Source organism: Aeromonas sp. 600774 (assembly GCF_049175075.1).
Taxonomy (GTDB): Bacteria; Pseudomonadota; Gammaproteobacteria; order Enterobacterales; family Aeromonadaceae; genus Aeromonas; species Aeromonas veronii_A.
Genome location: NZ_JAAKUJ010000021.1, coordinates 1 through 52,579, shown reverse-complemented (window position 1 = coordinate 52,579; position 52,579 = coordinate 1). Strand labels below are relative to the sequence as shown.

43 protein-coding genes, 2 tRNA genes and 1 pseudogene are annotated in these 52,579 nt (G+C 60.9%); 24 read left to right on the top strand and 22 right to left on the bottom strand.

Going from position 1 to position 52,579, the window contains the following annotated elements; translation table 11 throughout:
* Nucleotides 1–704: pseudogene (locus tag G5171_RS19545) on the top strand (hypothetical protein); the annotation flags it as partial.
* Nucleotides 701–1,042: an RT0821/Lpp0805 family surface protein gene (locus tag G5171_RS19540; RefSeq protein WP_421260628.1), complete on the top strand. Its 342-nt coding sequence runs from the start codon at nucleotides 701–703 to the stop codon at nucleotides 1,040–1,042. The pseudogene G5171_RS19545 and the gene G5171_RS19540, both read left to right, overlap by 4 nt.
* 87 nt (nucleotides 1,043–1,129) lie before the next feature.
* Here G5171_RS19540 and G5171_RS19535 read toward each other — a convergent pair whose 3' ends face one another.
* Complete coding sequence (locus tag G5171_RS19535; protein WP_058055721.1) at nucleotides 1,130–2,845, bottom strand: NAD-dependent malic enzyme; 1,716 nt, start codon at nucleotides 2,843–2,845, stop codon at nucleotides 1,130–1,132.
* A 275-nt stretch (nucleotides 2,846–3,120) separates the two neighbouring features.
* On the opposite strand from G5171_RS19535, the gene G5171_RS19530 reads away from it, so the two are divergent.
* Nucleotides 3,121–3,885 carry a substrate-binding periplasmic protein gene (locus G5171_RS19530; RefSeq protein WP_270818027.1) on the top strand — a complete coding sequence of 255 codons (765 nt, stop codon included), beginning with the start codon at nucleotides 3,121–3,123 and terminating at the stop codon, nucleotides 3,883–3,885.
* Between the two features lie 87 nt (nucleotides 3,886–3,972).
* Here G5171_RS19530 and G5171_RS19525 read toward each other — a convergent pair whose 3' ends face one another.
* The 10 genes from G5171_RS19525 to G5171_RS19480 all read right to left on the bottom strand — a co-directional run bounded on the left by G5171_RS19525 (nucleotide 3,973) and on the right by G5171_RS19480 (nucleotide 14,064).
* Nucleotides 3,973–4,383, bottom strand: a complete 411-nt coding sequence (locus G5171_RS19525) for a DNA breaking-rejoining protein (protein WP_421250482.1) — start codon at nucleotides 4,381–4,383, stop codon at nucleotides 3,973–3,975.
* A gap of 161 nt (nucleotides 4,384–4,544) precedes the next feature.
* Entirely contained in the window at nucleotides 4,545–5,516 is a 972-nt protein-coding gene (locus G5171_RS19520) for a formate dehydrogenase subunit gamma (RefSeq protein ID WP_421250483.1), read from the bottom strand.
* The gene (gene fdh3B / locus G5171_RS19515) at nucleotides 5,513–6,136 is read right to left on the bottom strand and encodes a formate dehydrogenase FDH3 subunit beta (RefSeq protein WP_043556381.1); all 624 of its coding nucleotides are present in this window, start codon (nucleotides 6,134–6,136) and stop codon (nucleotides 5,513–5,515) included. The genes G5171_RS19520 and fdh3B overlap by 4 nt, the downstream gene beginning before the upstream one ends.
* A gap of 4 nt (nucleotides 6,137–6,140) precedes the next feature.
* Nucleotides 6,141–9,017 carry a formate dehydrogenase subunit alpha gene (locus G5171_RS19510; RefSeq protein WP_421260627.1) on the bottom strand — a complete coding sequence of 959 codons (2,877 nt, stop codon included), beginning with the start codon at nucleotides 9,015–9,017 and terminating at the stop codon, nucleotides 6,141–6,143.
* A 23-nt stretch (nucleotides 9,018–9,040) separates the two neighbouring features.
* Complete coding sequence (locus G5171_RS19505) at nucleotides 9,041–9,244, bottom strand: transcriptional initiation protein Tat (RefSeq protein WP_042054479.1); 204 nt, start codon at nucleotides 9,242–9,244, stop codon at nucleotides 9,041–9,043.
* Between the two features lie 117 nt (nucleotides 9,245–9,361).
* Complete coding sequence (locus G5171_RS19500; protein ID WP_058058400.1) at nucleotides 9,362–9,979, bottom strand: TorD/DmsD family molecular chaperone; 618 nt, start codon at nucleotides 9,977–9,979, stop codon at nucleotides 9,362–9,364.
* 9 nt (nucleotides 9,980–9,988) lie between these two features.
* Nucleotides 9,989–11,734 carry a 4Fe-4S binding protein gene (locus G5171_RS19495; RefSeq protein ID WP_421260626.1) on the bottom strand — a complete coding sequence of 582 codons (1,746 nt, stop codon included), beginning with the start codon at nucleotides 11,732–11,734 and terminating at the stop codon, nucleotides 9,989–9,991.
* Between the two features lie 103 nt (nucleotides 11,735–11,837).
* Nucleotides 11,838–12,437 (bottom strand): DUF3306 domain-containing protein, encoded by a 600-nt coding sequence (locus tag G5171_RS19490; RefSeq protein ID WP_421260625.1) that lies wholly within the window; start codon nucleotides 12,435–12,437, stop codon nucleotides 11,838–11,840.
* On the bottom strand, nucleotides 12,430–13,008 hold the full coding sequence (locus tag G5171_RS19485; RefSeq protein WP_421260624.1) for a DUF3305 domain-containing protein: 579 nt from the start codon (nucleotides 13,006–13,008) through the stop codon (nucleotides 12,430–12,432). The genes G5171_RS19490 and G5171_RS19485 overlap by 8 nt, the downstream gene beginning before the upstream one ends.
* Nucleotides 13,009–13,392: 384 nt before the next feature.
* The gene (locus G5171_RS19480; RefSeq protein ID WP_421205479.1) at nucleotides 13,393–14,064 is read right to left on the bottom strand and encodes a hypothetical protein; all 672 of its coding nucleotides are present in this window, start codon (nucleotides 14,062–14,064) and stop codon (nucleotides 13,393–13,395) included.
* Nucleotides 14,065–14,342: 278 nt separating this feature from the next.
* On the opposite strand from G5171_RS19480, the gene G5171_RS19475 reads away from it, so the two are divergent.
* Entirely contained in the window at nucleotides 14,343–15,200 is an 858-nt protein-coding gene (locus G5171_RS19475; protein WP_219264275.1) for a formate dehydrogenase accessory sulfurtransferase FdhD, read from the top strand.
* Between the two features lie 15 nt (nucleotides 15,201–15,215).
* Complete coding sequence (locus G5171_RS19470; RefSeq protein ID WP_421260629.1) at nucleotides 15,216–16,082, top strand: substrate-binding domain-containing protein; 867 nt, start codon at nucleotides 15,216–15,218, stop codon at nucleotides 16,080–16,082.
* Nucleotides 16,083–16,162: 80 nt separating this feature from the next.
* Here G5171_RS19470 and G5171_RS19465 read toward each other — a convergent pair whose 3' ends face one another.
* On the bottom strand, nucleotides 16,163–18,265 hold the full coding sequence (locus G5171_RS19465; protein WP_421260623.1) for a sensor histidine kinase: 2,103 nt from the start codon (nucleotides 18,263–18,265) through the stop codon (nucleotides 16,163–16,165).
* 25 nt (nucleotides 18,266–18,290) lie between these two features.
* Complete coding sequence (locus G5171_RS19460; RefSeq protein ID WP_064339669.1) at nucleotides 18,291–19,646, bottom strand: sigma-54-dependent transcriptional regulator; 1,356 nt, start codon at nucleotides 19,644–19,646, stop codon at nucleotides 18,291–18,293.
* A 255-nt stretch (nucleotides 19,647–19,901) separates the two neighbouring features.
* Here G5171_RS19460 and G5171_RS19455 point away from each other — a divergent pair, with 255 nt between their 5' ends.
* The 6 genes from G5171_RS19455 (at nucleotide 19,902) to G5171_RS19430 (ending at nucleotide 25,784) form a co-directional block, all read left to right on the top strand.
* Nucleotides 19,902–20,744, top strand: a complete 843-nt coding sequence (locus G5171_RS19455; RefSeq protein ID WP_421255841.1) for a substrate-binding domain-containing protein — start codon at nucleotides 19,902–19,904, stop codon at nucleotides 20,742–20,744.
* A 129-nt stretch (nucleotides 20,745–20,873) separates the two neighbouring features.
* Nucleotides 20,874–21,575, top strand: coding sequence for an ABC transporter permease (locus tag G5171_RS19450; protein ID WP_019446238.1), 702 nt, complete (start codon nucleotides 20,874–20,876; stop codon nucleotides 21,573–21,575).
* Between the two features lie 34 nt (nucleotides 21,576–21,609).
* On the top strand, nucleotides 21,610–22,305 hold the full coding sequence (locus G5171_RS19445) for an energy-coupling factor ABC transporter ATP-binding protein (protein WP_005362120.1): 696 nt from the start codon (nucleotides 21,610–21,612) through the stop codon (nucleotides 22,303–22,305).
* On the top strand, nucleotides 22,277–22,921 hold the full coding sequence (gene mobA, locus G5171_RS19440) for a molybdenum cofactor guanylyltransferase MobA (RefSeq protein ID WP_421260622.1): 645 nt from the start codon (nucleotides 22,277–22,279) through the stop codon (nucleotides 22,919–22,921). Before G5171_RS19445 ends, mobA begins: the two co-directional genes overlap by 29 nt.
* Nucleotides 22,918–24,663: a bifunctional molybdopterin-guanine dinucleotide biosynthesis adaptor protein MobB/molybdopterin molybdotransferase MoeA gene (locus G5171_RS19435; RefSeq protein ID WP_421260621.1), complete on the top strand. Its 1,746-nt coding sequence runs from the start codon at nucleotides 22,918–22,920 to the stop codon at nucleotides 24,661–24,663. The genes mobA and G5171_RS19435 overlap by 4 nt, the downstream gene beginning before the upstream one ends.
* 62 nt (nucleotides 24,664–24,725) lie before the next feature.
* Nucleotides 24,726–25,784 carry an FUSC family protein gene (locus tag G5171_RS19430; protein ID WP_421260620.1) on the top strand — a complete coding sequence of 353 codons (1,059 nt, stop codon included), beginning with the start codon at nucleotides 24,726–24,728 and terminating at the stop codon, nucleotides 25,782–25,784.
* Nucleotides 25,785–25,860: 76 nt separating this feature from the next.
* Here the strand turns inward: G5171_RS19430 and G5171_RS19425 are convergent, their stop codons facing one another.
* From G5171_RS19425 to G5171_RS19405, 5 genes are all read right to left on the bottom strand, one after another.
* Nucleotides 25,861–27,234 carry an HD-GYP domain-containing protein gene (locus G5171_RS19425; protein ID WP_337072390.1) on the bottom strand — a complete coding sequence of 458 codons (1,374 nt, stop codon included), beginning with the start codon at nucleotides 27,232–27,234 and terminating at the stop codon, nucleotides 25,861–25,863.
* Between the two features lie 87 nt (nucleotides 27,235–27,321).
* The gene (locus G5171_RS19420; RefSeq protein WP_201973811.1) at nucleotides 27,322–27,876 is read right to left on the bottom strand and encodes a DUF3332 domain-containing protein; all 555 of its coding nucleotides are present in this window, start codon (nucleotides 27,874–27,876) and stop codon (nucleotides 27,322–27,324) included.
* Between the two features lie 181 nt (nucleotides 27,877–28,057).
* Nucleotides 28,058–29,359, bottom strand: coding sequence for a methyl-accepting chemotaxis protein (locus G5171_RS19415; protein ID WP_421250494.1), 1,302 nt, complete (start codon nucleotides 29,357–29,359; stop codon nucleotides 28,058–28,060).
* Between the two features lie 91 nt (nucleotides 29,360–29,450).
* On the bottom strand, nucleotides 29,451–29,930 hold the full coding sequence (locus tag G5171_RS19410; RefSeq protein ID WP_421250495.1) for a GNAT family N-acetyltransferase: 480 nt from the start codon (nucleotides 29,928–29,930) through the stop codon (nucleotides 29,451–29,453).
* 208 nt (nucleotides 29,931–30,138) lie between these two features.
* Nucleotides 30,139–30,339: a YbfA family protein gene (locus G5171_RS19405; protein WP_005334863.1), complete on the bottom strand. Its 201-nt coding sequence runs from the start codon at nucleotides 30,337–30,339 to the stop codon at nucleotides 30,139–30,141.
* 212 nt (nucleotides 30,340–30,551) lie between these two features.
* On the opposite strand from G5171_RS19405, the gene G5171_RS19400 reads away from it, so the two are divergent.
* A complete protein-coding gene (locus G5171_RS19400; protein ID WP_005347702.1) occupies nucleotides 30,552–30,845 on the top strand; it encodes a hypothetical protein in 294 nt (97 codons plus the stop codon).
* A 48-nt stretch (nucleotides 30,846–30,893) separates the two neighbouring features.
* Here G5171_RS19400 and G5171_RS19395 read toward each other — a convergent pair.
* Together G5171_RS19395 and G5171_RS19390 are read right to left on the bottom strand one after the other, a co-directional pair.
* Nucleotides 30,894–30,967, bottom strand: a tRNA-Cys gene (locus G5171_RS19395).
* Nucleotides 30,968–31,024: 57 nt separating this feature from the next.
* Nucleotides 31,025–31,100 (bottom strand) — tRNA-Gly (locus G5171_RS19390).
* Nucleotides 31,101–31,349: 249 nt separating this feature from the next.
* Here G5171_RS19390 and G5171_RS19385 point away from each other — a divergent pair.
* From G5171_RS19385 to G5171_RS19335, 11 genes are all read left to right on the top strand, one after another.
* A complete protein-coding gene (locus G5171_RS19385) occupies nucleotides 31,350–34,787 on the top strand; it encodes an ATP-binding protein (RefSeq protein WP_421250496.1) in 3,438 nt (1,145 codons plus the stop codon).
* 415 nt (nucleotides 34,788–35,202) lie between these two features.
* Nucleotides 35,203–36,888 (top strand): ABC transporter substrate-binding protein, encoded by a 1,686-nt coding sequence (locus tag G5171_RS19380; protein WP_005347706.1) that lies wholly within the window; start codon nucleotides 35,203–35,205, stop codon nucleotides 36,886–36,888.
* 118 nt (nucleotides 36,889–37,006) lie between these two features.
* Nucleotides 37,007–37,990, top strand: coding sequence for an ABC transporter permease (locus G5171_RS19375; protein ID WP_005353818.1), 984 nt, complete (start codon nucleotides 37,007–37,009; stop codon nucleotides 37,988–37,990).
* A 1-nt stretch (nucleotide 37,991) separates the two neighbouring features.
* On the top strand, nucleotides 37,992–38,912 hold the full coding sequence (locus G5171_RS19370; RefSeq protein ID WP_005347708.1) for an ABC transporter permease: 921 nt from the start codon (nucleotides 37,992–37,994) through the stop codon (nucleotides 38,910–38,912).
* The gene (locus G5171_RS19365; protein ID WP_421260619.1) at nucleotides 38,909–39,928 is read left to right on the top strand and encodes an ABC transporter ATP-binding protein; all 1,020 of its coding nucleotides are present in this window, start codon (nucleotides 38,909–38,911) and stop codon (nucleotides 39,926–39,928) included. The genes G5171_RS19370 and G5171_RS19365 overlap by 4 nt, the downstream gene beginning before the upstream one ends.
* 11 nt (nucleotides 39,929–39,939) lie before the next feature.
* A complete protein-coding gene (locus tag G5171_RS19360; RefSeq protein ID WP_421260618.1) occupies nucleotides 39,940–40,932 on the top strand; it encodes an ABC transporter ATP-binding protein in 993 nt (330 codons plus the stop codon).
* 114 nt (nucleotides 40,933–41,046) lie between these two features.
* Entirely contained in the window at nucleotides 41,047–42,768 is a 1,722-nt protein-coding gene (locus G5171_RS19355; RefSeq protein WP_421260617.1) for a glycoside hydrolase family 9 protein, read from the top strand.
* A complete protein-coding gene (locus G5171_RS19350) occupies nucleotides 42,761–43,633 on the top strand; it encodes a BadF/BadG/BcrA/BcrD ATPase family protein (protein WP_421260616.1) in 873 nt (290 codons plus the stop codon). Before G5171_RS19355 ends, G5171_RS19350 begins: the two co-directional genes overlap by 8 nt.
* Nucleotides 43,618–45,483: a beta-N-acetylhexosaminidase gene (locus tag G5171_RS19345; RefSeq protein ID WP_421260615.1), complete on the top strand. Its 1,866-nt coding sequence runs from the start codon at nucleotides 43,618–43,620 to the stop codon at nucleotides 45,481–45,483. Before G5171_RS19350 ends, G5171_RS19345 begins: the two co-directional genes overlap by 16 nt.
* Nucleotides 45,484–45,695: 212 nt before the next feature.
* Complete coding sequence (locus G5171_RS19340) at nucleotides 45,696–47,249, top strand: methyl-accepting chemotaxis protein (protein WP_421260614.1); 1,554 nt, start codon at nucleotides 45,696–45,698, stop codon at nucleotides 47,247–47,249.
* Nucleotides 47,250–47,318: 69 nt separating this feature from the next.
* On the top strand, nucleotides 47,319–47,672 hold the full coding sequence (locus tag G5171_RS19335) for an MGMT family protein (RefSeq protein ID WP_421221330.1): 354 nt from the start codon (nucleotides 47,319–47,321) through the stop codon (nucleotides 47,670–47,672).
* A gap of 16 nt (nucleotides 47,673–47,688) precedes the next feature.
* Here the strand turns inward: G5171_RS19335 and G5171_RS19330 are convergent, their stop codons facing one another.
* Nucleotides 47,689–47,853, bottom strand: a complete 165-nt coding sequence (locus G5171_RS19330; RefSeq protein ID WP_162851498.1) for a hypothetical protein — start codon at nucleotides 47,851–47,853, stop codon at nucleotides 47,689–47,691.
* Between the two features lie 109 nt (nucleotides 47,854–47,962).
* On the bottom strand, nucleotides 47,963–50,584 hold the full coding sequence (topA, locus tag G5171_RS19325) for a type I DNA topoisomerase (protein WP_421260613.1): 2,622 nt from the start codon (nucleotides 50,582–50,584) through the stop codon (nucleotides 47,963–47,965).
* Nucleotides 50,585–50,939: 355 nt separating this feature from the next.
* Here topA and astB point away from each other — a divergent pair, with 355 nt between their 5' ends.
* Complete coding sequence (gene astB, locus G5171_RS19320; protein WP_019446732.1) at nucleotides 50,940–52,277, top strand: N-succinylarginine dihydrolase; 1,338 nt, start codon at nucleotides 50,940–50,942, stop codon at nucleotides 52,275–52,277.
* Nucleotides 52,278–52,579 lie beyond the last annotated feature (302 nt).

Here is a 52,579-nt window from a genome sequence, read left to right as displayed (position 1 = left end):
GCAGCAACAGCGGCGGAGGCAGCAACAGCGGCGGAGGCAGCAACAGCGGCGGAGGCAGCAACAGCGGCGGAGGCAGCGACAGCGGCGGTGGCAGCGACAGCGATGGGGGCAGCAACAGCGGCGGTGGCAGCGACAGCGGTGGGGGCAGCAACAGCGGCGGTGGCAGCGATGGGGGCAGCGATGACAGTGGCGGCCAAGGCGAGCATGCCGGCGGAGAGCAGCATGGTGGAGGTGAACGGCATGCTGGTGGAGAAAAACATGCAGGGGGAGAACGCCATGGGGGTGGCCGCGGATTTGGCAATGGCGTTGATGACAACGGTGTGGATGCCGTCGATGCCAACGAGAACAAGCTCAGAGGTGACGGCACCATCGATGACAACGGCGTGGATGCAGTCGATGCCAATGGCAACAAGCTCAGAGGTGACGGCACAGTCGATGACAACGGCGTGGATGCCGTCGATGCCAACGGCAACAAACTCAGGGGCGATGGTACGGTCGATGATAACGGTGTGGATGCCGTCGATGCCAACGGCAACAAGCTCAGGGGCGATGGTACGGTCGATGATAACGGTGTGGATGCCGTCGATGCCAATGGCAACAAACTCAGGGGCGATGGCTCGATCGATGATCGCCAGCAAGTGCTTACCGATGAGCAGGAGCGGGTGCTGCTCAACAACGGCTTTCGCCAACAGGGGCAACCATGATGCGATATCTGTTACCACTCCTCCTGCTCGGCCTCACTGGCTGCGCCACGATCGACACCCCGCCGCTTTACCATCAGATGGATAAGGCAGATGTTCAACTGGCCAATCAGGCCCTCGCCAAGGCGCTGGAAACCCGTACCAAAGGCCAAAGCCTCACCTGGTTCAATCCAGCTAACCGTCACTCGGGTAGCGTCACCCCGCTGCGCACCTTCCGCCATACCAGCGGGGACTGGTGTCGCGACTATCGCGAGCAACTCTATATCGGCAAGGCGAGCCAGCAGTGGCAGGATACCGCCTGTCGCAATCAGCAAGGGCGCTGGCGGCCATTGCGAACTTAGTGAATGCCACGGGATAAACGAAAGGGGGTAGCAGCGCTACCCCCTTGTCATCTTTTCCGACCCGTTATCCGGGCGGTGAATACGCGGTTATACCCGACGATAGGGCAGGTAAACCGGCTCCCACATGTGGTTGAGGATATGCTGCTGCAGATCCTGACCGATCAGCGGGTGGGAGGGATCCCGGCGCACGATATCCTTGAGCACGGCGGTCGCCACATGCACCGAGATGCTGCGCAGCTCGCGAATGCGCGGATAAACAGCCCCTTTAGCCAGGTCCACCTCACTCACGCACTCGGCCAGCGCAAAGGCGGCGGTCGTGAAGACATCGGGTGTGATCTCGCGGATCTGGCTGACGATGGCCGCCAGACCTACACCGGGGAAGATAAAGACATTATTGCCCTGCCCGACCCTGAACTCCTGCCCCTCGTAGCTCACATCCTTGAAGGGACTACCGGTCGCCACGATCGCCTTGCCCTTGCTCCAGCGGTAGATATCCTCCGGCAGCGCTTCACAGTTGGCGGTCGGGTTGGAGAGCGGGAACACCATGGGGCGCTCGCAATGCTGCAGCATCAGCTGGATGTGTTCTTCCTGGAAGGCGCCGCCCGAGCCACTGGTACCCAGCAACACGGTAATGGGCACATGACGCAGCACATCGGCCAGATTGGCCTTGCCGGGCACCTCGGTATCCCAGCCCGCCAGCAGCAGCCCCGGCTTGGCATAGCGGCGCTTGTACTCGTCGAGCCCATCCCGGTTGTCGCACACCAGCCCCTGGGTATCCAGGATGTAGATGCGATCGCGGGCCGCCTGCGGATCCATCCCCTCGCGGATCATCCCCGCGCAGATCTGATCCGCGACACCAACCCCACCGGCGCCAGCGCCATAGACCAGATAGTTCTGCTGGCCCAGGGTCTCCCCCTTGACCTTGACCGCGCCTATGATACCGGCCAGCACCACGGCACCGGTGCCCTGAATATCATCGTTGAATGACGGCAGTGACTGCTGGTAGCGGGCCAGATTGTTGAAGGCATTGGATTTGCTGAAGTCTTCCCACTGGAGCACGGCATTGGGGAAGTGGCGCTTGACCCCCTGCACGAACTTGTCGATGAACTCCTCATACTCCTTGCCGCGAATACGCTTGTGGGGGCGGCCCAGATACATGGGATCATCGAGCAGTTTCTGGTTGTCGGTGCCCACATCCAGCGCGATAGGCATGCAGCAGGCGGGGTGAATACCGGCACCCAGGGTATAGAGCGCCAGCTTGCCGATGGGGATCCCCATGCCGCCAACACCCTGGTCGCCGATCCCCAGAATGCCCTGGCTGTCGGTGACGACTATGATGCGGATCGATTTGGCATCGAAGTGGCGGGCCTGACTGCCCATGTCATCCACGTTGTCCGGAGTGATGTAGAGGCCGCGCGGCTTCTGGAAGCGGTGGCTGAACTCCTGACACGCCTTGCCCACAGTCGGGGTATAGATGTAGGGAGTCATCTCCTCTACATGGCGTGACAACAGGGCATAGAAGAGAGTCTCGTTGCGATCCTGCAGGGCACGCAGGTTCTGGTACTTCTCGATATCGCTGCAAGCGCTCTTGAACCCCTCATACACTCGCTCGAGCTGGGCTTCAAAGGTTTGTACCTGAGGCGGCAGCAAACCATCGAGATCAAAATCGGCCCGCTCCTGTTCGGTGAAGGCCGTGCCCTTGTTGAGGTATCGATTGTTAAGCAGATCAGTGCCGGTCAGTGCAACGGGGCGAAAATCCTGTCCCTGTGCATCTTTCCACAGCAGATATTGTCCGGTAGCCATAGTCATTCTCTTTGATTTACGTGAAATTGCCGTTCGGCAGGAGAGCAAGACTCATAATGAAATCAATCATATGACGTTTACTCGATCGGTTTTGTGAGCTTGGGCATACCCTGCGGCCAAAATAGGCGCCTGGCGGCCCCAGCGAGACAAATATCCACGGCAAGGAATGAGACTCATGCTAGCATTGCGATCAATTCCGCAACGTTTCACCATGCCGCAGCCGGGAGTGACCTGATGCCCTCGACTTTTTCAGCCAGCTTTTGCCTCCTCTCGCCATGCGTCTGATACTGCTCCTTGCCCTGTCACAACTGCTTGCCTGCCAGTCGGCTCTCGCCGCACAGGGGAGAGAACTCAACATCATCGTGGGTGAATGGCCCCCTTTCGTCTCCGAGCAGTCAAAACAGCACGGGCCAGTGGCCCACCTCATCCGCGATCTGTTCAAGGAGGCGGGCTACGAGGTGAAGTTCCACTTCGCCCCCTGGGGTCGGGTCTATTCGCTGGCAGCCAACAGCCAGCTCTACGATGCCACCGCCGTCTGGATGCACAAGCCGGAACGTGAGCGGGATTTTCTGTTCAGCAAAGCGGTGCTGCAGGAGCAGTTTGTCTTCTTCTCCCTCAAAGCACGACATCTGCAAGCCGAGCGCCTCGAGCAGATCGTTGGCATGCGGTTGGGGGGCGATATCGCCTACAGCTACGGACCAGAGCTGGACAAGATGGTGGCCGACGGCAAAGTGAGCCAGCAGCGTGTCACCGACGTGAAGCAGAATTTCGGCAAGCTGCTGCGCGGGCGGATCGACCTCTATCCGCAAGAGCTGCGGGTCGGTCTGGCCGAGTTGCAGAGTCAGCTCGATCCCGCCAGCGCGGCACTCATCACCCACAGTCAGACCCCTTTTCTGCGCAACGACAGCTTCGTGATGTTCCCGCGCAAAATGCAGGATTCAGCCAAACTGCGTGATCAGTTCAATCAGCAGTTGCAGCAGGCCATCGCCAGCGGACGTTATCAAACCTATTTCGACCGGCTGGCCCGGGGTGAATATTGACCGTGGCGAGGCAAAAACAGAGAGGATAAAACAGAGGTGGCGGCCCTTTGTGGCCGCCACCTCTGTGATGCTTGTCAGCTGCTGGCATTAGCCGCTGATACCCACCTCCAGCTTGAACGGCGTCTTGGCCTTGCTGCTCTCGGCCGCCCCCATCTGGTAGACCCGAATGGTGTAGGTGCCCTTGGCAGGCAGGGTTGCCTCAAAGTTGTTCCCTTCCGTAGAGCCGATAAACATCGCCTCCCCCTTGCTGCCCGGCGGCAGAATATTGAAGTAGGGCTTGCCGGTCAGGATCACCACCATGCTCTGGCCCTTGTTGGCCGTCAGCTTGTAATCGAGGGTCTGGCTACCCTGAATGGTGCCGTTGATGGTTGCCCCTGACTCCCCCTTCTTGAACTGCACCTGCTGGGTCTTGATCCCGTCAGCCGCCTGCGCCACGCCCGCAATACCACCGAAGATCGCAGATGCACATACCGCGGCCAACCATGCTTTTCTCATCATTTGTCATCCCTTATGTGAATGGAACTCCCTGTTACTGTTGCTCAAGGTGACCCAAAAAACCATCGCCGTTTGCGGCATCGCTCAATCAATTTACCATCACGATCGACCTGCCATCAAAAGGGGCGCCGCAGCGCCCCTTCCCTTTACTCTTTGTCCGACCGTCAGCTTGATTTACCCACCTTGGGCTCATCGAGGGTGTGCTTCACCTCTTCATACCAGAGGTCGTGGTGCTCCTTGGCCCAGGTCTCGTCCACCTCACCGGTCACCATCCCCTCCAGCGCCCCTTCCAGCTGGAACAGGCCCATGTAGATATGGAAGATAAAACCGCAGATAAGGATCAAGGCGCCGACGATATGGATAAAGCTGGCCCACTCCATCTGACGGCGCAGCTGGCCGAAGATGGGAAAGTCCAGAAACAGCCCGGTCGCCACGACTATGCCGCCAAACCAGATGAGCAGCCAGAAGATCGCCTTCTCGCCGCCGTTGGAGAAGCCCGCCGAGGGGTGACTCCCCTTGTGGGGCCCCAGCATGCCGCCAGCCTTCATAAACCACTGCACATCCACCATGTTGACGATGTTGTGGCGGAACCACTTGATGAGTACACCGAGCAAGCAGAGGAAGAAGAGCGGCCCCACGTAGTTGTGGAACACCTTGGCGAACCAGATCCAGTTCTCCCACACCCCCATGCTCACCACCGGCTTGATGAAGTACTTGCCATAGATGATGGCCAGCCCTGACCCGGAGAGGGTCAGGAACATGGCCGCCGTGGTCCAGTGCAGCGCCCGATCCAGCCGGCTCCAGCGCTTGAGCTTGCGCCCGGTACGCGGTTTGGAGAGCTTGGTCGGCCCCACCACCCAGTACATCAGGCCGCACATGGCCAAGGAGCCGAAGATGGCGATGGCGCCGAGCGGCGACACCCACTTGGTCTTCACCTCGAACCAGAGCTGACCCGGCACCGAGATAAGCACCCCGTGCTCCGGCGAGCGGGAGGTGGTCACCCCCTCCTGCCCATCCTTCACCGCCCGCCAGTAGTCGGCGCCGGCAAAACCGACCGCCTCTTTCTCGGCGTCGGCGAAACTTGCGGTACTCACCAGCAGCAGGGCGGCAAACAGGGCCATTAGCCAGGTTTTCATGCCGCCCCTCCCTTGCCCGCCTTGCTGGCGTCATGGAACAGCTCCTCACCGCTGCCCCAGCCCGCGTCCTTGGCGCCGCGATAGGCGACCCGCTCGCGGAAGATATCGGAGATCACCTGCGCATCCCCCGCCAGCAGCGCCTTGGTGGAGCAGAGCTCGGCACACATGGGCAGCTTGCCCTCGGCGATACGGTTGGCACCGTACTTCTGGCGCTCCGCCTCGCTGTGATCCTCTTCCGGGCCACCGGCGCAGAAGGTGCACTTGTCCATCTTGCCTCGATCGCCAAAAGCGGCAGTCTTCGGGAACTGGGGAGCCCCGAACGGGCAGGCAAACAGGCAGTAGCCGCAACCGATACAGAGATCCTTGTTGTGCAGCACTATGCCGTCATCGGTGTGATAGAAGCAGTCGGCCGGACAGACCGCCATGCAGGGGGCATCTGTGCAGTGCATGCAGGCGACCGAGATGGAGGTCTCACCCGGCAGGCCGTCGTTGAGGGTCACCACACGGCGGCGCTGGATGCCCCACTCGAGGGCATCGTCGTTCTCGTTCTTGCACGCCGTCACACAGCCGTTGCACTCGATGCAGCGCTTGGTGTCACACATGAATTTCATTCTGGCCATGGGATCAGGCTCCTACTTTGCGAAAACGGCACAGGGTGACCTTGGTCTCCTGCATCTGGGTGACCGGGTCATAGCCATAGGTGGTGACTATGTTGACCGACTCCCCCAGCACATAGGGATCAGACCCTTCCGGATATTTGGATCGCAGATCCTTGCCCTCGAAGTGGCCGCCGAAGTGGAACGGCATAAAAGCGAGCCCCGGTTTGACCCGCGGGGTCACCAGCGCCTTCACCTTGACCCGGCCCCCTTCCGGCCCCTCGACCCACACGTCCTGACCGTCGCGCACGCCGACATCGTTGGCATCCGCCGGATTCATCTCGACGAACATCTCCTGCTGCAATTCAGCCAGCCAGGGGTTGGAGCGAGTCTCGTCGCCGCCCCCCTCGTACTCCACCAGACGGCCGGAGGTGAGGATGATCGGGAACTCCTTGCTGACATCCTTCTCCTGCACCGAGGCGTACTGGGTCGGCAGGCGCCACAGGCTCTTGGCATCGGGCCAGGTGGCGTAGTCGGCCAGCAAGTCCCGGCGCGGGGTGTAGAGCGGTTCGCGGTGCTTGGGCACCTGATCCGGGAAGGTCCACACCACGCAGCGTGCCTTGGCGTTGCCGTAGGGCACGAAGCCATGCTTGATGGCGACCCGCTGGATGCCGCCGGAGAGGTCGGTCTTCCAGTTCTTGCCCTCGGCCTCTTTCTTCTCGGCCTCGGTCAGCTCATCCCACCAGCCGAGCTGCTTCAGCAGGTCGGCGGTGATCTCGGGATAACCGTCTTCCACCTCGCTCCCTTTCGGCCAGGAGTCTTCGGCGAGCAGCGAGACGCCCTGATACTCGATGCCGAAGCGGGCGCGGAAACCGCCCCCCCCTTCCGACACCGGAATACTGGTGTCGTAGAGGATATGGCTGCCGGGGTGCTTCATCTCCGGGGTGCCCCAGCAGGGCCAGGGCAGACCGTACACTTCGCCACTGACCGGGCCGCCCTCGGCCTTGAGGTTGGTCTTGTGGAAGGTGTGCCAGTTCTGCTGGTGCGCCTTGAGCCGCTCCGGGCTCTGGCCGGTGTAGCCCACGCTCCACATGCCGCGGTTGTATTCGCGGGTGATGTCTTCCAGCAGTGGCTGGTTGTTCTCGACCTTGATGTGCTTGAACAGCTCATCGGCAAAGCCGAGCTTCTTGCTCAGCAGATACATAATCTCGTGGTCCACCTTGGATTCGAACAGGGGTTCTATCACCTTGTCGCGCCACTGCATGGAGCGGTTGGTGGCGGTGACGGAACCATAGGTCTCGAATTGGGTGGTGGCCGGCAGCAGGTAGACGCCGTCGGTGCGATCGTTCATCACCGAGGCGACGGTGGGGTACGGGTCGACAATCACCATCATGTCGAGCTTTTGCATCGCCTTCTTCATCTCCGGGCCGCGAGTCTGGGAGTTGACCGCATGGCCCCAGTAGAACATGGCGCGGATGTTGGAGCCCTGCTCGATGAGATCGGCGTTCTCCAGCACCCCGTCCACCCAGCGTGAGACCGGAATGCCGTTGTTGTTCATCGGCAACTTGCCGTTGTAGGCCTTGTTGTCGAAGCGGGCCTTGATCCACTCGTAATCCACGTCCCATACCCGGGCCCAGTGCTTCCAGGAGCCCTCTTCCAACCCGTAGTAGCCGGGCAGGGAATCGGAGGTGACGCCAAAGTCAGTGGCGCCCTGCACGTTGTCGTGGCCGCGGAAGATGTTGGTGCCCGCCCCGCTCTTGCCCACGTTGCCGAGGGCCAGTTCGAGGATACAGTAAGCGCGGGTGTTGTTGTTGCCGGTGGTGTGCTGGGTACCGCCCATGCACCAGACCACGCAGCCGGGGCGGTTGTCGGCCAGCAGCTTGGCTGCGCCATAGACCTGCTGCTCGTTGAGGCCGGTTACCCGCTCTACTTCGGCCGGGGTCCAGCGCGCCACCTCTTTTTGCACCTCGTCCATGCCATAGACGCGGGTGCGGATAAACTCCTTGTCTTCCCAGCCGTTCTTGAAGATATGCCAGAGCATGCCCCAGATAAAGGCGACGTCGGTGCCCGGACGCAGGGAGAGGTACATGTCCGCCTTGGCGGCGGTGCGGGTACGGCGCGGGTCGACCACCAGGATCTTGCAGCCGTTGCGCTCTTTCGCCAGCAGGATGTGCTGCATGGCGACCGGGTGGGCCTCCGCCGGGTTGGAGCCGATAAACATGATCGACTTGCTGTTGTGCATGTCGTTCAGGCTGTTGGTCATGGCGCCGTAGCCCCAGGTGTTGGCGACCCCAGCGACCGTGGTGGAGTGGCAGATCCGCGCCTGGTGATCCACGTTGTTGGTGCCCCAAAGCGACGCCATCTTGCGAAACAGGTAGGCCTGCTCGTTGGAGTGCTTGGCGGAGCCGAGCCAGTAGACGCTGTCGGGGCCGGACTCCTTGCGAAGGCGCAGCACCTCGTTGCCCACCTCTTCGATGGCCTGATCCCAGCTGATGCGCTGCCACTTGCCGCCCACCAGCTTCATCGGGTACTTGAGGCGACGCTCACCGTGGCCATGCTCGCGCAGGGCCGCCCCCTTGGCACAATGACCGCCAAGGTTGAAGGGGTGATCGAAAGCTGGCTCCTGACCGGTCCAGACGCCGTTTTGCACCTCGGCATAAACGCCGCAACCCACCGAGCAGTGGGAACAGATGGTGCGCTTCACCTCGACCGGCACCCCGGCCGCTACGGTTTTGGCCTCGGCCCGCTGCATCATGGCAGGGGCCAGCCAACCGGCGGCCACGGCGCCACCGGCCACCAGACCCGAGTTGACCATAAAGGCGCGACGGGTCAGCCCCTGACCGCGAATGGCCTCATTGCCCTGCTCGCCCGCCTGGGGCTGCTCGGCACATTTTGTCAGTTTCATGAGTTCTCCTTCACTGATCCGGCTCAGTCGGTGCCGCGCAGGGTGCGATAAAAGTCGTGAACATGGGGGGTCTCCCGATAGCCCTTGTCAGGCTTGGTATCGTGGGTCAGCACCTCTTTGCCCACCACCCGACCGGTGGCACCGGCCAATACGCCTATAGTGGCGACCACGCCAACTCCCTTGATCAGATTGCGGCGGGACGGGTCTTTCAGCTGTTCATCGCTCATTCTTGTGACCTCTGTTTTTGTAATGTCCGGCGCCTGCGCGCCAGCTTCGCGTCCAATGGGATATCTCGTCTTTTCGTTTTGTTATGCGCAGCTCTTGTTATGTGCAGATAGGGGCGCTCAGCCCGGCACCACGCAGGCGCCAAACGGCAGGCGCAATTCGTTTTCCAGCTTGAAGAAATCTTCGGCAAGGGCGCCGACCGCCCGGTAGAAGCTGCCCCCTTTCGCCTGTTGCTGATCGCGGCAGCAGGCGAGTACCCAGGGGGCAAGGTGGCGCTCATAGAAGCGGTTGCGCTCCGGGTGCTGCTCGCCAATCAGTACCGCCATCACCTCACAGAGGGCGGCGAGATGATCTTCCGGCTCACACACTCCGCTCTGGCGCTCGAAACCGAGGGACTGCAGATCTGCGCGCAGCACCGCCAGCGGCAGCTCCATCAATGAGCCGGTGAGATACCAGGAGGCAAACGGCACAATCTCCCCGCGCCCCAGCCCGATAAAGAGATCCTGATACTCCTCGGCAAGCTCGTTTTCGTGGTGGCTACTGGCCGCCAGCTGCACCAGCCCCAGCCCTCTGGCAAAGGGGCCCGGCATCGGCTGCAACCCTTGCAGCCAGGCGAGCTGTTCGCCACGGGGAGCGGCGCGCCAGAGGCTTGCCAGCAGGGCGTAGAGATCGGCGCTACTCTGTTCCAGTTCGGTCATGGTCAGTTCGCCAGCCTTTTCGTTATGTTGTTCACTCATCACTGGCCCTCACACCTTGAGCTGGGAGACGGGATCCGCCGCCAGCGCCGCAAACACATCCTTGACCCGACAGTCCTCGCACATCAGCAGCCGCTGGGCGGCCTCGTTCTGGAAGTGAGAGTGACCGGCCAGCTTTTGCTGGATGCGGCGGATCATCGAGGCGGGCGCGAACGGCTTGGAGCAGCGAATGCAGCAGGCCGCCTCTTCGGCTTTCAGGCTCTGTACGGCGCGGCGCGCCTCGGGCACGGGTTGCAGGCGGGGCACCAGTACGATGGCCTGCTCGGGGCACGCCTTTTCACACATGCCGCACTGGATGCAATCCTGCTCGATAAAGTTGAGACCCGGAGTGTGCCCCACCGCATGCAGGGCACGGCTCGGACAGACCGCCACGCAACCCATGCAGAGGGTGCAGTCAGCTTCTTTCAGCTCCACGCTGCCGTATGGAGCGCCATGGGGCACCGCCAGCGGCTCGCTGCGCCCTTCGTTGGCCTGCCAGAGGGCATCGAAGGCGGCAAACAAGTTCTCCCGTTTGTCCCCTGTCAGCGGCTTCTCCAGCAGGGCAACGGTTGGCAGGCCGGAGATCGGCTTATCTTGCTCGGCATCAACGTTAAACAGGGCGATGCGATCGGCAGCGAGACCGGCGCCCGCCAGCAGCACGGCGGCGCTGGCCAGCTCCCGCTCAACCAGCGCACGGACACTTGCGGGGGTATCGTCACCCAGCGCAATGCGTACCGCGCTGGCGCCATAGGCGAGGGCGGCAAACCAGCTCTCGATACCCAAACTCGCGCTCTCCTCCACCCAGATCGGCAGCCAGTTGGCAGGCAGGCGGGTGAGTTCGGCCTCCACCCATTCGCGCTCGTTTTCACCGGCGATCAGCAGCTGGGGCGCTTCGCCCCCCGCCTCCCGGTAGTGCTTGAGCAAGCGCAGCAGGTAGTCGCCGCTGGTGTTGGCATCGGGCTGATGATAGGCAATCGCCCCGGTCGGACAGGCAGAGGCACAGCTGCCAAAGCCCTGACAGAGATGGGGATCGATCTGGATGCGACCATTGATGGGCTTGAGCGCATCGGTCGGGCAGACATCGAGGCAGCGGCTGCAACCGGGCACGCCGCGGGCGGTAAAGGCGCAGGCCTCGGGGTCGAGGCGAAAATAGCGTGGCTTGTCGAAGATACCAGTCAGCGCGCAGATCTCGGCGAGCCGTTCGGCCAGCCCTTGGTCATCGGCCAGATGCAGATAGCCGACCGGTGGGCGCTCCAGTGCAAAGAGCGGAGCGCGGCCCAGATCGGCCACCAGATCGAAACGCGGTTCGATACCGACCGTCGCTTGTTGTGGAAAACAGAGCGCAGCCAGATTAACCCGCTCACCCTGCCCATTGAGGCCGGTAAGCTGGAACTGGCCGAGATACCCTGTCAGGCCCGGTTCGCGCAGGGTCAGGGCCGCGAGGGATGCGGTGGCATCAAAAATGGCTTCGAGATCGGCCGCCTCGGCATCATGGACCGCTTCGGTCACCAGTAGAGTGGGCTTCACTCCGGCAGGCAGCAGGCTGGCGGCGCGGCGAATGCGATCCTCCGGGCCGACCAGCAGCAGACGCCCCTGACTCTGGTAAGAGACAGTGGCCGGGATCAGGTTGTCGGTCTTGACCGTATGCTGCAGGGCATAGGCGCGAGCGCGCGCGTTATGCTCGGCCGCCCCCGCCCCATGGGCAAGATTGGAGGCTAGATTTGGGGTCAGATTTGGCAATGTTTGTTCAGTGCTCACATACACTCCTGCGCGCGCCACCTCATGGGATGGGCGCTTGTTGGTAAGCCGAGAGAGCAAGAGGCGAGCCAACTCCCCCGGAAAAAAAGTAACTGACAGGGAGTCAGGATCCTGAGGGTTCCATTCCCCCACCTTTGGTTGGGACATTTTGTCCACCACAGGAAACCAAAATGTCCCGAACGTCGGTGTGGGTTTGAGAATGGTTATCAGCCAGCTCGTGCGGCTCGGCGGCAGGTTCGTTGACAACCGCCACCGGTTCAGCAGACCCGCTGGCCGGATTGGCCGATTCGTTCTCCGGGGCGATCACCTGATCCACCAACCAGTTGCGCAGCCCGGCGGTCAGGGCCGCAGGCAACAATTCGGGCTGGCTGAAATCCTGGGTGTAGTCGTCGAGCCCATCCGGCTTGTGGCTGCGAAACATGGCCCGCAGCGCCTCCCTGTCGGGGAGTTTGGCCTTGCCCGGCTGGGCTGTTGTTAGCAGCGGCTCGCTACTCTCGGCCCCTTCAACGGCAAGCGGCTCACAACTCCCCTTGTCAGTGCTGACTACGGGGCTATCCAGCGCAGAATCTGGAGTTTCAGCTTCGCCACTGCCTTCGATGGGGGCGGCAACAGCCTCGGGGCTAACCTCTTCCCTCGGCTGCAATGCCTGATACTTGCGCGCCTCACTCTTGCGAGACGACCAGCGCTTGAGGAACTCACTCATGGGCACTGTTTCCGGCCTTGTTTACGGCACTGGTTCCGGCGTCGCTGCCACGCTCGCGGCCATCGGGGCCGGTTGCTTTAACGGCGCCACAGCTGGCTTGATCTACCGTATCGACACCGAGCTGATCCTGGGCCCGCCCCTTGCCCTTCTTGCCCTTGCGACGGGCCTCCAGCAGCTCGCCGTGACGGCCGATAAAGGCCTCCACCCAGGCTTGCAGCGCTTCGGGCAGCGGGCAGGAGAGCACCTGCCGCTCGCCATCCATATAGGCGGCAGCCACGGTCTGGCTCAGGGTCAGACCATCGGCCACAAAGCCATTGTCCACGCGGCTTCCGGTGACAAAGAGGCGGGGCGAGCCGGAGCTCAAATTGAAGCGATAATCCCCCCGCTCATCGCGAAACAGGGTAAGGGGCAAGGCACCGGCAGCCTCAGGTTCGGCGGGATGGAGCGCCGCAATCTCGAAACGGCGGCTCTGCCAGCGGCCAACCTGGCTGTCGATGGCCTTTAACTCCAGTTGCAGCCAGCGCTGCGGGGAGAGGGGTTTGGTTGTCTCTTGCACTGTCACGGCTCCCATCAGAAGGTCTCTGCCGGGCCGCCCTCCCCCTTGAACCACCCCGTTTGGGGCGTATCACAGCAGGAGATTCAGGGCGGCCACGGCCATCAATGGGATAAGACATAGCAAGAGTGGGGCCAAGGCCGGTTTGGTGGTGGATGGAGGCTTTAATGCGGGTTGGCCTGTCATGCGGAATATGGGTTGGCGCGGGCGTAGGTTGGTGCAGAGCGCAGCGAAGCCCAACATGCGGCATAACATCAATCCACCAGAGACTGATAGAGGGAATGGCAATAATCGAATAACACCAGATTATCCGATTATTGCCTTGATAAGAATGTTCGCGGTAAACATTGGGCTTCACTTCGTGAAGCACCAACCTACGATTTATCCAAACATACGAAACACTTATTTTCGGAACTCATCCCCCCTTATGTTTTCAAATGTTTTTTCAACTAGGTCTATCATTTCCGGCATGCCTGATTGATACATGGCTTTAAGAATTGTAATAGCATTTGCTGCTGGACTATCCATAACCCAGCGAACATCATTGAATGTATCATGGCTGAAACCAACAGGCCCAACACCACGAAATTTCATTATTGACCCATTAAATTGGCATCCAATAAAATGCTTACCATCAATTTCTACAATTTCTGGTCCAAATATCTTATCAACAACCTTCTCCATCTCAACATTATCAAGCAACATGACTCCATTTTCTTTCCAATGTTGTAACTCGCTCTCGATAGAAGCTTTATTTTGTTGAGATTCATTAAACATTGTTTCAATGGCTGAAGTATGCAATTTTGATTCTGTAAGACTACTATCCAATAGATTATATTTTTCCTCTAATTCCTTCAGGTCTTTAATGGCTTTTTCATGCTCGGGAGTTTTTGTCGACCTAAACCAATATATTGAAATGAGAATAGGTGTTAGTACAATACAAATAACCCCCCAAACAGGCATAGTCAACAAAACATTTATGTATGATAAAATCTCAACTGCTCCAGACACTTCTAGTATAAAAGCAGCGACTATTGAAGCTAATACACTAAAGAAGAACTCTTTCTTACCCATATACACCCCCAGCACACTTTAACATTAAAACTTAAGGAATTTTAAATACATGTAGAAATTAGCGCAAATTAAATTCTTTAATTAGTAAACACCATAATTAAATCTGACACCGAGACATTAATGAAATTAATATCACTACAGGTTTCTTCAAACATTGTCATCTGTTGGAAAAATATCGCAACCATTTTTTTCTATCTCTGGTAAAGCCCCTTTAATATCTGGAACAAAACTTGCTGTATCCCTCCCCTTAGATCCCGGCAACCGGTCGCGAGGGGCCCATGACACCGACCTTTATCAAAAGCAATGCCGCAGCCCAGCTCACCATGGCCGTCGAGGTGATGGATGAGCAGGGCACAATGAACACCCGCCAAATCGCCTGTGAGCGGCCTCTGACGGTCTACCTCAACTGGAAGGAGATAGTGACCCTGATGACGCTGGGGGCCCGCCCCGAGGCGCTGGTGCTGGGTTATCTGAAAAATCAGGGCTTTATCGAGGATATTACGGCCATCGAGTCGGTGATCGTCGACTGGGAGAGCGAGGCCGCCGCCGTGGTGAGCAGCCAGCAGGCCGACGACCTCGACAAGTCACTGGAGAAGAAGACGGTCACCTCCGGCTGCGGTCAGGGCACTATGTATGGCAGCGTGATGAAGAAGCTCGAAGGGGTGGTCTTGGCGGCGCCCGAGCTTAAACAGAGCACCCTCTACGCCCTGCTCAAGGCGCTGTCGGCCCATAACGAAACCTACAAGATGGCGGGTGCCGTGCATGGCTGCGCCATCTGTCGCGGCAGCGAAATCCTCTCCTTTGTCGAGGACGTGGGACGCCACAATGCGGTGGATACCCTGGCGGGCGAGCTGTGGATGCGCGGCGAGAGCGGCCACGACAAGATCTTCTACACCACAGGGCGGCTCACCTCGGAGATGGTGATCAAGGTGGCGCAGATGGGCATTCCGGTGCTGCTGTCGCGCTCCGGCGTCACCCAGATGGGGCTGGATCTGGCCCGCCAGCTCGGCATCACCATGATTGCCCGCGCCAAGGGGCGCCATTTCGAGGTATTCAGCGGCCACGACCATATGGTGCTGGACGAGAAGCCGCCGGTGCTGGTGCCCGGTTCGGCCGGTCGCGGGATGCGGGACTAAGCAATGAACGAATTTATGAACGTGAAGCAGGTGGCGGAATACCTCGATCTCAACGAGAAGAAGGTCTACCAGCTCGCCAACGAGGCGCGCATCCCCGCCACCAAGGCGACCGGCAAGTGGCTGTTTCCCCGCTCCCTGCTCGACCGCTGGCTGCTCGGCAGTTGCCACGAGGGGGTGATGAACGACCGGCTGCTGCTGGCAGGCTCGGACGACGTGCTGCTGCACTACGCCAGCAGCCGCTTGGCCCGGCAGCTCGGCACCCAGGCACTGGTGGGCTACACCCCCTGCGGCACCCGTCAGGGGCTGGCGATGCTGGCGCGCGGCCATGTTGATCTCTGCGCCATCCACTGGGGGCAGGCCGAGGAGGCGCACCTGCGCCACCCGGCGCTGGTGCAGCAGTATCAGGGCCACCGGCAATGGGTGATCGTTCATGGATTCAGGCGGGTGCAGGGGCTGGTGCTGCGGCAAGGGCTGCAACCCAAGGAGGCGAAAGAGGCGCTCGACTGGCGCTGGGCCATGCGTCAGGAGGGGGCTGGCAGCCAGCGCGCCCTGCAGGAGTGGCTGCAAACCCAGGGGGAGTCGCTGACCCGGCTGGAGCGCAACCTCGAGGTCAATAGCGAGCGGGAGCTGGCCGCCGCCATCAGCCGTGGCGATGCGGATGTCGGGCCCGGCGCCCAGAGCACAGCCACCGAGTTTGGCCTCGGCTTTATGCCGCTGTCGCAGGAGTGTTTCGATCTGGTGATGCCGCAGGGGGTCTTCTTTCGCACCCTGCTGCAACAGCTGATCGGCTGGCTGCAATCTCCCGAGGGACGCGAGCTGGCGGCCCGCCTCGGCGGCTATGACCTGACCCAGAGCGGCAAGCTGGTGTGGAGTCCGCAGTAAATAACCACTCACCCACAGACAAAACAGCCCGCCAACCATGTTGACGGGCTGTTTTTATCACGGGCCTTTTTATAACAGCATCAATCGCTTGTCTCACGCCCCTCGGCATTGAGCGCAATGCGCCACCCTTCCAGTTTCGCAGGCTCGCTACCGCTGGGCAGCAGGGCGTGGCTGCGCAGCCGCACGGTAAAGCAGCTCCCCTGCCCCGGGGTGGAGTCCACCAAGAGCTCCCCACCCCAACGGCTGATGATGCGGTGGCTCAGGGCCAGCCCCAGACCGGTGCCGGTGGCGCGGGTGGTGAAAAAGGGATCGAAGATCTTGTCGATAATGGCCGCCTCGATGCCGCTGCCGTTGTCGATCACCCGCACCTCGGCCCCGCGCAGCTGACCCAGTTCATCGACCCAGTCGCGGCTCTCGACCCGGATCTTCCCCTGCTCTCCCAGCGCGTGGCTGGCGTTGACCAAGAGGTTGATCAGCACCTGCAACAGCTGCTGGCGGTCCGCCTCGATGGGCTGCTGGGCCCTGAGATCGGCCACCAGCTCCACCTGCTGCTGGCGCAGGGCGGAGCGCACCAGGGTCAGGCTCTCCTCGATGATGGGGTTGAGGTGCTGCCACACCGGCGCCGTCTCGTAATCGCCGGGGCGCGAATATTGCAGCAGGCTGCGAGTGATGGCGCGGATGCGCTCAATCTGGGCCAGCACCAGCGCCAGCTCCTCGCTGACCGGCTCGGCCGCCTCTCCCAGCTCCAGCTTCATCAGCTCCACATTGCCGAGGATCACCGCTAGCGGGTTGTTGATCTCGTGGGCCACACCGGCGGAGAGTTCGCCAAGGGCTGCCAGCTTCTCGCTGATCAGCAACTGCTGGCGCGCCTCGGTCAGCATATGGATATGATCTTCCAGCTCCGCAGTCTTGAGCTCGAGACTTTGGGTGCGCTCGGCCACCTTCTGCTCCAGCTCGTCAGCGCTGCGGGCCATCTGCTGCTGGTGCGCTTCTTGCCTGTCCAGCATGGCGTCAAACTGGCGACCTAGCTGGGCCAGCTCGTGATCGGGATCGAGGGCCAGCGGGCCGATACGGGCCGACTCCCCGGCCTGCACCTGCCGCACCACCTTGTGCATCCGCTCGATGGGGGAGAAGAGATCCCGCGCGCCGCGATAGACCAGCAGGCCGGAGAGCAGCAACAGCAGCACTACGCCGGAGCCCAGCTCCACCAGATTGGTGAGGTAGGTGCGGATAATGGGCCACTCGAGAAAGCCCACATAGAGCATGCCGAGCCGCTCGCCCCTGGCTCCCAAGAGCGGCTCGTAACCCGAGACATACCAGGCGTCGTGGACAAAGGCGCGGTCAACCCACATCTCCCCCCGTCCCAGCACCTGATCGCGCACTGGCGGCGAGACCCGGGTGCCCACCGCCCGGCCCACCTGACGGCTGCTGCTGACCGGTACGTTGGTGCTCACCCGCAGATCGTCGAGAAACAGGGTGACGGTGCCAACACTGCCATCCGGCAGGGTGTTTTTGGCAAACACCTGCCCCTTGAGCTCATCCACCAGCCGGGTGCTGCCGTTGACAAGCTCGCCCCCCTCCAGCACGGCCCAAAGGGAGCCGTCGCGGCCCATCACAGGGGTCAGTGACAGGCTGATCAGTCCCCTGTCCTCCACCACCCTGGTGCCATCCCGCTGCCACAACACAGCCCGCTTGGCCAGTTGCGGGGAGAGAGCGAGCATCTCCTGCTGCGACCAGACCACGAAGTGGCTGACGCTGCGTCCGGCCGTGAGAGCAGCGCGCTCCTGCGCCGTCAGCTGATCCAGCTCGGGGCCGCGGCGCAAGCGCAGAAAATCGAGACCATAGTTGGCCGCCAGCGGCATCACCCAGTCATGCAGCTGATCCGGCGATTCCCGCAGCCGCAGTTGAAAAGCCCAGGCATCGCGCAGATGCTCGAGATGCTCGGTCTGGCGCTGCTGCTGCACCGTGATGGCGTGGTGGGCCACCCCGAGATCGCTGCGCACCGTGGTGAGCAGGTTCTGCCAGCTGTAGGTGAGAGTCCAGTAGAGGGTGAGCGCTATCATGCCCACCAGGGTGAGCATGATGGGTACCGAAGTGAGCAGCAGCAGGCGCCAGCGCACTTTGGTGCGCACGCAACGGGGCAACAGGGCGCGCATGCAGCGGGAGAGCAGGGTCAGTTTCATCGCCACCCCATCCGATCAGCCTTCCTCATTCGATGGCCCACTCCTTGAATTTGCGATCCAGCGTCTTGCGGGCCACCCCGAGCACCCGGGAGGCGGCCGACTTGTTGCCATCATGGCTCGCCACTACTTGCAGGATGTGGGCTTTTTCCACCTCCGCCAGCGGCCACGCCAGCGGGTAGCCCTCCTCGCTCGTGCCCGGTTCGGCGGGCTTGCTGCTCTGCCAGTAATCCGCCGGGGGCTTGCCCAGCAGCAGGCAGCGTTCGATGAGGTTGCGCAGCTCCCGCACGTTGCCGGGCCAGGGGTAAGCCTGCATCGCCACCACATCCTCGTGGGTCCAGCTCAAGGAACCCATCCCCATCTCGGCGGTGAGCTGGCGGGTAAAGTGGTGCACCAGCGCGGGGATATCGTCGATGCGTTCGCGCAACGGGGCCACCGGCAGCGCCACCACGTTGAGGCGATAGAAGAGATCTTCGCGAAAGCGGCCCGCCTCCACCTCGGCCTTGAGGTTGCGGTTGGTGGCGGCGACGATGCGCACATCCACCGCCAATTCACGCTCAGCCCCCACCGGGCGGATGGCCTTCTGCTCCAGCGCCCGCAACAGGGAAGCCTGCATGGCTAGCGGCATTTCGCCGATCTCGTCGAGAAACAGGGTGCCCTGATGGGCGACCCGGAACAGGCCGTCACGCCCCTTGCGGGCGCCGGTAAAGGCCCCCTGCACATGGCCGAACAGCTCGCTTTCCAGCAGCTCCGGCGCGATGGAGGCACAGTTGAGGGGCACAAAGGCCCCCATACGGCCGGAGAGTTGATGCAGGGCGCGAGCCACCAACTCCTTGCCGGTGCCGGACTCCCCCTCCACCAATACGGCGGCATTGGAGGGGGCTACTCTGGCGATGAGCGTCTTGAGCTCGCGGGTCTTGGCACTGTCGCCAATCAGGGTGGGCGGGAACAGCTTGCTCACCTCCCGGCGCAGCAGCAGGTTCTCCCGCTCCATCTGGCGGCGCTCGATGACTCTGTCCACCGCCTGCACCATCTGATCGAGGTTGAAGGGCTTGAGGATAAAGTCGCTGGCGCCGAGGCGCAGCGCCTTGAGGGCGGTCTCCATATCGCCAAAACCGGTCATGAAGATGATGTCGCTGCGGCGAGTGGCCGGGTCGATGGCCTCGTGCCATTCGATGCCGGAGCGCCCCGGCAACCGGATGTCGGCGATGATAAGGTCGAAGTGAAGGCGGCAGCGCAGGGCTTCCGCCTCCTCCACGCTGGCGGCAGTCTCAATCTGGGCAAAACGCTTGGCCAGCGCCTTGGCCAGAAAGCTGCGCATGCCGGGCTCATCGTCAACGATAAGCAGAGAGAGGGCAGACCAGCGGCTGGGAGGGAGTGTCATGGAAAAAAGTACCTCGGATGCACGTACGGTCGGTGAATGTCCCGATAACCGGAACCTTAGTGGGACATTTTGTCCTTACCGTATCAAAAGCACCAACACCAATTATTAAAAGCGATAACAAGCTCACCTAATTGATTCTAATAAGCTTCTGTTTTTAAACGGCAAACCGTGAATACAGCGGCACAGGAACGGTTTGGCACCCTGCTTGCTTACTCTTGCCCTCTCCTCAGCCACCCTGAAAAAAGTTGCATCACGATGACGATAAAAACCAGCCTCAAACGTTTTGCCCTCTCCCTCGCCACCAGCCTGCTGATCGCCGGTGCGGCCCACGCCGAAGCTGATACTAATGCCACAAAAGCGCCGATCCGCCTCGCCACCACCACCAGCACCGAGCAGTCCGGTCTGCTGGGCTGGCTGCTGCCCCAGTTCACCAAGGAGACTGGTTATCCGGTGCAGGTAATGGCGGCCGGTACCGGCCAGAGCCTGAAGATGGGTGAGAACGGCGACGCGGATCTGGTGATGACCCACGCCCCCTCTGCCGAGAAGAAGTTTGTCGACGCAGGCTTTGGCATCGAGCCGGTGCACCTGATGTACAACGACTTCGTTATCGTCGGCCCGGCCAACGACCCGGCGGGTCTGGCCAAATTGCACGACGCGGCCAAGGGGCTGCAAGCCATCAAGGAGCAGGGCCAGACCTTTATCTCCCGCGGTGACGAGTCCGGTACCCACATCAAGGAGAAGACCCTGTGGCAAGCCGCTGACGTCAAACCCGAGTTTGCCGGCTACAAATCCATCGGCCAGGGGATGGGCCCGACCCTGACCATGGCCTCCGAGCTGGGTGCCTACACCCTCACCGACCGCGGCACCTGGCTCGCCTACCAGAGCAAGCTGGATCTCGCCGTACTGCTGGAGGGTGACAAGCGCCTGTTCAACCCCTATCAGGTGATCCTGGTCAACCCCAAGCGCTACCCGGATCTCAACACTGAAGGGGCGCGCACCCTGAAAAACTGGCTGATCTCCGAGCATGGCCAGAAGCTGATCGGCGACTTCAAGGTAGCCGGTCAGGCGCTGTTTGTAGCGGATGCCAACGGGAAATAATGGCAACGCTGACCCCTGCGATGACCTTGATGGCCCTCCCCCGGTTCACTGAGGGAGGCGCCTGATGCCGGCCCTGCTCGACACGACCGTATTGACGGCCCTCGCCCTGCACGATGAGAGAGAGGTCTGATGCCGACATTGATCGACACGACATTAGCAGCCCTCGCCCTGCTGTTCAGTGGTGACACAGAACTGTGGCAGGTGGTGGGGGTCTCCTTCTCCGTCTCCTGCATCGCCCTGCTGCTGGTGTTGCTGCCCGCCTTGCTGCTGGGCTTTGCCCTGGCCTATCTGCCGCTGCCCGGCCGCTGGCTCTGGCTCTCCTGCATCAATACCCTGCAATCGGTGCCGACTGTGGTGATTGGCCTCTTGCTCTATATGCTGCTGTCGCGGGCCGGCCCTTTCGGTGACTGGAAGCTGCTCTTTACCCAGCAAGCGATGGTGGTGGGGCAGATGCTGATCGCCTTTCCGGTCATAGCTACCATGGCTCACGCCGCCTTTGTCCAGAGTGACCGGCGTGCCTGGGAGACCGCCCTGACCCTGGGGGTCTCCTGGCCCAAGGCGCTGATCGGCCTGATGCACGAGTGCCGCTTTGGCCTGCTGGCCGCCATCATCGGCGCCTTCAGCCGCATCGTCACCGAGGTGGGCTGCTCCATGATGGTGGGGGGCAATATCCTGCACTTTACCCGCAATATCCCCACCGCCATCGCGTTGGAGACCCAGAAAGGGGCCTTCACCCAGGGGGTGGCGCTCGGCATAGTGCTGCTCACCCTCGCCCTCTTGCTCAACCTGCTGCTGACGGCCTGTCGCGGCCACAGCTATCTGAAGAACTGACCATGCCCCCACTGTGTATCAACAGGAGTACCCCATGGCCCTGACCGCCCACCAGCTGACGATGCGCTTTGGCGAGCGCCAGCTGTTCGAGATTGACCGGCTCGCCATCGCCCCGGGGGATGCCATCTGGCTGCATGGAGCCAACGGGGTGGGCAAGACCACTCTGCTCAAAATCCTGGCGGGGCTGCTGGCACCCACCCGCGGTCACACCAATCTGCCGGGGCGCTGGCAACAGCGGCTCAACCGGCTGCTCAAGCGGGATCTGGGGCCGGGCCGGGTCACCTATCTGCACCAGACCCCCTATCTGTTCGATCGCACGGTGCACGACAACGTGGCCTGGGCGCTCGATAAACAACTCGGCAGCGAGATCCGGGTGTTCGAGGCGCTGCGCCGGGTCGAGCTGGAAGGGCTGGCGCGGGAGCACATCAGCATCCTCTCTGGTGGCGAACGGCAACGGCTGGCGATGGCCCGCGCCTGGGCGCTGCAACCGGCCTTTCTGCTGATGGATGAGCCCACCGCCAATCTCGACACACATTCGGTTGCCCTGATGGCCGCATTGGCGCAAGATCTGCGGGAACATGGCAGCGGCCTGGTCGTCATCAGCCACCAGAGCAACGCCCTGACCGACCTGTGCGAGCGGCAATGGACCCTCGCCCGTGGCCAGCTGCAAGAGACGACCCCTTTAAAAATCATCGAGCGACATGACTTCAAAAAGCGACAGCCACTCTGATCCCGTTGCCGTATCAGCAGTGATCCTGGCAGGAGGCCGCGCCACCCGGATGGGGGGCGAAGACAAGGGATGGGTAGCACTGGCGGGACGCCCTCTTATCGACCATGTTTTGGCGCGCCTGCGCCCCCAAGTAGATGAGGTGCTGATCAACGCCAACCGCAGTCAGGCCCGCTATCAGGCGCTGGCACCGGTCATCAGCGATGACAACAACGACTATCTCGGCCCGCTGGCGGGCATGCAGGCAGGTCTTGCTGCCGCCCGTCACGACTGGGTGCTGTTTGTCCCCTGCGATGGCCCCGCCCTGCCGCTGGATCTGATGAGCCGCTTTCGCGCCGCCCTGACCCCGGATACCGAGCTGGTAGTGGCCCATGATGGCGACTGGCTGCAACCCGTGGTGGCCCTGCTGCACAAATCCCTGCTCCCCTCCCTCACCGCTGCGCTGGCAGAGGGAGAGCGCAAAATCGATATCTGGTTTGCCCGCCACAACATGGCGGTGGTGAGCTTTGCCGATCAGCCGGATGCCTTTATCAATCTCAATAGCCCGGACGAGCTGGCCGCCTACGAGGCCCGTCTGCTTGCCTCGGCTATCGACCCCCAACAAGGAGTCACCTCATGACCCCGGCCCCCACTCTTCCCCTGCTCGGCTTCGCCGCCTGGAGCGGCACCGGCAAGACCACCTTGCTGGAGCAGTTGATCCCCCTGCTGGTGGATCGCGGCCTGCGCATTGGGGTGCTCAAGCACGCCCACCACGACTTTGATATCGACCAGCCGGGCAAGGACAGCTATCGCCTGCGCAAGGCGGGTGCCCAGCAGATGATGGTGGCTTCCCGCCGCCGTCATGCTCGCATCATTGAAACCGAGCTGGCCGAAGCCGATTTTCGCCAGCTGCTGGCCAGCTTCGATCAGACAGAGCTCGACCTGCTCTTGGTCGAGGGGTTCAAGCACGAGCACTTCCCGAAAATCGAGCTGCACCGCGCCGAGATTGGCAAGCCGCTGCTCTTCCCCGAAGACAGCGACATCATCGCGCTAGCCAGCGATCAGCCCGCAGAGACCACCCTGCCGCAACTCGATATCAACGATCTGGCGGCTATCGCCGACTTCGTCTGCCGCTGGCTTGACGGCTGCCAGAGCAAGGAGCCTGAGGCGGGCAAGGGCTTTCTCTCGGTCGAAGCGGCCCGCAACGCCATTCTGGCGGCCCTCACCCCGAGCACGGCCTGCAGCGACAAACCGCTGGCCCAGTGCCACGGCGCCGTGCTGGCCGCCGATCTGATAAGCCCCATCAATGTGCCCCCCCACGCCAACTCGGCGATGGACGGCATTGGCCTTCGTAGCGACGATCTCGCCACCGGTCGCTGGCAGCTGGTGGGGGAAGTGCTGGCGGGCCAGCAGCGCCGCGAGCCTGTGCTGGCCGGTCAGGCGGTGCAGATCATGACCGGTGCCCCGCTGCCCCCCGGGGTCGATACCGTGGTGATGCGTGAAGAGACGCTGATTGAAGGTGAGTGGGTCACGGTCACCGCACCGATCCGCGCAGGGCAGAATGTGCGCCTCACCGGGGAAGATCTCGCCAAAGGTGCGATCGCCATCCCGGCCGGGACCTGGCTTGGTGCCCCCCAGCTGGGGCTGGCGGCATCACTCGGTCAGGCATCGCTCTGCGTGCGCACCCCGCTGAAAGTGGCGCTGTTCAGTACCGGTGACGAGGTGCAGGCGCCGGGCGAGCAGCTCGCCCCCGGCCATATCTTCGACAGCAACCGCTTCACCCTGATGGCCCTTATCCGCGCCGCCGGTTGTGAGGTGATGGACCTTGGCATCATTCCCGATGACAAAACCATCCTGCGCCAGCAGCTGGAGCAGGCCGCCGCCAGCGCCGATCTGGTGCTGAGCTCCGGCGGGGTCTCGGTAGGCAACGCCGACTTTATCAAGCTGGTGCTGGCAGAGCTCGGCCAGATCGATTTCTGGCGCATCCAGATGCGCCCGGGCCGCCCGCTCGCCTTTGGCAAGCTGGGGCAGACCCCCTTCTTCGGCCTGCCGGGCAATCCGGTGGCGGCGATGATCTGCGTGCTGCAGTTTGTCGAGCCCGCCATCGCCCGCTTGCAAGGCAAGCGGTGGCAGCCGCTGCGCCTCTCGGCACTGGCGGACGAGAAGATGAAGAGCCGCCCGGGGCGCACCGAGTTTCTGCGCGGCATCTTCCATCAGGACCGTAACGGACAGCTGCGGGTGCGCACCACAGGGCCACAGGGCTCGGGCATTCTCAGCTCCATGGCCGATGCCAACTGCCTGATCGAAATCGTACCGGATCAACCCGGGATCGCCGTTGGCGAGCGGGTCTGGATCCACCCCCTGCAGGGACGACTGGCCTAAATCCCGACGGGGCGTCGGCCGGATGCACGGCGCCCCGTCACCCAACTGACAGGAGGCAGACCGTGCGTCTTGATGCCCCCCTCTCCCGACTCGATCTGCTGGTCTATGGCCGCTACCGGATCGTCCATGGCCTGCGCATTGCGCTCGCCTTTATGCTCACCTTTCTGCTGACCCGCGAGCTGAAACTGCCGGAGAGCACCTGGCCGCTGATAACCTTGGTGGTGGTGATGGGCCCCATCTCGTTTTGGGGCAATGTGCTCTCCCGCGCCCTGCAGCGGGTGGTGGGCACCATCTTCGGCGCCAGTTGCGGGGTGGTGGCGCTCTATCTCGAGATCTACTCGCTACCGCTCACCCTGATCTGGTGCGGGTGCATCATGTTTCTCTGCGGCTATCTGGCCCTCGGCAAGCGCCCCTATGTGGGGCTGCTGATCGGCATCACGCTGGGAGTCACCATGGGGGCCATGCCGGGGGATATAGAGACGGCGCTGTGGCGCAGTGCCGACGTGATCCTGGGCTCCCTGCTGGCGCTGCTCTTTTGCAGCATCTACCCCCAGCGGGCCTACAGCCACTGGCGGCTGCAACTGCACCAGATCCTGCAGCAGTCGGGGCGGCTCTATCACACTCACCTCTCCCCCAATGTGCTGGAGCGCCCGCGCCTCAAGCACAATCTCTCCCAGCTGCTGGCACAGACCGGCAAACTGCGGGCCCTGCTGGCCCCTGCGGCCAAGGAGACACGCCACAGCGTCGCCCTGTTTGATGCGGTGCAGGTCACCATGCGCAATACCCTCTGCACTCTGGAGATGCTGGCCAACACCTACTGGAACGATCGGGAGAGCCACTTCCTGATGCAGAGCACGGCTGCGCTGCAAGCCTGCCATCTGGCCACCGAGGAGGCGATCAACCAGCTTGCCCTGATGATGCAAACCGGTGACGGGCGTGGCGCGGATGCCGCCATCGCCCGCCTGCACGAGCTGGCAACCCAGGTATCGCTCCCCCCCAATACCGAGGCGGCCATCAATGGCTACCTCTGGCTCAACGTCCAGCTGACCGAGCAGCTGACTCACCTGCGCCGCCTGCTGGGTCTGATCCTCACCCCGCCCCATCGCAAGCAGCCCGACTAGGCCCAATGCAAAACGCCCCGCAGTGGCGGGGCGTTTTGCTATCTGACTGGCCGCTTGGGCCGTTGATCAGTAACTCTTAACTGGCATTGGCCAGCGGCTGCTCGGTGGTGAGGTAGAGGGAGAAATCCTGAATACCCGCCTGCAGGGCGGCAAAACAGTCAGGGTCTATTGCGGTGCCCAGATTCTCCGCCATCATCTCCAGCGCCTGCGGCACAGGGATGGCGCCGCGATAGGGGCGCTTGGCGGTGATGGCATCGAAGATGTCGGCTGTGGTGATGATGCGCGTCTCAAGGGTAATCTCGTCCCCTTTCAGCCCCTTGGGGTAGCCTTTGCCATCGAGCCGCTCATGGTGGGCGCCCGCCACTTTCGCCAGCTCCTCGAAGACACCGATACGGCTCAGGATCTCCTCGGTGTAGGCGGCATGCATCTGCACCGCCGCCCACTCCTGTGCATCGAGTTTGCCCGGCTTGTCGAGAATGGCGTTGCTCACCCCGAGCTTGCCCACGTCATGGAGCAAGGCGCCCCGCTTGAGCCAGCGTCGACGCGACTCGGACAACCCCATCTGGGTGGCAAGAATATCGGTATAGAGCGCCACCCTGCCGCTGTGACCCGCAGTGTAGGGACTTTTGGAGTCCACCACCTGCCCGAAGGCAGCCGCGATTTCGTCCAGATAATCTTCATCCAGCGCTACCTCCCCCTGTCCGGCCGGTTGGACCAGCACCCACTCGGTCAACCGGGGATCGGCCAGCCCTTGCCAGAACTCCTCGTCGGCCAGCGCTTCAAATTCGCGAACCAGTGCCGGATCAAACCAGCTGCCGCTGCGCTCGCGCAGCTCCTTGAGCGCCGCATCCGGGCCTGCGGCTGCGTGAAACACATCCACCACCTGACAGAGCAGGGCAATGCGCGAGAAGAGCGGGATCGCCTCGCCAGCCAGTTGCAGGGGCCGACCTTTGCCATTCCAGTGTTCATCAAGGGAGAGGATGCCATCGGCCACCTCGTCACTGAAACGCAGCTGGCGAGCAATATCCGCCCCCCGATGACAGCGGGTCTGGATCAGTTCGTTGGCAATCTGGTCACCGTTGCGAAAGATATGAAACAGGCTGCGAAAACGTCCCAGCAGATCCGCCTGCAAGCCGGTGTGGCCCAGCACAAAGTTGACTACCTCGGAGAGGGAGCCATCCACCAGTTTGAAATCGCGTTTGAAGTGAAGATCGTCGGTGAGATAGAGCTCGCAGATACGGGCAGCATTGCTGCTGCACCCAAGATCCTTAAGCAGGAGCGTGTAGTAGAGATCATGGCGCAGCCGGGCGTCCAGTCCCAGCCGCTCTCCCAGACGGGAACCTATCCAGCAGCAGCGAATGCAGTGTCCTCTTGGTTGCCCCTCAGTCATATCGAGCGCATGACTGAGGGAACCAATCAACTCCGCCAATCGCAATCCATTCACCGTCATAGACTACTCCCTTAGACATCATGGCGATTTTGCCAGCAGATTAGGTATACCCCATCTGAAGCTGGATCGATCTGGATTCAGTTGAATTTAGGCAGCAGCCTTGCCCTGATTAGCCCGCTCTTCCAGCTCCGCACGGCTCAGGGTAGAGACAAAGCGGCCATCGAAGTAGATATCCATCAACTCGCCACGCTTCTCGCCACGCATCATGCTGCGGCGACCATCCAGATAGTGCACCTCCATCTGGGCGGTATGCTCGTCCGGGTAGCTGATCTCCACCTCGCGCACCCCTTGTGGCAGCATGGCCAGCGGCACCTTCTTGAGGGCCGGATCCAGATGCTGGTTCACCTTGATCACCGGATTGGCTTTCATGTCCACCACAGCCGGAGATTTGCCGGTGATGGGGTTCTTGCCAGACCAGAACTCGATGGTATTGAACACAAACAGGTCAGCGGTCGCGGCCAGACCGTAGACAGGGGAGAGTAGCATAAAAACCCCGGCACGACCGTAGCGGTTATCCACCACGCTCAGGTTGCCCTTGGTGACCATGCCGGAAAGCCCCATCTGCCCCATACAGCCGCCCAGACCCATGCTCGCGACCATAACCAGCAGGGCCATTGCCCGCCCCTTCTGTTGTAATGCCATCGTGTTCTGTTCCTGCTCTGAAGTAAATGAGGCGGCAAGCCTAAATCAAGGGGCCAGAAGAGGACAATTCACAATGGCGGGGTGATACAGGAAGAGTTCAGATTGGCGTACCAAGTGAGCAATAAATAAGCGCCGATGGAATAATCATCCATTCGGCGCCTCGTTCAACAACCAATAACCGTCAGGAGCCGATGGCCAGATTGGAGACTGTCTCGGTCACATTGATGGCGCCCTGCTCGATCTGTGACATCACGCCACTCACCTCGCCGATCTGCTCCTTGCCACGCTGGGCACTGGTGGCCACCTCATTGATGTTGCCGGTGATCTGGGCCGTCAGTTCGCGGTTTTTCTGAACCACGCTGGCGATCTCGCCGGTCGAGAGGGAGGTGCGCGCAGCCAGCTGACGTACCTCGTCGGCCACCACCGCAAAGCCGCGCCCCTGATCGCCAGCCCGGGCGGCCTCGATGGCTGCGTTAAGGGCCAGCAGATTGGTCTGCTCGGCAATACTACTGATGGTCGAGACGATGGCTTCAATGCTTTTCGACTGCTCATTGAGCTGGCCAATCAGGCCGGAAGTGCGACTCACCTGTTCGGAAATGGCGCTGGAAATAGTGACCGATGCGGTCAACAGTTCAGAACCTGTCGCAGCAAAGCGGGTGGTCTCCTGCGAAATGGTCTGGGCTATGTTGGCCGCCTCGCTCACTGCCTGGGCGCGCTTGATCCGCTCTGTCACCTCACTGGCAAACTTGATCACCTTGACCACCTTGCCGCTCTCATCCTTGATGGGGTTGTAGGTAGCCTCCAGCCAGATCTCGTTGCCGTGGCTGTCACGGCGACTGAACAACCCCGACTTGAGCTGGCCGTGGGCCAGATCGTCCCAGAAGTGGGGTTGCTCGCGATAGAAGCTCTCATCGCAAAACAGCCTGTGATGCTGCCCCTTGAGCTGAGAAAGGGAGTAACCGACGCAGGAGAGGAAATTCTGATTGGCCGTCACAATCTCCCCCTTGGGGGTGAACTCGATAATGGCGAGCGCCCGATCGAGTGCCGAGATGATCGCTTTCTGACGACTCAACTGCTGATAACTCTCGGTGATATCGGAGGCTATCTTGACGACCCTGACCACCTTGCCCTCAACCTTGACCGGGAAGTAGGTAGCCTCCAGCCACAACTCCCTGCCATGTTTGTCAATGCGCTGGTAGATGCCACTGTGGGAATGCCCCTGACGCAACTGTTCCCAAAACTGGGCGTAGGAGGATGACTGGGCGTAGTGGGCATCACAAAAGAGCCGGTGGTGTTTACCAATCACCTCCTGCTCGCTATAGCCCACCACACTCAGAAACAGCGGGTTCGCCTCGAGGATCTCGCCACCTGGTGTGAAACTGATGGTAGCGACACCGACTTTTACTGCATCAATAAATGCCTGGGCCTGGGCCAACTGCATTTGACACGCTTGTAATTCCGCTTTGAGTTTGAAGTTGAACATCTTGCCCTGCCCCTCTGTTACCTGTTTACAACTACATCACATCTGCATGAACTTTAGACGAGAAAGCAGAGGGATAACGGGGTCCCATCGATTAAGGTGCCAGATCCCACTCCAGATATGCCGGATTGGCAACAAAGCCGATCCGCTCATAGATAGGGCGCCCCTGCTCGCTGGCATGGAGCCACACCTTGCCCAGCTGACGCGCTATGGCGAAGGCTGCAATGGTGTCGAGCAGCGCCGTGGCGATCCCCTGCCGACGCCATTGCGGCTGCGTATACATATTGAGCAGATACCCCTCCACTCCAGCCAGATTGCCGGGATAGGGTGGCCGCACAAACAGCGCCAGCGTTCCCGCAGCCACGATCTGCTTGCCGCCCTCCTGCTTATCGGCCTCGGCCAGCCAGGATAAAGCCCCCTCTTCACTCATCGCCCGGGTAAAGTAGTCAACCGTTGCCTGCCACAAGGCCGGGTCAGCCTGCGGCGTCGCCAGCTCACCCACCTCGCAAAACAGCTGCATGCGCAGAGCCACCAGCGCGGGAATATCCGCGGTCCTTGCCTGACGAATGATCATCGCATCTCCTTGCATCACAGAGCACGTCGAGAGAGGGGGGGCAAAGGGAAGTGGACCTGCTCGGCAAATCTGCACGACACAGGAACTATCGATGCCGACCATGTAACCGGAATGCGGATAATAGCAGAGCACATAATTAACTATGTGTTTTTAAACATATAAAAAAAGACAGCCGAAGCTGTCTTTTTCATCGAAATCACATTGCGGATTAGTAGAAGATCCGCTCGCCACGCTCGCTCATTTTGAGCCAGACAGGTTTGGTACTGGTTTTGTTCCAGATCCGGTGCAGATAGCTGTAGAAGCGGGCGCGATCGCTGCGAAACAGCATCACGGGGAAAGCCAGAATGCCCACCAGCAATACATAAATGCGACGAAGAATAATCTGAGTCAGGGAAAAGGGATGAAACATGATGTAACTCCTTACTGGTAAGACCACTGAGCAAAGATTACCCCACTCCATGTAGGATTACTACATCACCAACGCATTTTTTTATAAAAAAATGGTGAAAAACGGGAAATACTGAAAACGGGTTACGTCATTAACCAACAGTTAACAAACTTGCGAAAATCGTGCGCTTTGCCACAGTTATCAGGGGAAAAACATGCAGTAGGGAGACACGCATGAAACTGCCGGAAGTGGCACTGCTGGTGCTGATGGTTGCCCTGACACGGGCACAACTGGAGGAGTGGCAACTGAATCGGGAAGATGCCATTGTGCTGGCCGAACGGGGCGTGCCCACCGTCAGCCTGTGGCAATGCGGCACACTGAAGCAACGGATTGCGGATCTCAACCAGCACAGTGCCGAGGTGCAGTTTCAATATCGGGGGCAAAACATGGCGGATGTGAGCCACTATCTCGAGCGCGAGTGGAAACAGGCTGGCTGCGAACAGTTACTGGTACAGCAAGGATACTGACCGAGGCTCAGACTCGAAGAGTGATGATTGAGATAAACAGAGAAAAGATGGAGGCACGTTCCGGAGTCGAACCGGACTAAACGGATTTGCAATCCGCTGCATAACCGCTTTGCTAACGCGCCATGCTGACAAGACTGATAGTCTTGAAAGTGAGTTCCATCGTTGGTGTGATGGAAAATTGGAGCGGGAAACGAGACTCGAACTCGCGACCCCGACCTTGGCAAGGTCGTGCTCTACCAACTGAGCTATTCCCGCGTTACTGCTTTCGTGCCAGTTGCCTGACAACGAGGCGCATTATACGTACCACGAGCGCCAGCACAACCCCTTTTTCGCAATTTAAGCCCTGATGCAAACTGTTTGCTCAGGGTTTAAACGCCTTGCTGCATTTTTCTCCAGCCAGCTGTGACCCACCAAGCGAATTTGGGATAAAGTCGTTGAAATGATTACGCTTTCGTTCGAGACTTGAGCGGCTTAATAACCGGATTCTCAATTGAAAATCACAAGATGAAATGGATCTTCACGCTTCGTGGGCTCAGGCCGCAGTTAATGCTGGCTTTTTTCATGTTGGGCATGGTGCCCTTTTTGGTCGTCACCCTCTTCTTCCTATACAGCCACGGCAAGGATCTCACCACCCAGACCTCCAACCATCTGGTCTCCGTTCGTAATATCAAAAAGAGTCAGCTCGAGGATTACTTCAACAACCTCAAAGAGCAGATCATCAACTTCTCCCAGCAGGATTTTGCCGGCAACAGTATCGGCCGTTTCTATGGCTTTACCGGCGCCTTCGAGAAGCTGGGTACCACGCCGCAGGAGGCCCGCAGCCGCGCCCAGGCCCGCTATCTGCCCGGCTCCTGGGATCAACTGCGCAAACCGGACAGCCAAGTAGAGATCGAACCCTCCATCACGGCGCTTATCCTCGCCGACGAGATGTATGGCCGGGTGCACCAGCGCTTTCATCGCGGCTATGCCGACATGGTGCGCAAGTCCAACTACAGCGACATCTTTCTGGTGGACCTCAACGGCGATGTGGTCTATTCGGTCACCAAGCACCCTAACTTTGCCACCAATCTGCTCTCCGGCCCCTATCAGTCAAGCGGTCTGGGCCAGACCTTTGCCAAGATCAAGCGGCGCCTCGATGGCGGCCAGAAGCCGCAGCAGATCTTCGAATTCACCGATTTTGGCCGCAACGAGCTGACCGGGCAGGTGGTCGCCTACATGGCCGCCCCCGTGATGCAGTACGACTATGTGCGCGGTGTGGTGATTTTCGAGCTGCTGCCGGACAAGCTCAACCAGATCATGGCGGAGCGGGAGGGGCTGGGCGAGACCGGCGAGACCATCCTGATCGGCCCTGACAAGCGGATGCGCGCCGATGCCTGGCTGGCACCGGAGTTCAGCGTAGAGAACAGCTTCAGCCCCAACTTCCGTCCACTGCAAACGCCCCTCATCACCAAGACGCTCTCCGGCGAGCAGGGGGTCGGGCTGTTCCACTCCTATCAGGATGACGAGGTGCTGGCCGCCTACACCCAGGTGAAGGTGTTCGATACCGAGTGGGCCTTTATCGCCGAGATCTCTACCCGGGAAGCCTATGCCCCGATCCGCCAGCTGGAAACCCTGGTGATTGTGCTGGGAGCGGGCTCGGTACTGCTGCTGATCCTCTTCTCCCGCTGGCTCTCCCACTCCATCACGGCGCCGCTGCGATCGCTGACCGAAGCCGCCGAGCAGGTGGCCGACGGCGCGCTGGATCACCCCATCGCCATCGAGCGCACCGGCGATGATATCGACCGGCTGGCCGAGGCGTTTCGCCATATGCAGCGCTCGGTGAAGGACAAGATCGAACTGATCGAACAGCAGACCCAGGAGCTGCAACAGCAGGTCAAGCTGACCCACAGGCAGAACCTCAGCCTGCAGCAGGCGGACAAGCTCAAGGATGAACTGCTGGCCAACACCTCCCACGAGCTGCGCACCCCCATTCACGGTATCAAGGGAATGGCCGAGTCCATGCTCGCCAGCCAGCAGGATTTGACCGAAGGGCAGCAAAAGCAGCTCGGGCTCATCATCAAGAGCGCCGACGGCCTGGCCCGTCTGGTGGACGATCTGCTGGACTACCACCAGATGCGCTACGGCCAGCTGGAGATCCACTCCCAGCCCGTCTCATCCAAGGGGGTTATCCGGCTGGTGCTGGATCTTTGCCAGCATCTGGTGCAGGCCAAACCCCTCACTCTGGTGGATATCAGCCCGGCCGAACTGCCGCCGGTGCTGGCCGACGAGCAGCGGCTCGAACAGGTGCTCTACAACCTGGTGGGTAACGCCATCAAGTACACGCCGCAGGGCAAGGTGGTGCTCAGTGCCATCGTCGAGAACAACTTCCTGCGCATCAAGGTCACCGACACCGGCATCGGCATCGCCCCCGATCATCTGGAGCACATCTTCGAGCCGCTGGTGCAGATGAGCCCGGAGGTGAGCAAGCAGGGGGCCGGCCTTGGCCTCTCCATCACCCGCCAGCTGGTGCACCTGATGGGGGGCGAGCTGTTTGTCGAGAGCGAGCCGAGCGTTGGCTCTACCTTCGCCTTTACCCTGCCCCTTGCCACCGGCAAAGCGGCCAATCTGACCCTCGACAGCCGCCAGATCGAGCATCAGCTGGTGCGCCAGCAACCGCTGATCCTGCCGGACTGGGAGAGCGACGATCTGCCCCCTCCCCCCGAGGATGCGCCGCTCATTCTGGTGGTGGATGACGAGCCCATCAACCTGCACATCCTGCGCCATCTGCTGCAGCCCTGCGGCTACCGCATCCTGCCCAGCAGTGACGGCCACGATGCGCTGGCCAAGCTGGCCGAAGAGCCGGTGGACCTCATCCTGCTCGATGTGATGATGCCGACCCTTTCCGGTTTTGACGTCTGCCGCCGCCTGCGCCAGCAGCACCCGAAAGATATGCTGCCGGTGCTGCTGCTCACCGCCCTTAACCAACCCAAGGATATCGAGGAGGGCTTCGGGGCCGGTGCCAACGACTATCTGGTCAAACCCTTCTGCAAGGAGGAGCTGTTTGCCCGGGTCAAGGCACTGCTGGAAGCCAAGGCCGGACGCGCCTCGCTGGTAGAGAACCGGCTATTGAAGCAGGAGATCGAACATCGCCTCACCCTGCAGGAGCGGCTGCATCAGGATCAGCAGCGGCTGCTGGCCCTGCTCGGCGAAGGGGCCGACCCCATGATCTTTATCGACGAGCAGGGCACAGTGCTGTTTGCCTCGCGGGTGCTGGCGCGCCTGCTGGGACAGGAGCCGGAAGCCATGGAGGGGCAGCCCCTCAATGAGTGGCTCGCCACCCCGCTGCAACATCAGTGGCCCGACCTTGCCAGCGAACGGGAACACAATCTGGAGTTTCTGGTGGCCGGGCAGAAGGACGTGCTCAACGCCCGTGCCTTGCCCATCGCGCTCGGAGGACAGGCTGCTTTCGCCCTCACTCTGAGTACCGAGCTGCGTCAGGATGAGAACCGGGTAATGGCGCTGGAGAACGCCCTCAAGAACCTCTCGCGGCAAGCCATCATCGAAGATGAACAGCTGCTGGGCGAGCTGAGCCGCCTGGGTGGCGAGTTCCGTTCGCTGGCCGACGACCTCATTCGCCAGCAGGATGACGAGCCGCTGCGCCGGGCGCTGGTAGAGACCATGCAGCTCACCCTGGATGCCTGGCAGCAGGGGACCGGCAAGGGCAAAATTGTGCTGGCAGAGAAGAGCAAGCTGTGGCGGGTCTATATGGACAGATCCAGCCCGCAGACCCGCACCCTCGACAAATACCTGAGTCTGGACACCCTGCCCAAGTCGCCACGCTGGAAGACGGTCGTGGCCACCACCGAGTATGTGCTGGGCCACTGCCCGCTCAATGACCACCAGCGCCAGCAGTTGCAGCACAGCGCCCAGACCCTGCGTCAACTCGCCAACCGCAAGCCGTGACACGGCGCCCTAAACGGGCGCCGGATCACAATTGGCAATCTGGTTTCTTTTTGCGCAAAACAAAGCCCCGCACAACTCCGAAACCGAGAGCAGATCCAATTCACAAATTTGTCATATACGCCATTTTCACAGCCACTTTTTACGCGAGAGCAAATAACGCAAACCAATGATTCTAAACAGATAAAAAAGCATTTTGACGAGATTGACGTAACACCGTCAATTTTTACGAAAACAACGAAATCAATAGTTGTTGTTTTCCTGTTAATTCTGGTTTGCTTAGGGCGTTGGAAAACAGAACGACAAAGGTTAGACACCTGACCAACACAGAGGGCCGATTTCATCAGCATGCGAAACCGGTGCTCACACAAAACAAGGCGAACCCTCGGGAATGCCAAAAAATAAGAAAGGAAAACATATGCTTGCCAAAGTATCCAAAATCTCTACCGCTGTAATGCTGGGAACCATGATGCTTGCCGGTGCCGCCGGTAACGCCATGGCCGCAGAAAACAAAACCGTGCTGACCATGGTCGCACAGCAGGAAACCGCTTGGGTCAAGAACTTCAACCCCTTCCTGCAAGCGGGCTTGCTGCACACCACCCGTCACTTCATCTATGAACCGCTGGTGATCTTCAACGATATGCAAGGGGGCAAACCCGTCTATCGTCTGGCCACCAACTATGCGTTCAGCGATGACCTGAAATCCGTCACCTTCGATCTGCGTGACGGCGTGAAGTGGTCTGACGGCGAAGCCTTTGATGCCGATGACATCATCTTCTCCTTCAATCTGGTCAAGGCCAACAAGGCGCTGGATGAGCGCTCAATCTGGACCCAGATCAAGAGCGTCGAGAAGCTGGCCCCGAACAAGGTCAAATTCGACCTGACCGAGGTCAACACCAACGTGGTGAACGATCTGGTGCTGGTACCTATCGTGCCGGAGCACCAGTGGAAATCGGTGAAAGATCCGGTTGCCTTCACCAACGACAAGCCGGTTGGTACTGGCCCCTTCACCGAAGTGGACAACTTCTCCGCCCAGCTCTATACCCAGTGCCGCAACCCGCACTACTGGGATAACGCCAACCTCGCTATCGACTGTATCCGCATGCCGCAGATGGCCACCAACGACCAGGTGCTGGCTGCTGTCATGAAAGGTGACATCGACTGGTTCGGCTCCTTCGTGCCGGATATCGAGCGCCTCTACGTCGGCAACGATCCGAAGAACAACAAATACTGGTTCCCGGCCTCCGGTACCGTGGCGTTCAACGTCAACTTCCAGACCAAGAACCCGGGCAACCACGAAGCCTTCAACGACATCAACTTCCGTCGCGCCTTCTCCATGGCGATGGACCGCCAGTCCATGGTGGATATCGCGGGCTACGGCTACCCCACCGTCAACGAGTACCCGTCAGGTCTGGGCAAAGCCTTTGACTCCTGGAACAACCCGGAAGTGGACAAGAAGTACGGCAAGTACAACAAGTTCGATCTGGAAGGAGCCAAAGCTCTGCTGAAAGAGGCAGGCTACAAGGATTGTGACGGCGACAAGTTCCTCGACACCCCGAGCTGCAAAAAGATCGAGTTCAAGGTACTGGTGCCGAACGGCTGGACCGACTGGGTCAACACAGTACAGATCGGTGTAGAAGGGCTGCAGGCACTGGGCCTGAACGCCAAGACCGCCACCCCGGAAGCAACCGTCTGGACCGAGAACCTGATCACCGGTGACTTCGATGTCGCCCTGCAGGGTTACTTTGCCGGTGCCAACCCGCACAAGTACTTCGAGACTGCATTCCACTCCCGCAACATGGGTGAGCGCGGCAACCGCTTCGCCGCACCCCGTTACAAGGATCCCGAGCTCGACAAGCTGATCGATGACTTCACCCAGACCGCCGATGCGGCCAAGCAGAAGGAGATCATGTTCGCCATCCAGGATCGTGTTGGTGCCAACCAGACCATCATTCCGGTCTTCAACAACCCGACCTGGTATGAGTACAGCACCAAGCGCTTCAACGGCTGGTTCAGCGCTGATAACCCGGTAGCCAAACCTCAGCTCCACCCGGACACCCCTGAGCGTCTGCTGCACGTGTTGTCCCTCAAGCCAAACAGCTAAACAATCCCGGCCCCCTGCGGGGGGCCATCTTCCCCGTTAATCCCCTTCTTGCCCGGCACCGCCGGGGTTGGGGTAGCTATACCCGACGCGGGGCAGACTTGCAGTAAAAGGTACTATCATGGGATTCATACTGAGACGCTTTTCCTTCTATCTGGTTGCCTTTCTGGTAGCCGCCACCATCAACTTCCTGTTACCCCGTGCCATGCCAGGGGATCCTGTCTCCGTGATGTTTGCCCGCGCTGGCGCCATGATGGAACCCGCCGCCCTGGAAGCCCTCAAAGCCACCTTCGGCTTTGTCGACGGCCCCATCGGCACCCAGTTTCTCACCTATGTGAAGAGTGTCTTCACCTGGGATCTCGGCACCTCGGTGCGCTTCTACCCGCAGCAGGTCTCTGACGTGCTGGGCCGTGCCATCGGCTGGACCCTGTTTCTGGTCGGCACCTCCACCATCCTGAGCTTCTCCATCGGTTCCATCGTCGGCATCTTCGCCGCCTGGTATCGCGGCGGCCGGATGGACAGCATTCTCTCCCCGCTCACCCTGGTGATGCAGGCCATTCCGCCTGTGGTGGTCTCCCTGCTCGCCCTGTTCCTGTTCGGAGTCAGCCTCGAGTGGCTGCCCATCGGCTACGCCTACAGCCCGGAGATCAAGGCTGACTGGGGCTGGGAGCACATCAAGAGCATCATGACTCACGCCATCATGCCGGTGCTGACCCTGGCCGTGGTACAGGTGGGGGGCTTTCTCATCACCATGCGCAACAACATGATCAACCTGCTGGGCGAGGATTACATCACCATGGCCAAGGCCAAGGGGCTCTCCAGCAACCGGGTGATCTTCAACTACGGTGCACGCAACGCCATTCTGCCCAGCGTCACCGCCCTCTCCATGGCGCTCGGTTTCGTCATCGGTGGCTCTCTCATCACCGAGGTGATCTTCAACTACCCCGGCCTGGGCCTGACCCTCTATCAGGGCATTCTGGCCCGCGACTACCCGCTCATTCAGGGGCAGCTGCTCATCATGACCATCACCATGCTCAGCTTCAACTTCCTGGCCGACGTGCTCTACGTCTTCCTGGATCCCCGTCTGCGTACAGGAGGCAAATAAGATGCGTATGCCGACCATTCTCAAGATCCTGCTGGGCAACAAGAAGGCTGCCTGTGGCCTCGCCATCGTGGTTGCCTTCGTACTGATGGCCCTCTTTGCCCCCATTCTGGCCAGCAACGAGCCGACCAAACGGGTGGCTCGCCCGCATCAGCCGCCCAGTGCCGAGTTCGTGATGGGTTCAACCCGCATGGGCCACGACATCTGGGCCCAGTTCACCAACGGCGCCCGTATCTCGCTGCTGGTGGGCTTCAGCGCAGGCCTGCTGGTCTGCACCCTGGCCGTCGCCATCGGCATCACCGCCGGTTACTTCGGGGGTCTGGTGGATGAGTGCCTCACCTTCCTGATGAACGTGGTGCTGGTGATCCCCAACCTCCCCTTGCTACTGGTGCTGGCAAGCTTTATCGGGGAGGCGTCACCGGCGGTGATTGCCGTGATAATAGGGTTGACCTCGTGGGCCTATGGCGCGCGGGTTATTCGTGCCCAGACCCTGGCCCTGCGCGAGAAGGAGTTCGTCATCGCCGCAGAAGTGCTGGGCGAGCCGGCCTGGCGCATCATTCTGGTGGAGATCCTGCCCAACCTCATCTCCATCATCGGAGTGAGCTTCATCGGCTCCATCATCTACGCCATCGTCACCGAAGCGACCCTGGAGTTCCTGGGGCTTGGCGACCCGACCGTGGTGAGCTGGGGCATCATGCTCTACAACGCCCAGACCTCCAGTGCCATTCTGGTCGGCGCCTGGTGGGAGATCCTGGCTCCCTGCTTTGCCATCGCCACTCTGGGTGCCGGTCTGGCCCTGCTCAACTTCGCCATCGACGAAATTGCCAACCCGCAGCTGCGCTCCCACAAAGGGCTGAGCCGCTGGAAGAAACTCGCGGCGCCGGTCACCACTCCGGTTGCCACAGCACAGGAGAAGACAGCATGAACAAGCATCCCCTGCTGTCAGTACGCAATCTTTGCGTCGACTACATCACCGAAAATGGCGACGTGCGCGCCGTCAACTCGGTGAGCTTCGATATCAGACAGGGCGAGATCTTCGGCCTCGCCGGTGAGTCAGGCTGCGGCAAATCCACCGTCGCCTTCTCGGTGGCCCGGCTGCACAAGCCGCCCGCCTACATCAGCGGTGGCGAGATCCTGTTCAAGGAGGAGAACATCCTCCATTACAACGACGAGCGGCTGCGCTCCTATCGCTGGCAACAGGTGTCGGTGGTGTTCCAGTCCGCCATGAACGCCCTGAACCCTGTGCTGCGGATGGAGGAGCAGTTCTGCGACGTGCTGCTGGCCCACAACCCCGGCCTGGCCCGTTACGAGGCGATCAAGCGCGCCCAGGAGCTGCTCACCATCGTCGATATCCACCCGAGCCGGCTCAAGGACTACCCGCACCAGTTCTCCGGCGGCATGCGCCAGCGGCTGGTGATTGCCATCGCCATGGCGCTCAACCCCGAGCTGCTCATCATGGATGAGCCGACCACGGCGCTCGATGTGGTGGTACAGCGGGAGATCCTGCAGAAGGTCTATGCCCTGAAAGAGAAGTTCAACTTCTCCATTCTGTTCATCACCCACGACCTCTCCCTGATGGTGGAGTTCTGCGATCGCATCGGCATCATGTATGCCGGTGAACTGGTGGAAGTCGCCCCCTCCAAGGCGATCCTGACCGCGCCGCTGCACCCCTATACCAGAGGGCTCGGCAACTCCTTCCCGCCCCTGCACGGGCCGAAGAAGGTACTGGAGGGGATCCCGGGCACACCGCTCAACCTGCTGGAGGTACCGGTCGGCTGCCGTTTTCAGGCCCGCTGCGGCAAGGTGCACGATCGCTGCCGTCAGGAGTACACCAGATTGACCGAGATCCGCCCCGGGCAACAGACCGCCTGCCACCTCTATGAGGAGCAGGGACTGCAACAAGATTCCGTGATCTATCTGGACAAGGCCGCTGGCTGTTAAGGATGTCTGTCATGCAAATCGCCAAAACCGATGCACCCATCATCGAAGTCCAGCACCTCTACAAGGACTTCCCCATCAACTCCAATGCCATCAAGAGTGGCAAGATGCGGGCGCTCTCCGACATCACCTTCAACCTGCACCGGGGCCGCGCCCTGGCGGTGGTCGGGGAGTCGGGCTCCGGCAAGAGTACCATCGCCAAGATCATCGCCAAGATGTACAAGCTCAGTGCCGGGCGCATTCTCTATCGCGGCCACGATCTGGAGGAGTTCAACAAGGGTACCGCCCTGCTGGACTATCGCCAGAGCGTGCAGATGGTGTGGCAAGATCCGTTCGGTTCGCTCAACCCGACCCACACCATCTATCACCACATCGCCCGCCCCCTGCTGCTGCACAGCAAGGTGATCGACAAAAAAGAGCTGCCCGACATGGTCTACGCCCTGCTGGAAAAGGTCGGCCTGACCCCTGCCAAAGCAACGGCGGCCAAGTATCCGCACCAGCTCTCCGGCGGCCAGCGCCAGCGGGTCAACATCGCCCGCAATCTGGCGGTGGAGGCGGAAGTGGTGCTGGCGGACGAGCCGACTTCCATGCTCGACGTCTCCATTCGCATCGGCATCCTCAACCTGATGGAGCAGATGAAGAACGAGCTCGGCGTCTCCATGCTCTACATCACCCACGACATCGCCACCGCCCGCTATGTGGCGGAAGATCTGGCGGTCATGTATGTGGGTCACATGGTGGAGTGGGGCGAGGTGGACGAGATCCTGCATCACCCGCAGCACCCCTACACCCAGCTGCTCATCTCGGCGGTGCCCGACCCGGAGAAGAGTATCCACGCCGAGCTGGAGGGGGGCCGCAAGGGGGAGATCCCGCTCTGGACGCCGGAATCCTGCGGTTGCCCCTTTGCCGGGCGCTGCAATCAGGCGATGCACCGCTGCAAGGAGGCGCTGCCCCCCATCACCAGGCTTGCCGACAACCACTTCGTGCGCTGCTATCTCTACGAGTGAAGGTGAGACTTAGATCGGCCGGACAACCCTGTCCGGCCATGCCTCGATACGGGGCGGCCACAGCCCCGTGATGTGCCTCACCGCCCGGCGGTGAACCACAGGAGTAATACCTTGATGGAACTCTTGATCAATCAGGTGGGCTACGAGTGCGACGGACACAAGATCGCCCTGTTGCAAACCTCCCCCGCCCCTGATCTCGGCGGCTATGTCAGGCTGCAACGCCTCGATGATGGCCAGATCCTGTTTGAAACCCCGCTGCAACCGGCTGGCAGCGTCCCAGGCTGGCAAGGGCGCGCTTACTGGCGTGCCGACTTCTCCGCCTTCAAGGAGCCCGGCCACTATCGGCTGGAGGCGATCACTGCCCAAGGCATAGTCCGCTCCACCCGCTTTGCCATAGGCCAGGATCTGCTGGCCAGCCGCTGCCTCTCCGATGTCATCCACTACTTCAAGGGGCAGCGCGCCAGCGGCACCTTCGATCGGGCCGACCGCAACGCCCGCCTGTTTGGCACCGACCAGCACAAAGATGTGCACGGCGGCTGGTTCGATGCCAGCGGCGACATGAGCAAGTACCTGAGCCACCTCTCCTACGCCAACTACCTCAACCCCCAGCAGACCCCCATGGTAGTGTGGTCACTGCTCAAGTGCCGGGAACTGCTGGCCCCACGCCGCGATATCGACGGGGTGAACCTCCGCAAGCGGCTCAATGACGAGGCGCTGCACGGCGCCGATTTCCTCTGCCGGATGCAGGATGAGTCGGGCTTCTTCTACATGACCCTGTTCGACAAGTGGAGCAAGGATCCCGCCCAGCGCGAGCTGTGCGCCTATGCCACCCAGCAGGGGCTCAAGTCCGCCAACTGGCAGGCGGGTTTTCGCCAAGGGGGCGGCATGGCCATCGCCGCGCTGGCCCGCGCCGCCCGCGAGAGCGTCAGCGGCGACTTCGATGCCAGCCGCTACGCCGAGGCGGCCAAACGCGGCTACCTGCATCTGTGCGAACACAACCTTGCCTACCTCGATGACGGGGTCGAGAACATCATCGACGACTACTGCGCCCTGCTGGCGGCGGTGGAACTGACCCGCACCTTCGGCGCCGAGTGGCTCAATGAGGCGAGAGTCCGTGCCAGCAAGCTTTGCGCCCGCCAACGCCCTCATCCTGAGCTGGGTCACTACTGGTCGGCCAACGAGGATGGCTCGCGCCCCTACTACCACGCCGCCGAGGCAGGCCTGCCGATGCTGGCGCTGCTGGAATATCTGGGCGTAGAGCCGGATCAGGAATACAAGGCTAGGGTACAAACCGTGGTGGAGCAGGCGCTGGCCGCCGAGCTGGCGCTCTGCGCCCGCGCGGGCAACCCCTTCTCCCTCGCCCGCCAATATGTGAAAGGGGTGGATGAAGCGCCGCGCGTCAGCTTCTTTATGCCCCACAACAACGAATCCGGTTACTGGTGGCAGGGGGAGAATGCCCGCCTCGCATCGTTGGCGGCTATGGCCTTTGCTGGCGCCCGCCACTTCCCCCGCCAGAGCCAGCCGCTGCTCACTTATGGCCAGCGCCAACTCGACTGGATCCTCGGGCAAAACCCCTTCAACGCCTGCATGCTGGCGGGCCACGGCATCAACAACCCCGCCTATACCGCCGGGTATCCGAATGCGCAGGGGGGTATCTGCAACGGCATCACCTCAGGGTTTGATGACGAAAATGAGGTGGCCTTTATTCCGGAGGAGTACAAGGATCGGCTGGATCAGAACTGGCGCTGGGGCGAGCAGTGGATCCCCCACGCAGCCTGGTTTGCCCTGGCCATCACCTGGCTGAATGCGCAGGGAAATGGAGGTCACCATGATTGAGTTCTGGGTCGGCGTCGATGGCGGGGGCACCCACACCCGCGCCCGCATTCGGGATCGGGCGGGCAAGCTGCTCGGAGAGGGGCGCGCGGCCGGCTCCAATCTGGAGCTGGGCATCCCCCATGCCCACGCCAATGTGCTGGCCGCCATCGCCAGCGCCCGCCTTGCCGCCGGGATCGCTATCGAGAGTGAACAGCAGATGGGGGTCGGACTGGCGCTCGCCTCCGCCGAGCTGGCCGACTGCTATCACGCCCTGCTCGAGATGCCCTTCCCCTTCGCCAGCGTCAGGCTCACCTCCGATGCCTTCGGTGCCTGCCTCGGCGCCTTTGGCGGCCGTGAGGGGGCCATCCTCATCGCCGGTACCGGCTCGGTGGGGCTGGTCTATCAGGAGGGGCAGATCCGCACCTGTTCCGGCCGCGGCTTCCCCATTTCAGACATAGGCAGCGGCGCCTGGTTGGGGCTGCGTGCCATCCAGCAATCTCTGCTCTGCCACGACGGCATTCTGCCCCCCAGCACCCTCGCCATCCGCTTGATGGATCGCTTCAAGCGGGATCAAGCCGAGGTGGTTCGCTGGGCCGCCCGCGCCATTCCGGCGGACTATGGCCACTTTGCCCCCTGGGTATTCGATGCTGCCAGCGATGGCGACGAGCTCGCCAATCAGCTGCTGGACGAAACCTGCGAACAGCTGCGGATCCTGCTGGAGGGAATGATCCAGCAGGGTGCCAGACAGATCGCCCTGCTGGGGGGGATTGGCACCCGCCTCGCTCCCCGTCTCGGCCAGCTCAACCTGATCCCCCCCCAGGCAGATGCGCTCGATGGCGCCATCCTGTTTGCCCAATCAGAGGATTTTCCATGTCTACACCCCTGATCCACACCCAGGTAGCCCGGCGTGACGGCGAGGATGTCTGGTTCACCTTCACCCTCTCCCGCATGCCTGATACCAAGTGGAAGCTGCACTTCTGTCTGGCTCGCCATATCGACCCCGACTCCTTGCAAGGGGGCGAGCTGGAGCGCCAGAGCGGCAGCTACAAGGTGATTGTCCCAAAAACTGGCAGCTGCGAGCTGCGCTTTTGCTGCCGCCAGACCCCCATCAAGAAGCTCTCCGACATGCCGCAGGGCTTCTTTCTCAGCCTGCCGGAGGCCACCACGGGTGCCCAGCTGCTGCCGGTGACGCTGGCCGCTCAGGATCTCGGACTGGAGAACCCGCCGGTAACCCGCCCCGATCTGCCGGATGTCGAGTCCCTGCCCGGTATAGTGCCGCAACCGGCCCATCTGGTACTGCTGGAGGGGAACTTCCGGCTGGCCGAGCGGGCTCATGTCAGCGCCCCTCACGATGTGCCGAAGCTGCTGGCCCACTTCAACGAGCTGACGTCGCTGGCACTGGAGCAGGATCACGACGCTGAAATCCGGCTGACCGAGGCCAAACTGGCCCCCGAAGCCTACCAACTCACCATCACGCCGCAGGAGGTGCTGATTGCCGCCGCCGACGAAGCGGGCTGGCGTCATGGGCTGGTCACGCTGGCTCAGTGGTATCTGCAACATGGGGAGAGCCTGCCCTGCATCACGCTGGAGGATGCCCCGCGCTTTGGTTTTCGCGGCATTTTTCTCGACTGCGCCCGCCACTTCCACACTCCGGCAACCATCAAGCGTCTGCTCAAACTGATGAGCCTCTACAAGTTCAACCGCTTCCACTGGCACCTGACCGATGACGAGGGGTGGCGACTCGAGATAAAGGCCTTCCCGGCATTGACCGACGTGGGTGCCTGGCGCGGCCATAATCTGGCGATCGACCCCCAGCTCAGCGGCGGTGCCGAACCCTATGGCGGCTACTACACCCAGAGCGAGATGAAGGAGCTGGTGAGCTATGCCAGTGAGCTCGGCATCACCGTCATTCCCGAGATCGACATTCCGGGCCACTGCCACGCCGCCATCAAAGCGCTGCCCGAGTTGCTGATCGAAACGGCGGATCACTCCCGCTACCGCTCGGTTCAGCATTTCGATGACAACGTGCTCAACCCCGCCCTGCCCGGCACCTACCGCTTTCTGGAGGCGGTGCTGGACGAGGTGTGCGAACTCTTCCCCGGCCCGCAGATCCACATGGGGGGTGACGAGGTGCCGACCGGGGTCTGGACCGACAGCCCCGCCTGCCAGCAGCTGATGGTCGAGCAGGGCTACGCCGACTGCCGCGAGCTGCAGGGCCATCTGCTGCGCCACTGCCAGCGCTATCTGGCCGCCAGAGGCAAACAGATGATCGGCTGGGAGGAGATCCTGCATGGCGACAAGGTGAGCCACAAAGCGGCCATCTGTGCCTGGACCAGCTTCCAGGCGGGGCTGGACGCCGCCGCGGCCGGCTATCCGGTGGTGATGGCGCCCGCCCAGTTCCTCTATCTCGATCTCGCCTGGAGCGCCGATATTCATGAACCCGGCCTCTACTGGGCGGGAACCCTCAATCTGGAGCAGGTCTATGCTTGCGATCCTGCGCCAGCCGATTTCCATGCCAACGATAACATCCTCGGGGTACTGAGCCCCTTGTGGTCAGAATTGATCACCAGCCGCGATCGTCTCGACTACATGTTGTTCCCGCGCATGCTGGCCACGGCCGAGGTGGCCTGGAGCGAGCCCGCCCACAAGGGCTGGGAGCACTTCGCCGCCCGCCTGCCGGGTCAGCTGCAGATCCTCGATCAATTGCAGGTGCGCTACCGGATGCCACAGAGGTAATGTTGTCTCTACTTTGGCGGCCAATCGGCCGCCTTTTTTACGATTAGCCAACAAAACATCAACTTCCCCCTACCATTCATCCGCCATTATTGGCAAAATTCAGCCCCCTATGAAACTGGTCTGGCGCCTGCTGGCGCGAGCCTGCGGTCACCTCCAGATCTGCCACAATAACAACGACAATATTATCAACAAGAACATCGGAGCGTATTCCTATGGCCCGCAGAGATGTCCATACCCTGGATAGCGAAGTGGAGTTTCCTGCCGACGTACAACTGGTCTCCACCACTGACCTGCGCGGGGTGATCACCTACGCCAATCCGGCTTTTTGCACCATCGCCGGCTATAGCGCCGACGAGCTGGTCGGTCACAACCACAATCTGGTACGCCACCCCGACATGCCCAAGGCCGCCTTCGCCGATCTCTGGGCCCGCCTCAAGGAGGGTAAACCCTGGCGCGGCATCGTCAAAAATCGCTGCAAGGATGGTCGTTACTACTGGGTAGATGCCTACGTCACCCCCATCTACGAGGGGAACAGGATCAGCGGCTATCAATCGGTGCGCTGCAAGCCTGATCCCGAGCTGAAACGGGTGGCAACCCAAACTTACCAGGCCTTGCTCAGGATAGAGCAGGGAACCCGACCTTCGAGCCTCTCTCTTGCCCGCATCAAACTGCCCCTGTTCGCACTGTTGTTGCTTGCAAGCCTCGGATGGGCACTGTTGACCCAGGGGATAACCACGACACTGTTGATGCTATTGCCACTGTTGCTGGTGGCCTGCTGCTACGGGCCCGATCTGTTCTCGTTGCGCAACTTTCTAAGACAACTGATGCTCGACTACGACAGCCTGACCAGGCTGGTCTACTCCGGTGACAGCCCCGGCGCCATCGCCGATTTTCATATCAAGATGCTGCAAGCCCGCATCCGCACAGTGCTGGGCCGGATCAACGATGCCACCGATCCCCTACAAGCCCTGGCCGTCAATCTGAAGCAAGCCTCCCATCAGGCCTATCATGACATCACGGAACAGGATGCCCAGACCCGGCAAATGGCGACAGCCATGACCCAGATGGCCAGCACAGCCTACGAAATTGCTCGCAACATTCTGGACTCCAACAGCCAGGTGAGCGAGGCGCGCAGCCGCTGCCAGCAGACAGATCGGCAGTTGTCCCGCACCGAACAGCATATCGAGCAACTTGCCAGACAGGCAGAACTGGCCTTTAACTCGGCGGTGGAGCTCACCAGCGAGTCGGAGCGGATCGGCAGTGTGACGGGGGAGATCCAGGGTATCGCCGATCAAACCAACCTGCTGGCCCTCAACGCCGCCATTGAGGCGGCCCGGGCCGGTGAGCAGGGACGCGGCTTTGCGGTGGTGGCGGACGAAGTGCGAACCCTCTCCACCCGCACCCAGAAGGCAACCGAGCAGATCCAGGGCAGCATACAGCAGCTCCAGCAGACGCTGGGGCGCTGGCGCGGCATGATGCAGGAGAATCTGCAACAGACACGCGAGTGCGCTCAGATGACCCGGGAGGGATCAGCCAACCTCCATACCGTACTGGAGGAGATCGAGCTGGTGACTGCATTTTCTACCCAGATCGCCACCGCCGCCGAACAACAACAGACAGTGGTGGAGGAGATCAATCGCAACATTAGCCAGATCTCGGACTACTCCCGCGCCAACAGCGCCAAGATGCAGAAGGTTGATGACTCAAGCCGCGAACTGCTGGAGCGAGCCCAACAGCTAAAGGGGTTGAGTCAGACCTTCGGTTGAAGCAGGGTTGCCGGCCATGCCGAAGAAGCGCCACAATGGCGCTTCAATTTTTATACCGGAGCCATCACCATGCCAGCCTCCCTCTCGCCAGCTCTCGACAAGGGAGCGCGCATCGAGGCGATCATCGCCCTCATCCCTGCCGGCAAGGTGGCCAGTTACGGTCAGGTGGCCGATCTGGCCGGGCTGCCCGGACGGGCAAGACTGGTAGGCAAGGTGCTGCGGGAAACCGACAAGGTACTGCCGTGGCATCGGGTGCTGGGCGCAGCAGGCACCATCTCCTTACCAAAAGGGTCGGCTGGCTTCGACAGACAGGCGGGATTGCTGCAGGAAGAGGGCGTGCCCGTGATTGGTGGGCGGGTCAGAATGAAGGAGTGGCAATGGCAGCCCGACCTGGCCGAGCTGCTTTTTCTACTGCCGTTTTGAGGGGGGCACTGCCAGATCACTCCAGCGGTGCCAGGATCTCCTCACTGCGCACCTGCACCGGTATAGTCTCGTCCTCGCGCTGCAGCAGCACAAGCAGGCTCTGTCGGTCCACCTCCAGCACATAGGCAGCCCCTTCCCGGGTCATGCAGCTCATGCCCGGCCGGATCTCGTTAATCTCCATCTCAACCTCCTTGTCTACTTCGCGATTGACGACAGCTGCACTCCTTGCAGCTGTCTCAGTATACCCTTATCCATAAGCAAAGAGGCCCCTGGTCGGGGCCTCTTTGTCATCAGGCTTTCTTCGCCTTCGGCAAACTCTCTTGCCAGGTACCGTTGTCGTAGTGAGCGGTCCAACCGGTCGCCTTGCCGTTGACCTCGCTCATCACGTACTGCTCCTTGGTCTTTCGACTGAAGCGCACGATGGCGGGGTTGCCGTCCGGATCGGTGAGCGGGGCTCCCGCCAGATACTTGTGCTTGGCGGAGATGCGATCCTTGAAGCGCTTGAGCTCTTCCACCAGCGGCGCGCGAGTCTCGCGGGATTTGGGGAAGTTGCTGGCTGCCAGGAACAGACCGGCAGCACCGTCACGCAGCACGAAGTGAGCATCGGACTGGGTACACTTGAGCTCCGGCAACGGTACCGGATCTTCTTTCGGCGGCGCGATGTCGCCGTTTTTCAGGATCTTGCGGGTGTTCTTGCAAGTCTCGTTGGTGCAGCCCATGTACTTGCCGAAACGACCGTTCTTGAGCTGCATCTCGCTGCCGCAGCGGTCGCACTCGATACTCGGCCCTTCGTAGCCCTTGAGCTTGAACTGGCCCTTCTCGATTTCGTAGCCATCGCAGTCCGGGTTGCGACCACAGACGTGCAGCTTGCGGCTGTCATCGATGATGTAGGCATCCATCGCTGTGCCACAGACACCGCAACGGTGCTTGGCACGCAGCGCCTCGGTTTCCGCCTCTTCGCCGTCAGTGGCGGAGACAAACTCATCGGCAGAGACCAGGTTGATGGTCTTCTTGCAGCGCTCTTTCGGCGGCAGTGCATAGCCGGAGCAGCCGAGGAAGACGCCGGTGGTGGCGGTACGAATACCCATCTTGCGGCCACAATCCGGGCAGTCGATGTCGGTCATCACCATCTGGTTGGCACGCATGCCGCCCTCTTCGGGCGCCTTGTCGGCCTTCTCCAGCTCCTGGGTAAACTCGGCGTAGAAGCTGTCCAGCACCTTCTTCCACTCAAGGCTCCCTTCAGCGATGCCATCGAGCTTGTCTTCCATCTTGGCGGTGAACTCGTAGTTCATCAGCTCGACGAAGTTCTCCACCAGACGATCGGTGACGATCTCACCCATCTTCTCGGCGAAGAAACGGCGGCTCTCGACCCGCACATAACCACGATCAACGATGGTGGAGATGATGGAGGCGTAGGTAGAGGGACGGCCGATGCCGCGTTTTTCCAGCTCGCGCACCAGCGCAGCTTCGGTAAAACGGGCAGGCGGCTTGGTAAAGTGCTGGCGCGGATCCAGCTTGACCAGTTTCAGCACCTCGCCCACGGTGACCGCAGGCAGCTGGCTATCTTCACCCTTGCGACCCATCGGCGGCAGCGCCTTGGTCCAACCGGCGAAGCGCAGGGTACGACCACGGGCCTTGAGCTCGAACTCACCCGCCTTGACGGTCAGGGTGGAAGAGTCGTACTGAGCGGGGGTCATCTGGCAGGCAACGAACTGACGCCAGATGAGATCGTACAGACGCATGGCATCCGGCTCCATCCCTTCCAGCATCTCGGCAGTCACCTGTACGTTGGAGGGACGGATCGCTTCGTGCGCTTCCTGGGCATTGGCCTTGGCGCCATACAGATTCGGCTCGGCTGGCAGATAGGCCGCGCCATACTGCTCGCCGATATATTCACGCACCGCTTCAACCGCCTCTTTGCTGAGGTTGGTGGAGTCGGTACGCATATAGGTGATGTAACCCGCTTCATAGAGACGCTGGGCCATCATCATGGTCTTCTTGACCCCGAAGCTCAGACGGGTAGAGGCCGCCTGCTGCAGGGTGGAGGTGATAAACGGCGCGGACGGCTTGGAGCCGGTCGGCTTGTCTTCCCGGTTAACGACCTTGTAGTCGACCCCTTCCAGGGCTGCGACAGCGGCAAAGGTCTCGGCCTGGGTCACCGGCTTGAAGTCAGCCCCGTTGCGGCTGACCACTTCCATCCGCAGATCGCTCTTGTCGGCAGTCAGCAGGTCGGCATTGAGATCCCAGAACTCGACCGGTACGAACGCCTTGATTTCGCGCTCTTTATCGACGATAAGACGCACCGCAACGGATTGCACTCGACCGGCGGAAAGACCGCGCGCCAGCTTCTTCCACAGCAGTGGAGAGACCATATAACCCACCACTCGGTCGAGGAAACGACGAGCCTGCTGGGCATTAACGCGGTCAATATTGAGTTCGGACGGCTGGGCGAACGCCTCCTTGATGGCGCTCTTGGTGATCTCGTTGAACACCACGCGCTTGTAGCGGCTGTCGTCGCCACCAATGATCTCGCGCAGGTGCCAGGCGATCGCCTCTCCTTCTCTATCCAAGTCGGTTGCGAGATAGATGGTGTCGGCTTTCTCGGCCAGACTTTGCAACTCGCTGACCACCTTCTCCTTGCCGGGCAAAATCTGGTAGTTAGCCTGCCAGCCAGCGGTCGGATTGATGCCCATCCGGGCAAACAGGGCCTTGCGATCCTTGGCTGCCTTTTCAGCTTCGCTCAACTTGATGCCGCGAATGACGGGTTTCTTGGGCTCGGTGCTGGCGCTGCCGCTGGTGGGCAGATCGCGAACATGACCAACGCTGGATTTCACCACGTAGTCCTTGCCCAGATATTTATTGATCGTCTTGGCCTTGGCCGGAGACTCCACTATGACCAGTGATTTGCCCATGCTGTAACTATTATCCTCATTGCACCCGACGGGGTTGGTGTGCGGTTTTGTGGGGCTGTATAAGAGATTTGGCGCGAAAAAGCAATCTTGTGAGCAAATTTGCCTGACCAGCCCGAACCACACGGCTTCTTTTATTGCTTCTTTATTTATTAATGCGAAGGCAACAGGCCGGACGCAACCGCTTTTTCAATTTTCTGCCATACCGCCCCTCTTTTTATATCTGAAACGACATAAAAACGTCTGCTGGTTACCGGCTTGTTACAAAAACATAAAATCTCTTTATAATGGCCCAACCCCGACGCATTGTGCGCGGAAGGAACCGCTACCCATCATAAAAATCGAAAGGATGTACTCAATGAAGCACTTCGAGGTCAATTTCGACGGTCTGGTCGGCCCGACTCATAACTATGCAGGCCTCTCCTACGGCAACGTTGCCTCCCAGAGCAATGCCCAGGAAGCCTCCAATCCGAAAGAGGCCGCCAAACAGGGGCTGCTCAAGATGAAGGCGCTGACCGAGCTTGGCATGACCCAGGGTGTACTGGCGCCACAAGAGCGCCCCGATCTTGCCACCCTGCGCCGCCTCGGCTTCACCGGCAACGATGCCCGGGTGCTGGAACAGGCCGCCAAACAGGCTCCCGCCGTACTGGCCGCCTGCTATTCGGCCTCCAGCATGTGGACCGCCAACGCCGCCACCGTCTCCCCGAGTGCCGATACCCGGGATGGCCGCATTCACTTCACACCCGCCAACCTGACCAACAAGTTTCACCGATCACTGGAGCCGGACGTCACTGGCCGTATCCTGCGCGCCGTGTTCAACAATGATCGCCACTTCAGCCACCACCTCCACCTGCCGGAAAATGATCACTTCGGTGACGAGGGGGCGGCCAACCACACCCGCCTCTGCCGCGCCTACGGCGAGGCGGGGGTCGAGCTGTTTGTCTATGGCCGCAGCGCCTTTGACTACTCCCGCCCGGCGCCGAAGCGCTATCCGGCCCGCCAGACTCTGGAGGCAAGCCAGGCCATCGCCCGCCTGCATGGCCTTGGCGAGGAGAGCGTGGTGTTTATTCAGCAAAACCCGGAGGTGATCGATCAGGGAGTGTTCCACAACGACGTGATCGCAGTGGGCAACCAGAATGTGCTCTTCTTCCACCAGCAAGCGTTCCTCAACACCGAAGCCGTGCTATCAGAGATCAGCGACAAGTTTGGCGAGGGGGATTTGCACTTTATCGAAGTGCCGACTGCCGAGGTATCCGTGCTGGATGCGGTGAAATCCTACCTGTTCAACACCCAGATCCTCACCCTGCCGAGCGGCGAGATGGCCATTATCGCCCCCACCGAGTGCCGCGATAATCCGGCGGTGTCGGCCTATCTTGGCAAGCTGCTGACGCAGGAGACTCCGATCAAGGCGGTCCACTATATGGATGTGAAACAGAGCATGCGTAATGGTGGCGGCCCGGCCTGCCTGCGACTGCGGGTTGCCATGAACGATCAGGAACTCGCTGCGGTCAATCCGGCCTGCCTTATCAACGACAGCCAGTTTGCCCGCCTCGATGGCTGGGTAGATCGCCACTACCGCGACCGCCTGACTCTCGATGACCTGCGTGATCCGACCCTGGTGCAGGAGTCTCGCAGCGCGCTGGACGAGCTGACCCAAATCCTGAAACTGGGTTCCGTCTACCCGTTCCAGCGCTAGATGTGATGATCGGGAAGACTACCGACACAGGCAGTCTTCTCTTATCTACCTCACCCCCTTGCACGGATGCTCTTTTGTGCAGAAAATCAGCATGCAACTTGCTGATAAGCTTGATTTTTGAGCTGGATGTATCAAAAAATCGACGAACAGTCATTTTTTGCTGCCAGAAACGCTTCAAGGGGTTCACAAAGAGCGAAGATCTGTTAGTATGCGCCTCGCACTTGGGGAGGGGTTCCCGAGCGGCCAAAGGGATCAGACTGTAAATCTGACGGCTCTGCCTTCGAAGGTTCGAATCCTTCTCC

Bases quoted from the DNA above. Each gene is read 5' to 3' on its own strand.
- G5171_RS19540 (WP_421260628.1), top strand. From the start codon at position 701: ATGATGCGATATCTGTTACCACTCCTCCTGCTCGGCCTCACTGGCTGC.
- G5171_RS19535 (WP_058055721.1), bottom strand. From the start codon at position 2,845: ATGGCTACCGGACAATATCTGCTGTGGAAAGATGCACAGGGACAGGAT.
- G5171_RS19530 (WP_270818027.1), top strand. From the start codon at position 3,121: ATGCGTCTGATACTGCTCCTTGCCCTGTCACAACTGCTTGCCTGCCAG.
- G5171_RS19525 (WP_421250482.1), bottom strand. From the start codon at position 4,383: ATGATGAGAAAAGCATGGTTGGCCGCGGTATGTGCATCTGCGATCTTC.
- G5171_RS19520 (WP_421250483.1), bottom strand. From the start codon at position 5,516: ATGAAAACCTGGCTAATGGCCCTGTTTGCCGCCCTGCTGCTGGTGAGT.
- fdh3B (WP_043556381.1), bottom strand. From the start codon at position 6,136: ATGGCCAGAATGAAATTCATGTGTGACACCAAGCGCTGCATCGAGTGC.
- G5171_RS19510 (WP_421260627.1), bottom strand. From the start codon at position 9,017: ATGAAACTGACAAAATGTGCCGAGCAGCCCCAGGCGGGCGAGCAGGGC.
- G5171_RS19505 (WP_042054479.1), bottom strand. From the start codon at position 9,244: ATGAGCGATGAACAGCTGAAAGACCCGTCCCGCCGCAATCTGATCAAG.
- G5171_RS19500 (WP_058058400.1), bottom strand. From the start codon at position 9,979: ATGAGTGAACAACATAACGAAAAGGCTGGCGAACTGACCATGACCGAA.
- G5171_RS19490 (WP_421260625.1), bottom strand. From the start codon at position 12,437: ATGAGTGAGTTCCTCAAGCGCTGGTCGTCTCGCAAGAGTGAGGCGCGC.
- G5171_RS19485 (WP_421260624.1), bottom strand. From the start codon at position 13,008: ATGGGAGCCGTGACAGTGCAAGAGACAACCAAACCCCTCTCCCCGCAG.
- G5171_RS19480 (WP_421205479.1), bottom strand. From the start codon at position 14,064: ATGGGTAAGAAAGAGTTCTTCTTTAGTGTATTAGCTTCAATAGTCGCT.
- G5171_RS19475 (WP_219264275.1), top strand. From the start codon at position 14,343: ATGACACCGACCTTTATCAAAAGCAATGCCGCAGCCCAGCTCACCATG.
- G5171_RS19470 (WP_421260629.1), top strand. From the start codon at position 15,216: ATGAACGTGAAGCAGGTGGCGGAATACCTCGATCTCAACGAGAAGAAG.
- G5171_RS19465 (WP_421260623.1), bottom strand. From the start codon at position 18,265: ATGAAACTGACCCTGCTCTCCCGCTGCATGCGCGCCCTGTTGCCCCGT.
- G5171_RS19460 (WP_064339669.1), bottom strand. From the start codon at position 19,646: ATGACACTCCCTCCCAGCCGCTGGTCTGCCCTCTCTCTGCTTATCGTT.
- G5171_RS19455 (WP_421255841.1), top strand. From the start codon at position 19,902: ATGACGATAAAAACCAGCCTCAAACGTTTTGCCCTCTCCCTCGCCACC.
- G5171_RS19450 (WP_019446238.1), top strand. From the start codon at position 20,874: ATGCCGACATTGATCGACACGACATTAGCAGCCCTCGCCCTGCTGTTC.
- G5171_RS19445 (WP_005362120.1), top strand. From the start codon at position 21,610: ATGGCCCTGACCGCCCACCAGCTGACGATGCGCTTTGGCGAGCGCCAG.
- mobA (WP_421260622.1), top strand. From the start codon at position 22,277: ATGACTTCAAAAAGCGACAGCCACTCTGATCCCGTTGCCGTATCAGCA.
- G5171_RS19435 (WP_421260621.1), top strand. From the start codon at position 22,918: ATGACCCCGGCCCCCACTCTTCCCCTGCTCGGCTTCGCCGCCTGGAGC.
- G5171_RS19425 (WP_337072390.1), bottom strand. From the start codon at position 27,234: ATGACGGTGAATGGATTGCGATTGGCGGAGTTGATTGGTTCCCTCAGT.
- G5171_RS19420 (WP_201973811.1), bottom strand. From the start codon at position 27,876: ATGGCATTACAACAGAAGGGGCGGGCAATGGCCCTGCTGGTTATGGTC.
- G5171_RS19415 (WP_421250494.1), bottom strand. From the start codon at position 29,359: ATGTTCAACTTCAAACTCAAAGCGGAATTACAAGCGTGTCAAATGCAG.
- G5171_RS19410 (WP_421250495.1), bottom strand. From the start codon at position 29,930: ATGATCATTCGTCAGGCAAGGACCGCGGATATTCCCGCGCTGGTGGCT.
- G5171_RS19405 (WP_005334863.1), bottom strand. From the start codon at position 30,339: ATGTTTCATCCCTTTTCCCTGACTCAGATTATTCTTCGTCGCATTTAT.
- G5171_RS19400 (WP_005347702.1), top strand. From the start codon at position 30,552: ATGAAACTGCCGGAAGTGGCACTGCTGGTGCTGATGGTTGCCCTGACA.
- G5171_RS19385 (WP_421250496.1), top strand. From the start codon at position 31,350: ATGAAATGGATCTTCACGCTTCGTGGGCTCAGGCCGCAGTTAATGCTG.
- G5171_RS19380 (WP_005347706.1), top strand. From the start codon at position 35,203: ATGCTTGCCAAAGTATCCAAAATCTCTACCGCTGTAATGCTGGGAACC.
- G5171_RS19375 (WP_005353818.1), top strand. From the start codon at position 37,007: ATGGGATTCATACTGAGACGCTTTTCCTTCTATCTGGTTGCCTTTCTG.
- G5171_RS19370 (WP_005347708.1), top strand. From the start codon at position 37,992: ATGCGTATGCCGACCATTCTCAAGATCCTGCTGGGCAACAAGAAGGCT.
- G5171_RS19365 (WP_421260619.1), top strand. From the start codon at position 38,909: ATGAACAAGCATCCCCTGCTGTCAGTACGCAATCTTTGCGTCGACTAC.
- G5171_RS19360 (WP_421260618.1), top strand. From the start codon at position 39,940: ATGCAAATCGCCAAAACCGATGCACCCATCATCGAAGTCCAGCACCTC.
- G5171_RS19355 (WP_421260617.1), top strand. From the start codon at position 41,047: ATGGAACTCTTGATCAATCAGGTGGGCTACGAGTGCGACGGACACAAG.
- G5171_RS19350 (WP_421260616.1), top strand. From the start codon at position 42,761: ATGATTGAGTTCTGGGTCGGCGTCGATGGCGGGGGCACCCACACCCGC.
- G5171_RS19345 (WP_421260615.1), top strand. From the start codon at position 43,618: ATGTCTACACCCCTGATCCACACCCAGGTAGCCCGGCGTGACGGCGAG.
- G5171_RS19340 (WP_421260614.1), top strand. From the start codon at position 45,696: ATGGCCCGCAGAGATGTCCATACCCTGGATAGCGAAGTGGAGTTTCCT.
- G5171_RS19335 (WP_421221330.1), top strand. From the start codon at position 47,319: ATGCCAGCCTCCCTCTCGCCAGCTCTCGACAAGGGAGCGCGCATCGAG.
- G5171_RS19330 (WP_162851498.1), bottom strand. From the start codon at position 47,853: ATGGAGATTAACGAGATCCGGCCGGGCATGAGCTGCATGACCCGGGAA.
- topA (WP_421260613.1), bottom strand. From the start codon at position 50,584: ATGGGCAAATCACTGGTCATAGTGGAGTCTCCGGCCAAGGCCAAGACG.
- astB (WP_019446732.1), top strand. From the start codon at position 50,940: ATGAAGCACTTCGAGGTCAATTTCGACGGTCTGGTCGGCCCGACTCAT.